43 protein-coding genes (1 of these 43 running past the window's edge) are annotated in these 57,671 nt (G+C 58.6%); 24 read left to right on the forward strand and 19 right to left on the reverse strand.

Annotated features, from left to right (window positions below; all coding sequences use genetic code 11):
• Nucleotides 1-19 precede the first annotated feature (19 nt).
• Entirely contained in the window at nt 20-1,048 is a 1,029-nt protein-coding gene (locus tag ABIQ96_RS16685; RefSeq protein WP_348215756.1) for an ABC transporter ATP-binding protein, read from the forward strand.
• A gap of 16 nt (nt 1,049-1,064) precedes the next feature.
• Complete coding sequence (locus tag ABIQ96_RS16690; RefSeq protein ID WP_348215757.1) at nt 1,065-2,078, forward strand: ABC transporter ATP-binding protein; 1,014 nt, start codon at nt 1,065-1,067, stop codon at nt 2,076-2,078.
• Nucleotides 2,079-2,080: 2 nt separating this feature from the next.
• On the opposite strand, the gene ABIQ96_RS16695 is transcribed toward ABIQ96_RS16690, so the two are convergent.
• Together ABIQ96_RS16695 and ABIQ96_RS16700 are read right to left on the reverse strand one after the other, a co-directional pair.
• Nucleotides 2,081-2,827, reverse strand: coding sequence for a hypothetical protein (locus ABIQ96_RS16695; RefSeq protein WP_348215758.1), 747 nt, complete (start codon nt 2,825-2,827; stop codon nt 2,081-2,083).
• 19 nt (nt 2,828-2,846) lie between these two features.
• Complete coding sequence (locus ABIQ96_RS16700) at nt 2,847-3,677, reverse strand: DUF1194 domain-containing protein (protein WP_348215759.1); 831 nt, start codon at nt 3,675-3,677, stop codon at nt 2,847-2,849.
• Nucleotides 3,678-3,748: 71 nt separating this feature from the next.
• Between ABIQ96_RS16700 and ABIQ96_RS16705 the strand changes: the two genes are divergently transcribed.
• From ABIQ96_RS16705 to ABIQ96_RS16725, 5 genes are all read left to right on the forward strand, one after another.
• Complete coding sequence (locus tag ABIQ96_RS16705; RefSeq protein WP_348215760.1) at nt 3,749-4,414, forward strand: hypothetical protein; 666 nt, start codon at nt 3,749-3,751, stop codon at nt 4,412-4,414.
• Between the two features lie 74 nt (nt 4,415-4,488).
• Nucleotides 4,489-5,685, forward strand: coding sequence for a signal peptidase I (gene lepB / locus ABIQ96_RS16710; RefSeq protein ID WP_348215761.1), 1,197 nt, complete (start codon nt 4,489-4,491; stop codon nt 5,683-5,685).
• A 4-nt stretch (nt 5,686-5,689) separates the two neighbouring features.
• Nucleotides 5,690-6,520 carry a phytoene/squalene synthase family protein gene (locus tag ABIQ96_RS16715; protein WP_348215762.1) on the forward strand — a complete coding sequence of 277 codons (831 nt, stop codon included), beginning with the start codon at nt 5,690-5,692 and terminating at the stop codon, nt 6,518-6,520.
• 36 nt (nt 6,521-6,556) lie between these two features.
• A complete protein-coding gene (locus ABIQ96_RS16720) occupies nt 6,557-6,913 on the forward strand; it encodes a hypothetical protein (RefSeq protein ID WP_348215763.1) in 357 nt (118 codons plus the stop codon).
• 91 nt (nt 6,914-7,004) lie between these two features.
• A complete protein-coding gene (locus ABIQ96_RS16725) occupies nt 7,005-7,448 on the forward strand; it encodes a hypothetical protein (RefSeq protein WP_348215764.1) in 444 nt (147 codons plus the stop codon).
• A 51-nt stretch (nt 7,449-7,499) separates the two neighbouring features.
• On the opposite strand, the gene ABIQ96_RS16730 is transcribed toward ABIQ96_RS16725, so the two are convergent.
• From ABIQ96_RS16730 to ABIQ96_RS16775, 10 genes are all read right to left on the reverse strand, one after another.
• Nucleotides 7,500-8,213: an SGNH/GDSL hydrolase family protein gene (locus ABIQ96_RS16730; protein WP_348215765.1), complete on the reverse strand. Its 714-nt coding sequence runs from the start codon at nt 8,211-8,213 to the stop codon at nt 7,500-7,502.
• Nucleotides 8,210-9,100 carry a tyrosine recombinase XerC gene (locus tag ABIQ96_RS16735; protein ID WP_348215766.1) on the reverse strand — a complete coding sequence of 297 codons (891 nt, stop codon included), beginning with the start codon at nt 9,098-9,100 and terminating at the stop codon, nt 8,210-8,212. The genes ABIQ96_RS16730 and ABIQ96_RS16735 overlap by 4 nt, the downstream gene beginning before the upstream one ends.
• 273 nt (nt 9,101-9,373) lie before the next feature.
• A complete protein-coding gene (locus ABIQ96_RS16740) occupies nt 9,374-10,033 on the reverse strand; it encodes a DUF3313 domain-containing protein (protein WP_348215767.1) in 660 nt (219 codons plus the stop codon).
• A gap of 221 nt (nt 10,034-10,254) precedes the next feature.
• On the reverse strand, nt 10,255-10,926 hold the full coding sequence (locus ABIQ96_RS16745; protein WP_348215768.1) for a hypothetical protein: 672 nt from the start codon (nt 10,924-10,926) through the stop codon (nt 10,255-10,257).
• Nucleotides 10,927-11,097: 171 nt separating this feature from the next.
• On the reverse strand, nt 11,098-11,469 hold the full coding sequence (locus tag ABIQ96_RS16750; RefSeq protein ID WP_348215769.1) for a hypothetical protein: 372 nt from the start codon (nt 11,467-11,469) through the stop codon (nt 11,098-11,100).
• Between the two features lie 9 nt (nt 11,470-11,478).
• On the reverse strand, nt 11,479-19,293 hold the full coding sequence (locus ABIQ96_RS16755; RefSeq protein WP_348215770.1) for an RHS repeat-associated core domain-containing protein: 7,815 nt from the start codon (nt 19,291-19,293) through the stop codon (nt 11,479-11,481).
• A complete protein-coding gene (locus ABIQ96_RS16760) occupies nt 19,290-20,165 on the reverse strand; it encodes a hypothetical protein (RefSeq protein ID WP_348215771.1) in 876 nt (291 codons plus the stop codon). Before ABIQ96_RS16760 ends, ABIQ96_RS16755 begins: the two co-directional genes overlap by 4 nt.
• Nucleotides 20,166-20,183: 18 nt before the next feature.
• A complete protein-coding gene (locus ABIQ96_RS16765; protein ID WP_348215772.1) occupies nt 20,184-21,032 on the reverse strand; it encodes a hypothetical protein in 849 nt (282 codons plus the stop codon).
• Between the two features lie 63 nt (nt 21,033-21,095).
• A complete protein-coding gene (locus tag ABIQ96_RS16770; protein ID WP_348215773.1) occupies nt 21,096-22,649 on the reverse strand; it encodes a hypothetical protein in 1,554 nt (517 codons plus the stop codon).
• Nucleotides 22,650-23,166: 517 nt separating this feature from the next.
• Nucleotides 23,167-23,802 carry a hypothetical protein gene (locus ABIQ96_RS16775; RefSeq protein WP_348215774.1) on the reverse strand — a complete coding sequence of 212 codons (636 nt, stop codon included), beginning with the start codon at nt 23,800-23,802 and terminating at the stop codon, nt 23,167-23,169.
• Between the two features lie 408 nt (nt 23,803-24,210).
• On the opposite strand from ABIQ96_RS16775, the gene ABIQ96_RS16780 reads away from it, so the two are divergent.
• The 4 genes from ABIQ96_RS16780 to ABIQ96_RS16795 all read left to right on the forward strand — a co-directional run bounded on the left by ABIQ96_RS16780 (nt 24,211) and on the right by ABIQ96_RS16795 (nt 30,330).
• On the forward strand, nt 24,211-24,570 hold the full coding sequence (locus tag ABIQ96_RS16780) for a hypothetical protein (RefSeq protein ID WP_348215775.1): 360 nt from the start codon (nt 24,211-24,213) through the stop codon (nt 24,568-24,570).
• A gap of 338 nt (nt 24,571-24,908) precedes the next feature.
• Nucleotides 24,909-26,123, forward strand: coding sequence for a proprotein convertase P-domain-containing protein (locus tag ABIQ96_RS16785; protein WP_348215776.1), 1,215 nt, complete (start codon nt 24,909-24,911; stop codon nt 26,121-26,123).
• The gene (locus ABIQ96_RS16790) at nt 26,120-27,259 is read left to right on the forward strand and encodes a hypothetical protein (RefSeq protein WP_348215777.1); all 1,140 of its coding nucleotides are present in this window, start codon (nt 26,120-26,122) and stop codon (nt 27,257-27,259) included. The genes ABIQ96_RS16785 and ABIQ96_RS16790 overlap by 4 nt, the downstream gene beginning before the upstream one ends.
• Nucleotides 27,260-27,294: 35 nt before the next feature.
• Nucleotides 27,295-30,330 (forward strand): UvrD-helicase domain-containing protein, encoded by a 3,036-nt coding sequence (locus ABIQ96_RS16795; protein ID WP_348215778.1) that lies wholly within the window; start codon nt 27,295-27,297, stop codon nt 30,328-30,330.
• Nucleotides 30,331-30,574: 244 nt separating this feature from the next.
• Here the strand turns inward: ABIQ96_RS16795 and ABIQ96_RS16800 are convergent, their stop codons facing one another.
• Together ABIQ96_RS16800 and ABIQ96_RS16805 are read right to left on the reverse strand one after the other, a co-directional pair.
• Nucleotides 30,575-31,498 (reverse strand): Calx-beta domain-containing protein, encoded by a 924-nt coding sequence (locus tag ABIQ96_RS16800; RefSeq protein WP_348215779.1) that lies wholly within the window; start codon nt 31,496-31,498, stop codon nt 30,575-30,577.
• 214 nt (nt 31,499-31,712) lie between these two features.
• Nucleotides 31,713-32,561, reverse strand: coding sequence for a sugar phosphate isomerase/epimerase (locus ABIQ96_RS16805; RefSeq protein WP_348215780.1), 849 nt, complete (start codon nt 32,559-32,561; stop codon nt 31,713-31,715).
• 133 nt (nt 32,562-32,694) lie between these two features.
• On the opposite strand from ABIQ96_RS16805, the gene ABIQ96_RS16810 reads away from it, so the two are divergent.
• Complete coding sequence (locus ABIQ96_RS16810; RefSeq protein ID WP_348215781.1) at nt 32,695-33,858, forward strand: winged helix DNA-binding domain-containing protein; 1,164 nt, start codon at nt 32,695-32,697, stop codon at nt 33,856-33,858.
• Nucleotides 33,859-33,968: 110 nt separating this feature from the next.
• Here ABIQ96_RS16810 and ABIQ96_RS16815 read toward each other — a convergent pair whose 3' ends face one another.
• Nucleotides 33,969-37,517: a PVC-type heme-binding CxxCH protein gene (locus tag ABIQ96_RS16815; RefSeq protein ID WP_348215782.1), complete on the reverse strand. Its 3,549-nt coding sequence runs from the start codon at nt 37,515-37,517 to the stop codon at nt 33,969-33,971.
• 118 nt (nt 37,518-37,635) lie between these two features.
• Here ABIQ96_RS16815 and ABIQ96_RS16820 point away from each other — a divergent pair, with 118 nt between their 5' ends.
• The 3 genes from ABIQ96_RS16820 (at nt 37,636) to ABIQ96_RS16830 (ending at nt 40,552) form a co-directional block, all read left to right on the forward strand.
• Entirely contained in the window at nt 37,636-38,406 is a 771-nt protein-coding gene (locus ABIQ96_RS16820; protein ID WP_348215783.1) for an AraC family transcriptional regulator, read from the forward strand.
• Nucleotides 38,407-38,542: 136 nt separating this feature from the next.
• Entirely contained in the window at nt 38,543-39,400 is an 858-nt protein-coding gene (locus ABIQ96_RS16825) for a sugar phosphate isomerase/epimerase family protein (RefSeq protein WP_348215784.1), read from the forward strand.
• Nucleotides 39,401-39,424: 24 nt separating this feature from the next.
• Nucleotides 39,425-40,552, forward strand: a complete 1,128-nt coding sequence (locus ABIQ96_RS16830; RefSeq protein WP_348215785.1) for a Gfo/Idh/MocA family oxidoreductase — start codon at nt 39,425-39,427, stop codon at nt 40,550-40,552.
• A 62-nt stretch (nt 40,553-40,614) separates the two neighbouring features.
• Here the strand turns inward: ABIQ96_RS16830 and ABIQ96_RS16835 are convergent, their stop codons facing one another.
• Nucleotides 40,615-41,625, reverse strand: coding sequence for an NAD(P)-dependent alcohol dehydrogenase (locus tag ABIQ96_RS16835; protein ID WP_348215786.1), 1,011 nt, complete (start codon nt 41,623-41,625; stop codon nt 40,615-40,617).
• A gap of 206 nt (nt 41,626-41,831) precedes the next feature.
• Between ABIQ96_RS16835 and ABIQ96_RS16840 the strand changes: the two genes are divergently transcribed.
• Nucleotides 41,832-45,233 (forward strand): M6 family metalloprotease domain-containing protein, encoded by a 3,402-nt coding sequence (locus tag ABIQ96_RS16840; protein WP_348215787.1) that lies wholly within the window; start codon nt 41,832-41,834, stop codon nt 45,231-45,233.
• Between the two features lie 533 nt (nt 45,234-45,766).
• The gene (locus ABIQ96_RS16845; protein ID WP_348215788.1) at nt 45,767-46,198 is read left to right on the forward strand and encodes a GNAT family acetyltransferase; all 432 of its coding nucleotides are present in this window, start codon (nt 45,767-45,769) and stop codon (nt 46,196-46,198) included.
• Nucleotides 46,199-46,568: 370 nt separating this feature from the next.
• Here ABIQ96_RS16845 and ABIQ96_RS16850 read toward each other — a convergent pair whose 3' ends face one another.
• On the reverse strand, nt 46,569-49,886 hold the full coding sequence (locus ABIQ96_RS16850; protein ID WP_348215789.1) for a choice-of-anchor D domain-containing protein: 3,318 nt from the start codon (nt 49,884-49,886) through the stop codon (nt 46,569-46,571).
• Nucleotides 49,887-50,346: 460 nt separating this feature from the next.
• Here ABIQ96_RS16850 and ABIQ96_RS16855 point away from each other — a divergent pair, with 460 nt between their 5' ends.
• The gene (locus ABIQ96_RS16855; RefSeq protein WP_348215790.1) at nt 50,347-50,922 is read left to right on the forward strand and encodes a SprT family zinc-dependent metalloprotease; all 576 of its coding nucleotides are present in this window, start codon (nt 50,347-50,349) and stop codon (nt 50,920-50,922) included.
• A gap of 4 nt (nt 50,923-50,926) precedes the next feature.
• Here the strand turns inward: ABIQ96_RS16855 and ABIQ96_RS16860 are convergent, their stop codons facing one another.
• On the reverse strand, nt 50,927-51,595 hold the full coding sequence (locus ABIQ96_RS16860; RefSeq protein ID WP_348215791.1) for a spermine synthase: 669 nt from the start codon (nt 51,593-51,595) through the stop codon (nt 50,927-50,929).
• Here ABIQ96_RS16860 and ABIQ96_RS16865 point away from each other — a divergent pair.
• The 5 genes from ABIQ96_RS16865 to rsmI all read left to right on the forward strand — a co-directional run bounded on the left by ABIQ96_RS16865 (nt 51,594) and on the right by rsmI (nt 55,560).
• The gene (locus ABIQ96_RS16865; protein WP_348215792.1) at nt 51,594-51,764 is read left to right on the forward strand and encodes a hypothetical protein; all 171 of its coding nucleotides are present in this window, start codon (nt 51,594-51,596) and stop codon (nt 51,762-51,764) included. The genes ABIQ96_RS16860 and ABIQ96_RS16865 overlap by 2 nt on opposite strands.
• Nucleotides 51,765-51,828: 64 nt before the next feature.
• The gene (fabF, locus tag ABIQ96_RS16870) at nt 51,829-53,076 is read left to right on the forward strand and encodes a beta-ketoacyl-ACP synthase II (protein WP_348215793.1); all 1,248 of its coding nucleotides are present in this window, start codon (nt 51,829-51,831) and stop codon (nt 53,074-53,076) included.
• A 10-nt stretch (nt 53,077-53,086) separates the two neighbouring features.
• Nucleotides 53,087-53,485 carry a thioesterase family protein gene (locus ABIQ96_RS16875; RefSeq protein ID WP_348215794.1) on the forward strand — a complete coding sequence of 133 codons (399 nt, stop codon included), beginning with the start codon at nt 53,087-53,089 and terminating at the stop codon, nt 53,483-53,485.
• A 158-nt stretch (nt 53,486-53,643) separates the two neighbouring features.
• Nucleotides 53,644-54,828, forward strand: a complete 1,185-nt coding sequence (locus tag ABIQ96_RS16880; RefSeq protein ID WP_348215795.1) for a hypothetical protein — start codon at nt 53,644-53,646, stop codon at nt 54,826-54,828.
• Nucleotides 54,829-54,876: 48 nt separating this feature from the next.
• The gene (rsmI, locus tag ABIQ96_RS16885) at nt 54,877-55,560 is read left to right on the forward strand and encodes a 16S rRNA (cytidine(1402)-2'-O)-methyltransferase (protein WP_348215796.1); all 684 of its coding nucleotides are present in this window, start codon (nt 54,877-54,879) and stop codon (nt 55,558-55,560) included.
• Between the two features lie 148 nt (nt 55,561-55,708).
• Here rsmI and ABIQ96_RS16890 read toward each other — a convergent pair whose 3' ends face one another.
• The gene (locus ABIQ96_RS16890) at nt 55,709-56,122 is read right to left on the reverse strand and encodes a hypothetical protein (protein ID WP_348215797.1); all 414 of its coding nucleotides are present in this window, start codon (nt 56,120-56,122) and stop codon (nt 55,709-55,711) included.
• 182 nt (nt 56,123-56,304) lie between these two features.
• Between ABIQ96_RS16890 and ABIQ96_RS16895 the strand changes: the two genes are divergently transcribed.
• On the forward strand, nt 56,305-57,671 hold the start of the coding sequence (locus ABIQ96_RS16895) for an SNF2-related protein (protein WP_348215798.1). The gene runs 1,522 nt beyond the window's last position; only the first 1,367 of its 2,889 coding nucleotides appear in the window; it begins with the start codon at nt 56,305-56,307; its stop codon lies beyond the right edge, outside the window.

Genomic DNA, 57,671 nt, shown 5'->3' on the forward strand with positions numbered 1-57,671 from the left:
CGTTCACTGAGCCGCTGACATGGAAACCACCGCAGAACCTGTCGCAGCGCCTGAGCGCGCGGCGCCCGCGCAACCCATCGCGCCGCTGCTCGAGTTGCGAGACCTCCGAACCCAGTTCCATATCGCAGGCGAGGATGCCAACGCCGTCGACGGGCTCAGCCTCGTCGTGCGGCCCGGCGAGGCGCTCGGCATCGTCGGCGAATCGGGCTCGGGCAAGAGCGTGACCGCGTTGTCGATCATGCGGCTGCTCGGCGGTGCGCACCGGCTGTCGGGCCAGGTGCTGTTCGACGGCCGCGATGTGCTCGGGATGTCGAATGCCGAGATGCGCAGCCTGCGCGGCGCCGACATCTCGATGATCTTCCAGGACCCGATGACCTCGCTGAACCCGGTGATCCGGATCGGCAAGCAACTGGTCGAAGGCATGAAGGTGCACGGTCGTTTCAGCGACGCCGAGGCGAATGCGCGCGCGCTGTCGTTGCTGGTGCGCATGGGCATCTCTTCGCCCGAGCGGGTGATCAACGGCTATCCGCACGAGCTGTCGGGCGGCATGCGGCAGCGCGTGATGCTGGCGATCGGCTTCGCGAACCAGCCGCGCCTCATCATCGCCGACGAGCCGACCACCGCGCTCGACGTGACGGTGCAGGCGCAGATCCTCGATCTGATGGGCCGCCTCCAATCCGAAATGGGTATGTCCACGATTCTCATCACCCACGATCTCGGCGTCATCGCGGAAACCTGCGACGATGTCATCGTGATGTATGCCGGACGCATCGTCGAGAGGGCGAGCGCGGAGGAACTTTTCGCCAATCCACTGCATGCCTACACCAAAGGACTGTTAGCCTCGATTCCGACGCTCGACATGCCTTCCAAATCCGTCCTCAAAACCATTCCCGGCATGGTCGCCTCGCTGGCCGACCTCTCGCACGGCTGCCGCTTCTGCCAGCGGATGGGGCGCAATGCTCCGATCTCGCGTGAACGCCCCCGAGTCATCGAAGCCTCGCCCGGCCACTGGGTGGAGAATTGTCCCGAGTGCTACAAGCCATCATAAGACTTATAGGACCCATATGACCCATCCTCTTTTATCTGTCCAGGATCTGCGCATTCACTACCCGGTGCGTGGTGGAGTCCTGCTGCGTCAGACGGGAGCCGTCCGTGCGGTGGATGGTGTTTCGCTGGACATCGCTCCGGGTGAAACGCTCGGCTTGGTCGGCGAGTCCGGCTGCGGAAAATCCACACTCGGCAAAGCGATTGTCCGGCTGATCAAGCCGACTTCTGGCAGCATCGTTTTTGACAACACGGATATCAGCCACACCAGCCAGCGCGCGCTGCGTCCGCTGCGCAAGGATTTCCAAATGATTTTCCAAGATCCGGCGGAATCGCTCGATCCGCGGATGAGTGTGCGGTCGATCATCGAGGAACCGTTCGTCATTCACGGCATGGGCCGGGCGGAGCGATTTCAGTTAGTGAACGACCTGCTGGACCGTGTCGGCCTGCCTGCCTCCGCGGCAGACCGCTATTCGTTTGAGTTTTCCGGCGGCCAGCGCCAGCGCATCGGCATCGCCCGCGCGCTTGCGCTGAAGCCGAAGCTCATCGTTTGCGACGAGCCGGTCTCTGCGCTCGACGTCTCAGTGCAGTCGCAGATTCTCAACCTGCTCGTCGAGCTGCAAAAGGAATTCGGCTTGTCCTATCTGTTCATCGCCCACGACCTCTCGGTGGTGAAACATGTGAGCGACCGGGTGGCCGTGATGTATCTCGGAAAAATCGTCGAACTCGCTTCAGCGGAGGCGATCTATCAGGATCCACGCCATGCCTACACGAAGGCACTTCTGTCGGCGATTCCCTCGCACGACCCCACGGTGAAACGGAAAAAAATCCTACTCGAAGGAGATGTCCCCTCGCCCATCGATCCGCCGCCCGGCAGCGCCTTCGGCCACCGCATGAATCATCCGCGCTACGCGGAGACCGTCGGCGCGGATCTATCGCTTCGCGAAATTTCCCCCGGTCACTGGGTTGCCGCGGATCCCTGCTGCGTTTCCGATGAGGATTGGAAAAAGCTCAAAACACCGGCAGGGAAATGATCTCAGCGGGCCGCGCGATTGAGTGCGGTCAGGTCCGGATTCTTGAGCTTCGCCTTGATGAGAACCGGCGCTGTTGGAGATGACGCTGATTTGGCGGGTTCCACCACCCGGGTTTCCAACGGAGGCGCATGGGCGATCAGTTTCACTCCGAAAAGCAGGGATGCGAAACAAGCGCACATGCAGGTGAAATGCAGTCCGGTGTTCCAGCCTAACATGATCCAGCGCTTTGGCAGAAGATAACGGAGCAAAACCGCGGCGGTCACTGCGGCGATCCCGCTGGCGAGCGCCAGCAACGGAACCATTGCCACAAGCCGTTCGGGTATCAATGCACCTAACAAGCGACCCGCCGCTCCCACGCAGCCGGCCGAGCCGATTCCCAAAGTCACCAGGGTGAAAATGGAAAGCTTGGGTTTGAGAAAGTTCAGTTGCTTGCTGGGATTCGATCGCTGGAGCAGATCCTGGACGGTTTTCACGCCGAAGCACTGGGTCACGCGGCGAAACTCAAAGGACTTCGCCTTGGAATGCCGCAGCCGGCGGCGGGTGCTGACCTGCTGGATACGGATGCGTGCGTAAGCTGCCAGAGCTTCCTGATGCTCACCGCCGCTCGCGGAAAGCGCGGTCGCCCAAGTCGCGGGATCGAGTCGTTTCTCGAGGATTTCCTGGCCGACCTGTCTAGCGACCTCCGGGTCGATGTCAGGCTCACATTCGGAAATCCGGTTGATCACAGCAGAGCGTGGGGAGGCTTTCATGGGGGATTGTCATGGAAATTCAGGATCTGCGGCGGAGAATCAGCATGAAGCCAAGTCCCGTCATCAGGGCAAGCGCCGTATGGGGCTCGGGAACCGCACTGGCCCCCATGGAAACCGAGCCGGTGATCTCGGTGGTTAGAGCCGCCGTGAGCAGCGTATTGACGGGAGACGTCGTTGAAGTCGCGGCGACACCACTGAGAGTGCTGCCGATGACATCGGTGCTGAAATAGGATGCGATGGCCGTAGCCTTGTTGCCCAACGCGATGGCGTTGATCAGATCCACTCCGGACTGCAATGCGGCATCGCGAGCCGCCTGGCCCGATCCGCCGGGAGTCGAAGCGGCGGCAACATCGATGATTTGCACGTTGCTCTCGAAGCCGTTGGACAAGCCACCGGTTTCTTTTCCAAAGGACAGGGTGGCCGCCGTTAGCGCACTCGCAATATCTGCGGATCCGTTTGAAAACGGTTTGGAAATATTGCTGGCCAAGGCTGCGAATTGCGCGGCTTCCGTCGCATTTCCAATCGACATCCATGGGATGCCAACTTCCTGAACCGAGGAATTTCCGTAAAACATCATGGAAACCGCGATCCGCCCGAAAGTTCCGGACTGGATTGATCTCAAAACCTCCGAACTCGTGAACGAGGACGCGTAACTGTCCATCAGCGAGCCGAAATCCTTTTTATTGAGGCCGGACTGCGTAACATCGACTAGCAATACTAGCTCGCTATCGACAGCGATGGCGGAGGCCTGTCCGTTCAAACCCAGCGTAGCGATGCCAAGGGACAGCATCGGGAACAGAGGGGGCAAACTGGACAGCAGGCCACGGGGTTGTGGGAGTGCTGGTTTCATGGGGTGGGGTGATTGCGGGAATATTTATATTTAAGATTGCTTAATTGTCAATTTTTTTATAATACCTTCGTATGTTCAATCCAACGCGCGACACAAAGACTCCTCTCTCGTCACGGATCGCCCTGTCCGGAGCATTGTTGCTGGCCGGAATTTTCGGGCTTGGTGCGGCGATCATACTGCCCGTGAAAAAATTTAAAAATCCGGATGTGGTGCAGGCCCATCCCATCATGGACAACGAAATCATTCCCGCCAAACAGGCCAAACCTGCGGGCCTCGCTATTCCGGAAACCTCATCGGAAAACCTGGTCCGCTTCTGTTCGGGCAACGTAACCGAATCCCGGAGTTTCGTGGTTTTCAAGATGGGAACAGCCGTGATCGTTGATGAACCTTGCGAGGATCCTTTGGCGGTGGCGCGCAAGAAACTGGCCGCTTGCTCGGAGCCGGATGTGCGCTTTGTGACGGAGCCCACCCGCGAGGGGGATTTGATCGTAAGTTTCAAGGAGCCGGTGTTTCATCGTTTCAGCGGCGACGAGCTGGCGAATTTGACCCCTTGGCTGGAAAGCACCGCCCGGGCACTGCTCACGCCGGAGGAAAGCGTGTCGGTCAGCGAGGGCTGGACACCGAACCGGAACGCACGCTTCGGCCTGCTCGCCCGACGGAAAATGCTGGAAGACGCGGCGAACCCGATTCCCGTCCGCATCATCCGCGCGAAATCCCGCGCCGTCGCGGCTAACTGAAGCAGCGGTGGCGACAGCATTTCCCGCGCCTCTCCGCGCTTGCAGTCGGGCGTTTCCCCCGTGAGACTTCGCGCATGTTTTCGCCCAAGTGGAAAAAGGACGCGCTGCACCTCGTCAAGGGCGCGAAGAAATTCGTCGATTACAAACGCGACCTGCTGAAGCCCGAACGCGTGGCGGAAATCAATTCCCGCCGCGATGATCTGTTGGCAGCGATCAAGTCCAAGGATCTCGCGAAAGTGGACGAAGCATCCAAGCAGATCCGCGCGGTCTGTGAGAATGCCCTGCCGAAAGAAGCGCCACTCGGTTGGTTTGAGGAAAACGTCGAGGTGATGTTCGTCGCCATCGTCATCGCGCTGGGACTTCGCGCTTACTATTTGCAGCCTTTCCGGATTCCGACCGGATCCATGCAGCCGACGCTCAACGGCATCATCGGCACGGCGAAACCGAAAGGAGAATGGCCGAGCTTTCCAGTACAGATGTGGGAAAAAGCCATGCGCGGCAGAACCTACGTCTATGAGGCCGTTGACCGGGACCGGTATGTCACTGACATGAAGGACACCCAGTTCCTGCACTTTTTCAGCCGTTCGGAACTCCAATTCTCCGACGGCACTTCCCTGCGACTCCCCGCACCCTCCGGTCCGCTGGACAAACTCGGGCTCAGCCAAGCCATCGGTTTCGCCCGGGCGCACGGCGGATTGATCCCCAAAGGCACGGTACTTTGCGAAGGCTACATCGATTCCGGCGATCTCGTGCTGGTGGACAAGTTTTCCTATCAGTTCCGCAAGCCGAAACGTGGCGAGGTCTTTGTTTTCGACACCATCGGCATCGAAGGAATCCAAAAGCGCAGCGGGCCCCAAGGTGCCGGCTCGCACTACATCAAGCGCCTCGTCGGCGTGCCGGGTGACAAGCTCTCCGTCCTCTCTCCCAATCTCATGGTGAACGGAAAAATCGCCCAGGAGCCCGGCATCCAGCGCGTCATCCGCGGCGAAGGCGCCTACAGCATCAACTCCGGCGGCTACGGCTACGCCCAAATGGAACGTCCGATGGCGAACGGCCGGAAGCTCCCGCAATACATTTCGAAACCGGGAGATATCCTCGAATTGAAATCCGAGGCCAAGCCCGGTCTGCGCGAGTATGCCGCCTTCGGCGACAATACCGGTAACTCGCTCGATTCCCGTTACTGGGGTTCCGTGAAAGAATACAACCTCGTTGGCCCCGCGCTCTTCTCGCTCTGGCCGATCACCACCGGCCACTGGGGATTCATTCACTGATGCCGTGTCCGCCGCCTCGCAAATCACCCGCAAGGCGAAGTCGAACCTGGCCTTCGCGCTGAATATTCTGCCGCGCGAACGGCGGCAGGACATGGTGGTTTTCTACGCGTTCTGCCGGACGATGGACGATCTGGCAGACGCTCCCGCAGTGCCTGCGGACGAGCGGATCAAATCCCTGGAGGCATGGAAAAACGGGCTCACCCACGGTTTTGAAAACCCAAACAGTTTCCAACAAGAAGTCCTTTCCCTGCGCGAGCGGCAACAAATCCCAACCGAACTCCTAGTCGCGATCATCGATGGCTGCATGATGGACTTGCAGCCCCAGCGGTTTGAAATCCAGGAACAACTTTCCGGCTACGTCTGGAAAGTCGCCTGCGCGGTGGGGCTCGTTTCCATCCGCATCTTCGGCTGCAAGGATCCCGCGTCCGAGCGCTACGCCGTGGCGTTGGGACAGGCGCTGCAATTGACCAACATCCTTCGTGACATCGCCGAGGATCTCGACAACGGACAGCGGATCTATCTGCCGTTGGAGGATCTCGCGCGCTTCGGTTATACGGAGCAGGACCTCGTCTGCCGCGTCCGGGATAGCCGCTTCCTCGCGTTGATGGACTACGAAGCGGATCGCGCCGAAGCCTTTTTCCAGAAAGCCCGCCAGCTCATCCCACCTGCGGATCGCCAGGCACTCCTTTCCGCCCAAATCATGGGGGAAATCTATCAGACCTTGTTGGGAAAAATGCGTGCCGACCGATTCCAGGTTTTCAAAAAGCGCTACCGGCTTTCGAAAGCCCGCAAGCTGCTCATTCTCTCCAAGCATCTGATTGCGCGATCCCGTTGATTCGAATAGAGTTCCAACAATAAGAGTCCCAAGCCCATGTCCAAACACGTCCTTTTCCTTCTCCTTGCCGGCTTCGTCGGATTGACCTCCTGTACCCCTCCGCCACAGGTTCCGCCGCCGAATTTCAGGCCCAATCCTCCCTATCCGCCAGTCCCCGTGAATCCCAACGGACCGGGAAATGACATCGCTCCGCCCATCGTTGAGCCACCACCCGGGCCGGAGATTCCGACGACACCGGGCACCTATCCGATGGCGAAGCGCACGGCGAATCCCAACGAGGTCATCAGTCCTTACGAGCCCTACAACGTCATCGACATCTCCGGCCCGCCGCCATTCAAGTCCGGACAACTCGCGCGCGACCCGTCGAACCAGAAAATTTTCCGAGTCCCTTGAACCCGCTGATTTTCAAAACACTCGGCATGTTTTGCCTTGTCGCTGTCGGGCGCGATTGCTAGTGAGTCGGCGAATTCAAATTCACCCTCCCATGAAAACACTAATTACCGCCATCGTCGCGTGCTGCGCCGCGCTCCTCCCCGTCACCCAAGCCCAAGCCGCCGAGCCCGCCGCCAAAAAATACGGCGACTTCAAACCCGGCGATACATTCACCATGAAAGTGGCGACCGTGGCACCGATTGGCACCCGCCCCAAAGGATTCCCGGTGTTCACCAAAGGCCAGAATGTCAAATTCACCATTGGCACGAAAGGCGAGCTGAAGGGACCGGGCTTCTCGATCAATTTTAAACCCGAAGGTTCGTCGGGAGGTGAGAATTATTACGACAATGCCCCTCCGCACCCTACCACCCTAGTCCATCAGGCGGTCGTCGAAACCAAGGGCTCCCCGCCAAAGCCCTATTACATCAATCTGGCGCTCCGCAACTCCTCAAGTGCCGGCTTCTATCAGGTGGTTTATCTTTTCGGGAAAAAATAATTCTTCCGGAAAAAATTCAAACCCCAAAGGAGAGCCTCGTGCTCTCCTTTGTCATTTCAGCCACAAGGTCTGATAGAAAACCTCCGCCGTCACATCGTTCCCGAACGCGCTCGGATGGCTGCCGTCCTCAATGAAAAGCCGCGCGCCGTTTCCTGCGGAAAACTCCTGCTCCCAGGCATCCCCCACAGGCACCACCACCAGGCCGCCGGCATTCTTGGCAGCAGCGCGATAGCCTTCTCTCAGCCGTTCGGTCATTTTGTAAAAGTCATCATGCCGCACGTTCTTCTCTCCATCGCGGCGGCCCCATGTCTGATAGAGAACGGGAACCGCCCCGGCATCGCGGGCTAAGATGACCAGCTTGCGCAGCGGTGGAAACATCAGCCCCGCCCGCTTCCGTGGCGATTGCGCCGGGATCTCGCTGTGCTCCTGAATCACCACGACGTCCCATTTCCCGTCGCGGATTTTTTGCAATGTCGGCTCGTACGCCGCATGTCGCGTCAACGTCCAGCCACCGAACGTCGAGTGCCCGACGCGGACATTCTTCCCATGTTCCGCCGCCAGTTTGGAAAATGCTTTGGGCACGCCGAAGCTATAACTGTTTCCCACGAACAACACCGCCAACCGGGGACTCGCAGCCACCCGCTCCGCCAACTCCTTTTCGGGATGATCCCCGGCAGGTCCGGGAGGAAGCGGCGGCTGCGTGGCGCACGATGCGAGCCCGAGGATGCAACTGAGTTTCACGAGGAGACGGGCAAAGGATTTCACGCTCGGGGATGGGCTGTGTCGTAGGCTTGCTTGAGACGCTCCTTGGTCACGTGGGTGTAGATCTGCGTCGTGGATAGGGAAGCGTGACCCAGCAATGCCTGCACGCTGCGGAGATCGGCACCGGCATCCAACAGATGCGTGGCGAAGCTGTGCCGCAGCTTGTGCGGACTGATGGCAAACGGGATGCTGCTGCGTTTCAAGTATTTCTTGAGCAGTTGATCCACCGCCTGCTGCGTGATCCGGCTCTTGCGGCTGCTGAGAAACAACGGCCCGGAGGTGACCGCCGCTTCCTGACGATAGCGTTGGATCGCATTGAGCGCCGGACCACCGACCGGCACAATGCGTTCCTTCGAGCCCTTGCCGGTGACCTTCACCGACTCGCCGATGAAATCGACGTGCCTCACATCCAGCGCCAGCAGTTCGGAAATCCGCAGCCCGCATGAGTAGAACAGTTCGAGAATCGCCGCATCGCGCAACGGCAGCCACAGCGGTGATTTTTTGTCCGCAGTTCCTTGCAACGGCATGCCGAGAAGTTCGTCGATCTGCGAAATCGTTAGAACAACCGGCAGACTCCGCTCCGGCTTCGGCAGCAACACCTCCGCCACCGGACTGCGGGCCAGCCCCTGCCGCAGCACGAGGTATTTGTAAAACGACCGCAGCGCCGCGAACCGCAGCCGGATCGTCGCCCGCTTGAATCCCTGCTTCATCAGCGCGAAAAGATAGTCGCGAAAATCATCCGTTTCCTCCCCACGCCATCCGGCGAATTTCCCGCCACGCCATTTCTGATAGACCGCGAGCGCGTCCCGGTAGTTCGCCAGCGTTCGCGGAGAAGCGCTTTTCTCCGTGGCTTGGAATTGAAAAAAGGCGATCTCGTCGCGGTCCGTCATCGGCACGCAGATTAACTTGGGAAAACCTGAATACCAAGCCCATAGACCGTTTGCTAAAATCGATTGCCGAAACTTGCTCCCGGTGAGGAGCTTTTTTCGCTGTCCGGAGTTCAAGCTTCAGCTTGCTTCTTCAAGAGCACGGTAAACCGTGAACTCCGGACAAGTTTCCGGCGGCACATGGCGAAGTGGGCATCGGCAATAACTTCTGGCAACCCGCAAAAAAGCCCTGCCGGAACGGATCCGGCAGGGCTTTCTGAAAAAATCAACCGTCGCTTAGCGGGCGCGGAGGGTCTTGAAACGCGTGTTGAGACGTTCCACACCCGCGTTCACCGCGCTGCGCACCGAGGCCCAGGAAGTGGTGGCGGAGGCTTCGCGCTTCGCTCCCACCCGATGGTCGATATTCGCCAGCAGGCGCTCGCCCGATACCGAATCCAGGATTTCACCTTCGAACGAAACCTTGGAAATGAACGCGGCAACTTCCGCGGATCCGACGGTGCCGGTCAGGGTGGCACGCGCACCCGGGTGAACGGTGGTGACCGCCTTGCCGCCCGTCTGCCCTTCAATCACATCGGTCAGGGCCGTGCGGATGCGGAGGGTGGTCGGTCCCGGCACGCTGACGACTTTCAGTTCGCCAACGACCTGCTTGCGCAGCGAGTCACCAAGATACGCGGCAAGCTGGTCAGTCACCTTGGAGTCAATTCCCGGACTGGAAACCACGGTCGTCACCGGATCGATGATGACGCTGTCGTATTTCTTCAGGTCCACGCCGGGTTTCACGTAGGCGGAGACCGCGTCGGCCGTGCCATAGCCGCCGTCCATCTGCTTGTAGTTGGAGAGGAAGCCCGAGGGGGATTTCCCTCCGGTGGAGCATGAGGAAAGCGCGAGGGCGGCACCCGCGGTGGCGAAAATTCCAAGTCGTGTGATGAGGTTCATGAGATCGAGGGTTGAGATTGAAAACGGCGGCCCGACGGGCAGCCCGCTTCATTCCTTTTTCTGTCACGCATTCCCGCCAAGGTCAAGTTTCCCGGAGCAGCGCGGAAGGTGGGATATTCTTCGTTTTTATCACTCAATCGGGACCTTCCGTCTTGGCAAAACAGCCAGTATCTGCTGAAAGATCTCGGCTTGACTGGGCTGACCCAGAAGCGATGAAATCTTCAACGACTTTTTCTAACCGCGCACTTCCCCTGTGAACCCGGGCGGGCCACCGGTACCGGAATCCACGATTGCAAGTTCACCCGAATAGACTTGAGCTGGCCGATGGTGGCGATGGCGTGGTTGTTGTCGTCCGCGGTAGCGAATGTCCAAGAGTAGTGATTGGCGACATCCGCGGGATCCCTAGCGCCATTCAACTGGAGCTGGCCGCGCTCCGACACAACGGCACTGGAACAGTCCACCCAGAGCGGGGCGTCGCGATAGAGACAGTCGTAAAAGGGTTGCGCAACGGCCTTGAGCTGGCCGATGAGAAGGGGCGCGTGCTGCTGCTGGCTCCAGTTGGAAGGCTTGGGATCCGGAACTTCCAAATCGAGGATGGGAGGAAGCGTTTCCGAGCGGTTCGCGGGCTTCGGCTGGGGAAGGACGAGGAGGTTCCTGATTTCCCCGGCCATCCCCGGGTCGAGCACTTTCAGTTCTTCCAAGGAGCGCTTCACCATGAATTTGGCTTGTCCGATATTGGCGGGGCCTTTGGGGTTCTTATCGGTGATGGCGGAATCGATAATGGCATGACAGTTGGTCCCTTCCACCGCCCACCAGCCGGGAGGCGCGGCGGAAAGCGTGATGCCCGTGAAGAAGATAAGCGCGACGAGGAGGCGGCAAAAACGGGATGTCATGACTAGAAAGAAGGGCGGGGAGGAATCGGAGGGACAGAAGGAATCAGAGATGAAATGCAATATGGCCCGGGGAATGTGAAATAAACACTCTCCAATTGAGAGCCCAGAAGGCATCTAATCACTAAAATCAGACCGAATCAATTTCGACAATTAGTTAGATTGTCGCATTGATCAAGACCGCAGTCGCAAAGAGTAATCCCCTTCAAAATTCGCCTCCACATTCTCATGTGAATCGAATTCAAACGCCATCCTGATCTGGTCTCGGGAACCTCTCCCAAGCCTTTCCAGCTCGGAAAACACAAAATCGACAATCTTGCCTTGCAAGCCCGTTTTCCCTGCAAGTTCCAGATCTTCGCCTCTTCCGAAGAAGATATATGCTCGAAAATCCACATCTCGCTGACTCAGAATGAAGAACTCACGAATAGGATCAGGCGAACCAAATCTCCGTTTGACTCCTTCCCGCACATCATCAAGGCACCGAGCCTTTTGTCGCATCGCTTGCGAAGCCATTTCGAATTCTTCGGGTGTTGGTATATCGCTCATTAGAACAGATTATCTTACTGCCTTCCAGACCCAGTTATCCTCAACAAACTTATAGCTCATCTGTTCGAGAAAATCCACCTCCAGTGCAAAAAATCCAGTGGCGGTCGCTGGATCATGCGAAAGAATAATTTGCTTCCCCTGCTGAATCTGTTGCCGGAGGAATGTCTCGTTAATATTCCAGATTTCATGCTGCGACAGACCTCTGGTTACTTCGCCCCAGTTTTCGACCTTAAAGTAAGTGGCTTTATAATGAGCCGCAACTTTCACATAACTTTTACCATCTTGTATATATTTCCCGAGGACGAGCTTTGAACTTTGAGGATTTCTAGTCGCCTTTTGAGCCACATTTTCGAAGAAACCAGCATCGGGCGAAGCAACTTTTGGCTTCAGCTTCACCAGCCTCCCCACCGGCCCAAGGACTCCGCCGATGACAGCACCTCCGGCGGTGGCCTTGGCAATGTCCCATGCATCATCTCCCAAGCCTTGGCCGTAGGTTTCTCCATTCCAAGCCGCCTGCCCGCGTCCGGCCCCCACGTCAATCGATGCCGACGTGAATCCTTGGGCACCTCCTACCGCGGCACTGCGCAAAGCGATGGATCCCAAGGTTTTGGCCCCCATCAGGAATTTTGTTCCAGTCACGGTCAGCAGCACATCTCTTCCGAAATAGGCGGCTCCCTTGATGTTGTTGCCATCTGCGAATTCGATCCCCGCGCCAAAGCCGGGAACAAACATGCCGACCGTCTTGAGGCTCTGCACATCCTGATCGGCGTCCACCGCCTGTAGACCCGTGTTACCCGCCTGTCTCCAAAGAGCTAAATTCTCCGCGCTCAATTCCCCTCTCAGAAACTTCCCGGCACCCACATCGCCCATCGCCCCCACCCTGAAGGGTGCACTTCTGTCCCATGCGTGATTCCCCCTCCTCTTGACCGTCGGGAGATAGATCCCCCAAGTCCCGTCCGATTCGGCAATGAGGGTGGGCAAACCATTGGGTTCGATGATAGTTTCCAAGCCCAGCACATCCACGCCATTCACGGGATCATTGTGGCAATAGGCGTAGAGGTTGAACGACTCGGTTTCGCCCAGCGGCTCGCGCGAGAGCCAGCGGCCGGTGGCGGGCGAGTAGAAGCGGTGGCCGAAGTAGACGAGGCCTGTTTCCACGTCCGTGTAATGGGTGGCGAAACCGAAGGGACAGAGGCCGGTTGCACCGGAGTCCGAGATGGGCTCACCGAAGGGGCCACGGGTCCAGGCGGCGACCTTGGCGCCGGTGGTGGAATGGACGATGGCGCTGACGTTGCCATTCGCGTCATAGACGGGGACGTAGGAGGCTCCATTGCGGTGGATGCCGAGGAGTCCTCCGACGCCACCGGTCTCACCGAGAGTTCCGGCGATGTCCTTGCCCCAGGTGTAGAAGGTGAGGACCGGCGCGGTGGTCGCGGTGTCAGTGGATTCTTCCGCGAGGAGGCGCCATTCGTCGTAGATGAACTTCGTCTCAACCTTGCGCTGGGTGGCACCGGTGGCAGTGAAGTACTGGACGGTCTTGCCGATGCGCCTGCCCTCGTCATCATAGGCGAACTTCAGCTTCAGCCTTGGCATGCCGGCGGATGCGGCGGCGACCTGTGTCGTCATGCCGATGAGGCGACCTTCCGGATCATAGCTGTAGATCCAGCGCCAGTCCGAAGCAAGGGCGCCGTGGGCCCCGTAGGTGTTGCTCCAGTTCCCGGGCGGAAGAACGACGTTGCGTTGATCCGCGGCGATGGCGTTCGCACCCGCATCACCGCCGCCGGGCAAGGTGGCCACGACTTCCACCGGCACGGAGGAAGACGAGGAGCTGGTGCTGTTGGCGGTGGTGGCGAAGGAGCCGGTGAACGTGCCATCCGCAGCGACCGGCACGGATTGCGGGGCCGCGCCATTCGCGGCAATTTTCACGGTGGCTCCCGGAACGACCTTGCCGGCGACGGTATAGGTCTGTGCCCCCGGGACTTGGAATACGGTGTATTGGTTCGCGTTGTTCGCGGTGGCTCCCGTCCTTTTTCCAGCGGCGTCATGATTGTAGGTGTAGGACATCCCCTGGTCCGAGGATGCGGTCTGCAACTGGCCGATGCCGCCGGTGCCGAGGAAGGTATAAGTCCACGTGGTGGAAGGCTGGGCCGGTGCCACAAGGGTGAGGCTGTTCCGGTTCTGGCCACCGAAACCATAGGTGGCGGACCAGGCATTCCCGCCCGCGCTGGTGCTGACCGAGGAGAGGCGGCCGCTGCCGTCCGCCAGGGAGGTCCGCGTGGCCACGGCGGCACCGGCGGTGACGGTTTCACTGTTGTCCGAAGGGTGGCTGTAGGTGGCGCTGAAGGATCCGCTGCCGGAGGCGGTGACGGTTCCTATCTGGCTATAACCGTCCGGCGTGTAATCCACGGCGTGGACAACGGCGGAATTTTTCCGCAGTTCCACGCGGGAGATCTCACCGGTGGTCGCGTTGTAATTGCGACGGACCTCGTAACCGGAGAGCGAGCCTCCGAAGGACTCCACCAGCGGCGAGTCGTCAAAGTACGAAGGATAGGAAACCGAGTAGGTCTGGCTCTGGTTGTCGATATCCTTGCTGGTAAAGACCGAGCTCGCGATGGTCCCGTCCGTATTCGGGGCCATGGCCAGGGACGAGGTCGCGGTGGCGTAACCGGAGGGGTAGCCGGTCGCCGCATCCCGAGCCATGGTAAAGGTGTTCGATCCGGCGCTGTCCGCGCGGGTGACACTGGCCAGCGAACCGTCCGCGCGCCAGGTCTGGGCGATGCTGCTGCCATCCGGCCGGGTCATGCCCAACAGGTGACCTTGCGGGCCATAGGTGTAATGCACCTCCTGGGTTCCGAAACCGGCGGCCAGCAGGGTGTTGGAACCATTGAGTGCATTCCCTTCAACCGATAGATCATTCTTGCCGGTGATGGCGAGGCGGAGTGGCTGGCCTTCCGCCCCCTCCGCGGCGATGAAGTCCTTGTGGTTGGTCGTGTCCGTTCCGGTGGCCTTCACGCCGCCGCCCGCGAAATTGTAGGCCACGCTGAGATCCTGCCCCGGGCCGTGGGCCCCTGTCACACGGCCCGTTTTCGCGAAACTATAGGTCGTGCTCCCTTTGGGCCCCGGAGGATTGGCACTCATTGTGGCCACTTGCCCGTTGGCATCCCGGCCCACGGAAGAGTCGAACGACTGCCCGCGTATGGTTCCGGCCGTGCCGGTCATGCCGTAGCGGTCGTAGTCCGCATGGTAACTGAGGTTCGGTCCGGAGATATTGACCCGGTTGCCGTTCGGTGTGGGAGTGGCAGTGGTTGAATTCCGCCCGTTGACCTTGGAGGTAACGGCACCCGTGTCGAGGGCGACCTGTTGGGAATAGACCTCGCGTCCGGCGTTTTTCACCGAAAGGGTGGTGGTGGCACCCGACGAGGTGGTTGAAACCTCCCGGGATATGCTACCCTGGGTGGTGACCGCCTTCATCCAACCGGGATCGTAAGTGGTGACGATGGGAGCGGAAGGTGAGGGCGGGGTGATGGTGACGGTGCGCGCGGCGACGTTATAAGCGTAGTCCGTGTGAACGGTGCCGGTTCCCATGGGATGTGGCTCTTCCACGCGGACGAGTCGGCCAAACCCATCGATATAACGCTTCGTCACCGAGGGGGTGGCGGATTCCTCGCTAACCAAAGTCGAGGTGATCACGATGCAGCCCTTCCCGTTGACGGTGGCGACATCATAAGAAACACTCTCCCCGGGAGCTCCCGCTCCACCGCCCGCGACGGTGGGAAATCCATCCGGTGAATAAGTCTGGGAGAAGCCGCGGTTGCCATCGTTGGTGGCCGATGTGTCATAGGTTTCCCCCGCTTCTTTCGTGACCTTGAGTCCTGATCCGGCCGTGTTGGTGAATTCCTTCAGCTTTCCATAACTGTCCACTTGTTTTGAAATCGTCTCGCCTCCGATTCCAAAGCTGTTGGTGAGCCCCGCGTAGGTCGCGGTCAAGGAATGGCCGTCGAGCGTGGTGCCGGATTTGATGCGGCCGAGGACATCCCACTGAAATTGGTCGATGGTGCCGTTCCCGTCGTTGCTCGTTTTCAGGGTGCCGTCGTTGTTATATTCGAAGGTTTGGGTTCGGGTCACCCCGCCGGAGAAAAACGCGATGCTGGTCGGCCGGCGGAAGGCGTTAGTCGAATGCCCGGTGGCGGTGGCACTGCTGACGGTGGTGGAGCCGCGTTTCGCTACCGAGGAAACAAGCACGCCGAACTTGTTCACTTTGGTGGTGGTGACGGTGTCAAGTCCGGGTGCATCCGGATTGAAGGTTTCCACAGTCGTCAGATCACCATCGCCCGATTTCGTGTAGGAGTAGCTGGTAGACCCGAGCTGCGTGGCGACCGATTTGACCTGCCACGGGAGACCGCCTCCCGCTTCGGAAACGTAGTAGTCCACGGTGTTCTGCATGCCATCCTCCGTCGTGACCACCCGGCCGAGTCCATTGGAGAGGGCGGTGTTGGTGGTTTTCAAGGTGGTGCCGGCGACAACCGTGGTGTCGGTGATGGAATTGCTGCCACGTGAGATCGTTCGGACCGCATTCAAACCACCAACCTTGAAAGCCTCATTCGTTAGATTTCCCGCGTGATCGTATTGGAAGGTCCGGCCATTCGACGTCCAGCCGGTCCCTGTCATCGTCCGCATTTTTGGATACCGGAAACGCGGGAGATACTCCGAGCCTGCTCCACCGGATGAACTCAGAAAGAGGCTATTGTAACCGTTAAGTTCCCTGGTCCCAACAAAAGCAGTGTTCCAGGAAGCCGGATAGCCGACCCTCGGTGTCGTAATGGACTCATCGGAAAACTCCTCATATGCCATCTGCCAGTCATCATGTGACGTGGAGAGAAGATTGAGCCCGAACCGCGCCGGAGGTGCCAGGACGTCATTGTAGAGACGGTCTTCGATCAGTGGCTCCGCCCCCCGCTTCGTGAGTATCGAGATGGGAACCGTCCCATTGTATAAAGGAGAGTCACCCTCATACACATAGTAGAGCGTGGACTCAGCTGAGGAAGTGCCATTGAAATATTCCACCTTGGCGAATTCGTCATGCTCGGGCGCGATGTCCGTCTGGCCGCCTGCAATGGTCACTTTTGCCCACGGACTTCCATCCTGGGTGACCGTGATCTCGCCGAAATGCTCGGGATAAGTAATGAAAGGTCCGTAATAATAATTAACGCGTCGCGTCTTCGCGATCAGTTGGCCGGTGGAAGCGCCCCCCGCCGTGACCCTGTAGGTTCGGACCAGTGAGCCATTGTAAAAATATTTGAGCGTGAAATCATAATGCCCCTCCCAAGTGATCTCCACCTTTCCATTGCTGCCGGTCAATGAGGTGATGAGCCGGTTGTCGGGATCAAAGGACCAATAATTTGAGAGGGTGCCTTCGCTGAACTCTTCTCCATCAATTTGCAGGAAGCTGGTGATATTCGGCGGGTCTTGCCGCGACCCCACCAGCAGGTCTGAACGGTCCCCCTTGAGCTGCAGATGACTCCAGAAACCATGTGTCGAGCTATACTGGTCGCTGGTATAGGCAACACCCCCGAACCAATCGCAGAGCGGCAAAACCAGAGTGGGCGCGGTTGTCTCGCCGGCGGCGACGATGGGCAAGGGAAATTCCAAGCCAAGATCGGCACCCTCCACACCCGCCCGAATGGTCGGCTGGGGAGTAGGCAAGGCAGCGAGCGCGAAGGGTTTGCTCGGTGTGTGTTGAAACGTGGGCTTGAAAAGCAAAGTCGATTCACCGGTGATGTAATCCAAACTTTTGTAGTCTGCTGGATACTGGCCGTTCGGGAGGTGGGTCTTTCTGCTGGTTCCAGGAGAAACCCCGATGTAGTACTCGAAGTCGTATTCATCAGCTTCCTCGAAATCGGCAGGTATGGGCAGGGAGGATGGCAATCCAAGATCGGCAATATTACCGACATATTGGCGTAATGCCTTGTAGTTCAAATTCGAAAGATATTCATCCGCCTCCGTTATTTTGTTATCCGACGGATGCCAGGACGGATGGTAGACGTATGCCTCACCTCCTTCGAGGACAGAGATATCAAATTTCACCCGGCTCCCGCCGAGACGAACCGGAATTTCCGAAACCTCGGCGAGGCGGTAATACTTGGTGTCCAGCGGCGGCGTGGCGGTGGGAAGCACCCATGGCCCTTGTGAATGAATTCTGGATGCCAGATAGAGCTGGCCTGTCGCTCCGGCCTTGATTGCGGAAATGTCATCGACGTACCCTTCCCCAACAGTTTGGGATTTTCCGGGTGTGTCGAAGTGGAGGACAGAGCGCCCGAGGGTTTTACCCCACCCGGCCTTATCGGAAATCTTCGCAGCCTCCAACCGGGGAGAGTACAATCCTACGTCGGGACCTCTAAGGTAGCCTACCTCGTTGGCCGAGTAGGCCTCGGTCGCACCCTCGCCGAGATCTACCGACCTGGCTCCTCCATCAATCGTATCCGCATCGACGGTGGCGGGAGTATCGTAGCGCCGCAGCAACATCGGCCAGCGCAGCGTGTCCAGCTGGCGCAGCCGTTCCTGGATGGCCGCCACCTTGGAGGCCTGATTCTCCAGCGTCACGATGCCAAGCGGCAGAAACGCCTCATCCGCCCGGTATTCGAGCGAAGCACCGTCGAACGCGACCTGTGAATCGATCTTTCCCACGTGGATATATGCCTGGCTGATCCGGTCCAGATGCCGTGAAATCTCATTGAGCGCCACCAGCTCCTGATCCGCCCCGGACGGACTTGGATAGGTCCATTTCAATACGGCCTTCTGGAACGCGGCCCCGAATGTGGAGGTGTCACCGTCACTGTTTTCCAGCGATACAAGATAAGCGAGTTTCTCCCGGGCCCGCTTGACGTCATCGCTATTGGAGGTGGACTCGAGACTTGCCTTGTAGGCCACGCAGGCCGCCTTGTAAGCAGTGGCAGCCGTCATCCTTTGTCCCTCGTACCATGCGTCGCGGGCGGTATCCCATGCTGTGGTCGAATAGCCCGATGAGGTCCCAGCCGGAACAGCCATCACAACGCCGCTGGCGGCCGCCAACCCCCGCTCCAATCTCTTGACCTCAGCGGCATGCGCCTTGTTCCAGTCCTCCTCATCCTTTACGAGGAAAGCGTCGTTGCGCGCCTCACAATCAGGATGCGCCTCCAGATCGGTTGTATAGTCTTCCCTATCGATATTAGGAATCGGTGGATCACCTATCTCGTTCGCCTCAATCCATGCTTTCCGTGCCGTCACCCAAGCTTCCCAGCGCGCCTTCTGGTATGCCGGGTAGTCGTAAGTTTCCTGGGTGTAATCCGGATCGTATGGGAGCTCGGATTCATCCGGAGCGGTGTAAGTCTTGGCCTGTTCCGTCGCCAAATTGGACACCCAAGGCGCGCGGGCATTAGTTCGGGCCAAGTTCGCCGCAGCCTGAGCCCCGGTCACGGCCGGATCATAAGTGTACGGCGCAGCGGGTCTCGGCGACACATCGTTGTAGTCGTCCTTAATCAGATCAAATTCAAACTTGGGAGGATCCAGCTCTTTCAAAAATTCGTCGCGGAAACCATACCGTGTGCCATAAAGCTCCAGATATTCATAATCCGGGTCGCTATAAACCGCGACGTCTTCGGATGACATCATCATGTCGTGGTAGTCCTTGTTGAGTTTGAAAAACGCGACATAGGCATCCTCCGCCGCATCATGTCGTTCTTTGACAGCAGCCATGAGTTCGCTGATCGCCGCAGCGCTGGTCGTCTGCGCGCGCGAAGGCAGGGCAAGGGCGCAAAGGCCCAGCAAAAGAATGGAAGTGAATTTCATCTGGTTTTTTGGAAAGTCTGGTAAGTGGTAAAAAAATTGTTAGCCTTGCGCGCGGCGGATTGGGGAAAACGGGCCTCCAGCAATTGCCGGGCTTCCATCAGCCGCCGGGTCGGTTCATCCGCCGGAGGAGCGGTCACAAGTTCGCGGGGAGAAGGCAGGAGATGCTCGATCACCGCGAGGTCCGCCTCTGTTAGCTCGGGCATCCGCCCGCCAAGCCTGGCCAGCAGATCATCTATCGTTTTCTGATCCGGCTTGGGTGGATCCTGGCTTTGAAGCAAGGCCTGTTCCTCTTGGTCCAAGCGACGCAGTTCCGGCCGGTTCCGCTCCTGCCATTGCTTCGTCCATGCGCGCTTCTCCGGGAACGGCGCATCCCGCAGCGGCAGGGCTTCCTGCGCCCCTTTCTGTAGAATTTCCTGACGGGCCGCCCGGATCCTTGCCATTGGCTCCCGCTTCCAGATGGGAAGCATGGCCAGCTCCCGGTCACGGCCATCGGAAGGGACTCCGCCGGCCTTTTCCTGGCCTTGGACAGAGGCGGCACCGGCTGCGACCTTCACGTTTGCCTTCAGCGGCTGCTGCGAATTGCGCTCGTATTTGTCATATTTCCTGCGGAAAGCGGCAGCTCTCACCGAAACCGGGGAGTTGACCAAATCCCTGCCGCTCTTGCCTGCCAGTTCACGATCTTCGACTTTTGTCACCGCCGGCGTGTCCTTTGCGCCCGGCTTCGCCGGCAAGGCATTTGCCGCCTCTGACGATTTCCCCGTTTTACTGTCACAGGCGTTTGCTAGAAAAGCAATCGCCACAACCAGCCATACACGAGACAGAACCGCCTGCCTGCCAACCGCCATTCCCCGTTGCCTTGGAGCTGCCTTCATTCGGTTCACCTTTCTGGATCAGTTAATTCCCGCACGGGTGATTTTCAGGCCCACCGCGGGATGATCCCTTTTGGTAGGATCGGTCCCCTGACGATACTCGGTGAGATTGGTGGCACCGTCCGGCTCGACATCCGAAGCACCGGAATAGGCGGTGGAGCCGCCAAAAAATGTGGATTCCCAACTATCGGCAAGCCCATCGCCATCGCCATCCGCCCCGCTATATTTCGCCAAATCCTCAAACCTCAGGGAAAATACCACCTTGAGCTGGCCAATGGTAGCGGGGGCCTTGTTAACTTCTGACGAGGTAGTGGGGTTCCAAGGAACATATCCGCCTTCCGTGTAGTGGGTATTCCCGGTTACCTGCCAATAATGAGTTCCAGCGGTTGCCAAACCATCATGGTTCAGGTGCATCTGACTCAGAACCCACTGTGCTGACAGGGTATTGAGACGAGCGTAGAACGGATGAGCGATTGACTTTAACTGGCCGAGGAGAAGGGGAGCCTTCTGCTTTTCCAGCCATTCCGGCGTTTTCGTGCCAGGAACCGTGAGATCGACGATGGGATTTGGATAGGTTACCGGAGTGGTCGCGGCTGGCGGCCCGTTGAGATCGGTGCGGATTTGTGCGGCTATCAGGGGCGCGGCGACATCGAGGACGCGCAGGGCTTCCGCTACCATGTACTTTGCCTGACCGATGTTGGCCATACCCTGATTTTTATCCAAAGCGATGATGTCTGGAACCTGGGCCGGGTGATCGCCGGCACTCCACCAGGCGGGCGGCGCGGCATTCGCAATCATGCCGTTGCAAATTATGGAAATCGGCACGACCCACAGGGACGGGCGATTGAGGAAGCAGCGGGAATCAAACATAATTCGAGTACGTTACAGGTTTTCTAACTGGCGGATCAGCGCAAAAAACGGTGGCACTCCGCTTTATTGATAGTCGCCCATCGAGATGTCCCCTTGGGGCACGGCGATGGTGACTTTTCCGTTCAGGACTGTGTGACCATCCACGACCAGGGCGTTTCCACCGCTGTCGGTTGTTGTTGCCGGAGGGTCAACCAGCGCCTGCGTTGGATTTGTCGTGACGTTGGATTTCCAAGCCTTGTTGGTGAGAGTGGTTTCACCGTTTTTGCGGATGGCGATGGCGTTGGAGGCCAGCGTGCTGCTATTGGTCCCGTTGCCCACTTGGAAGAGAGGATCCTCTTCGATCCATGAAGTGGTCCCAGTCCCCCAAACCTTGTTATAGCGTCCGAACGATGTGCTGCCATAGGTTGTTGCTTTTGTCTGATAGCCTCCGGCAATGGCAAAACTTCCGGAAGCCGTTGAGTAGCCCATCGCCGCGGACACTATACCGGAGGCCGTTGCATAGCCCATCGCCGTCGCATAAGTGCCGGAAGCTATTGAGTTGTAGCCCATCGCCGTTGCATAAGTGCCGGAAGCCGTTGCGTTGTAGCCCATCGCCGTCGCATAACTGCCGGGAGCCGTTGAGGAGCCCATCGCCGTCGCATAACTGCCGGAAGCCGTTGAGGAGCCCATCGCCGTCGCATAGTCGCTGTTAGCCGATGCGGTGCCCATCGCCGTCGAATAATAGCCGCTAGCGTAAGCTCCTCCCATCGCCGTCGAATAATAGCCGTAAGCATATGCGGAGCCCATTGCCGTCGAATAATCATAGTAAGCAGTTGAGGAGCCCATCGCCGTCGAATAGTAGCCGTTGCTAGAAGCTGCTCCCATCGCCGTCGAATAGTCACCGCTGGCATAAGATGATCCCATCGCCGCCGAATCGTAGCCGTAAGCAGAAGAACTTCCCAGCGCCGTGGCACCGGAATTATATGCGGAAGCGTAATATCCAATGGCTATAGACCCTTCCGCATAGGCACCTGCACTTGATCCCATGGCGACGGATCCAAAGCCATACGCGCTGGTACCATATCCCATGGCGATGCTTGCATCTCCATCGGCATAACTGTACATTCCCCCAGCGATAGATCCCTGCCCGTTTGCAGTCGTGTTTTGTCCAAAGGCAAACGAGGATGAGTATGAACTCTGAGTCAATACCCTTTGATTCCCGATCATGATCTCACCATTCTGAGGATCAAGAGTGATGTCGGAGCTGGATTGATTGGAATAGAGAGTGAGCTTGTTTGTTGGGTCCAAGGTCATTTGAACGGACGATCCGGGCTGTCCGTATCCGTAACCCCATGCCCAAAGTGATGGGGTAGCCGATTGAGTGAGCATGGACAGTGCCGCAACACCGGATGCTTCGCTGTATTGGAGATGTGCGCCGCCCAAAGTGCCGGACCCACTTCCGCTTCCCAAGGTGAGGAGATAACCCTTGATCGCCAGATTGCCAGCCTCGGCAGGGCTTGCCACCGGATTGATTGTGGTATTACCCGCAAGGGTGGTCGCAGCGTTCAGGGATACAGCCCCGGGCAGGGCAACCAGCGCGACAGCGATATTAGCGAGATAAAATGAGGGTATTTTCATATGAGCATTCCTGTTTGGGCTTGGGGATTAGATTCGATCTTAGAATGAGAGGAACAGTATCAGCGCGTGGACGGAACGGACGCTTCGGCTTCATTGTGGGTTGTAGATTTTGGGTCGGAAAATCTGAAAGATTCCGGCCAACCGGCCACAAGCTAACAATTCCATGATGCCTAGCAGCCCGTTATTTCGAAGGCAACCTTTTTTTTGAGTGCCGATTTGGCACCAACATCCGTTTGAGCTGTTGGGCCAGGACAGAACCACCCGCGGCAATCCTTGCTGCTGCTGGATTCCGATTCCGCTATGTCCGATTTTGGGACTTCGCACGAATTGCGATTTTTGGAAATCCGGGAAGCAATTGAGTCAAAAAAATCACCGATCCCGTCATCTGCCGGATGTTTTCTGATGGAAAACGTGGATCGGATAGGACCGATTCTCATCAAATCTTCCGGGCGAAGTGCAGCTCCACCTATAAAAACGCGCGGCAAGGCCCGGAGCCTTGCCGCGCGCTGATTTCCGCTCAAGCGGCGCGGTGGGTGACGACGTCACTCCAGTCCGAGTAACCGGTGAGGCCACCGACGGCACGGGCCTGGAAGGCGACCAGCACGCCGGGCGTGAGATCGTCCACCGGTATATTGCGCGAGCTGGTGGAGAGCGGCCGGGTGAGCCACTCGCCGCGCACGCCATTCGCATCGACGATGGCATACTGGAGCTCGAAGCAACGCGCGTTCGGCACCGCCTGCACGGTGACGAGGGATTGGCCGGTGAGGCCGTTGTCGATGCGGATCACATTCGGCTTCGGCAACTGGCTCTGCGCGCGGTTGGTGCTGACGTTCTGGAAGCCGCTGGAAAGCAGCAGCGCCAGATCATTGCCACACGCGCCGAGCACGAAGTAAGCCAGCCGGTCGAGCATGGTCACCAGTTCCGCACGGCGGTTGTTTTTCTCCGCAGTGGTGGCGGGACCGCCGTCGGCACAGGCCGTGATGGAGGAGTTGAACGCGACGGTTCCCGCTTCCAAAACCACGGCCGGCACGGGCGGATTGGCCAAGGCGGGAATGGAATATAGGCTTGCAAGGATGACGCCTGCGAACGCCGCCAGGGATGGATCGGTTCCCCGCCCGTAGGCGATGGAGATTCTTAATTTTTCCAGTTTCATAGGTTGTGTATTGTCTTTTTCATGTGTTGGACCGGACTCCCCGCCACTCCACCTGGAGTGCATGTCCGATGCCAAACCAATCACTCTAATTTCTAATTGCTATTAATCATTAATTTCACACGATCCCGAATCATCCCTCCCCCTCAAAAAATTTATTTACATAACTAATCGTTAGTGAAACTGGCGTGGTTGGTGGATTTCGGAAGCATGATGATGGTTCGGATGCAATGCGTGAGATCATGAAAAGCCCCGGAATCCAGCCACCCTACGTCTTCGCGTGAATGGCCGGTTTTGGGAGTTCTTGTCCGCTTCTGTTACCTGTTATCCGAAAACCCGACTTCATCTTCAAAGGCGTCGCGACATGATTCCGGCCCACCCAAAGCGCATCTCCCCTTCGTTTTTCCAACCTTGTCGCGCGTCTTCCTAACTTTGAACGACGTTTTTACTCCTTTGTCAGGGACGTTCATGATTAAGACGGATTCCCACCTTCCTTTGGCAGAGGAGATTCTAATTGAGAGATCGGATTCCCTTCCTTTAGCAGGGGAATTTTTTGTTATGGCGGAGTCTTCCCTTCCTTTGGCAAGGGCTTTCCTGGTTAAGACAAGGTTTTTCCTTCCTTTGATAGACGTTGCCCTTGTTAAGGAAGAGCCTTCCCTTGCTTTGGCCGTGGTTTTCCTTATTCAAAAAGGGGCCGCCCTCCCTTTGACAGAGGCTTGCCGGGTTGAGACAGAGGCTTCCGTTCTTTTGGCGGTGGATTTCCTTGTTTGAGCAAGGCTGTCCCTTCCTTTATCAGCGGCTTTCTTTTCCCATTCTGCCCGAATGAAATGAAGAGCCCCCTCAGGGGATCCGCGACCGGGTGGTGAAAGGATGACTGCGGAAAAAATCGTGGCGCTGGGTTTCAGCCCTCCAGCCTGCCGGGAATCCGCGGATTCAACGCTGATTGAGCCGGCCTCGCGGACCGGGGGCGAGGTGCTCCCAGCAGTGCCCGCGCCTCGATCACCGTTAAAAATCAACGCCCCGCAGCCAGCCATTTCTGCCTGTTTTTGGTTACTTGACACCTAAACTGTAAAGTTTTATTAAAATTTCAGCACTCACCTTTTAAATTGATGAAAAATTCCACCTTGCCCGTGATCGGGATGTTGTTGATTACGGCCAACTTGGGAGAAGCGGGCGACTCCAAGACCAAGACTCCGGTAAAAATCAACCCGCGGCTGGTGAACGAGGAGCCGTATCGATTCAACGGCGTCGTCCTCACCGATGAGTTTCGCGGCAGTGGTTTCTGCGCGTGGAGCGACCGGACGTTTTTCTCGGCGGCGCACGTTGTCTATCATGAGGGATCTTGGGATGCGCCTCCGGTATGGTATTCCCAGGCGAACGCCGCCTCTCTGGACCAGGTGCCGTCGATTCCGAGCCGCGGTTACTACCGCTGGAGCAACTACGCCGAACTGGCGGATGACGAGACAACCGGCCAGACCGAATTCGGCCGCGATGTGATCCTGGCCTACGCGTTTGAAAAAGTCATCACCGGCAAGCCAGCGACGATCAATTTCGCAGGCACCAAGGATCTCCGCGGAGAGGTCAAGACGCTCATCACCGGCTACCCCGCGGACAATCTGTACATCGATGAAAGCATCGACGGCTATTTCATGCACAAGACCGGCCCAGTGGTGAGTCCTTATAAAACCTTCGCCGGCAATGCCCTGACCACGACTCTCGTCAGCACCGGTCATGGCAACAGCGGGGGACCGATTTGGACCAAGGACAAAAATCTCGGCTGGACGGCCGCAGGAGTGCTGGTCGGAGGACTGCCCTCCGAATCCATCGTTTACGCTTTCTCGAAGGACACGAACTCCCTGTTACGGGCCGTGACTCCCGTGATCCAACCGGAGCTGGAATCTCCGGTGGCGATCAAAGGCGTGGAATCCAGCTCCACCTTTTTCCCTTACGAAAGAACCGTGAAAATCCCCGACGGGCGGCAGTCATGGACGAGCTTCCGCATCCCGGTGAACACCTTTCCTAACAAGGCTGCGGTGAAATCCGTGGCGCTTTCGCTGACGATTCTCACCAAACACCGGGGCGATCTCCAGATCGTCCTCGAAGGCCCCGGCGGCTATCAGGCACTCGTCCAAAACGAGCAGGGTGCCGACAAGAACAACTTCATCCTCAAAAGCGCGGACTTCAGCGAAAGCTTCGTAGGCATCGAAGCAAACGGTGCCTGGTTTCTCCGGGTGCAGGACCGCCTGGTGGGTGACATCGCCACCTTCAAATCAGCCTTGTTGGAGATCTCCACCGCAGACGTCGTGGTGCCGCCCACCCCATGACCCTCGCCCGGAAAGGCGTGTTCAGCATGGCGGTGCTGTCGCTCGCCATCATTGCCGCCGTATTCCTAACAAACCGGGGAGAGAAACCGTCCTCCGGTCGAGATCCACATCCTGAAGCGGGCCGGATCCGCCCGCGGTCCGAGAGGCCGAGCCCCGAGCAGGAGCGTTCCGTTAGCCGGGAAGCGGCCCGTCTCCAGGTCCGGAAAGACTGGGACGCCCTTTTGAAATGGATCGGTTCCGTCCCCGCTCCCGGAGCCGAGGAAATCCGGGCGCGCCTAACGGAGATCCGCATTGCTTGGACGGAGTTGGATCCCCAGGACCTCGCCGGGGCGATTCGGGATCTGTTGGAAACCCGGGATGATGCCGCGACCGGGATCGATTTCCAGGTCGGCATCCACGGACTGCTCGCAGGCTGGCCGACCTTGCGCGTTTTCCTGCTGGATGTTCTCGCCACTTCCGATCCGGAAATGGCCATGGCGACCGCCAAAAAACTGCTGGACACGACGGCCTCACCCGACGAGTTCGCCACCGGGCTGCGTTCCCTGACCCGCCAGGGCCCGGGCCGTGCGGATGATGGCGAGCTGCTTGCCAGGTTCGACCAAATGTTAGAGCATGATGGCTGGAGCACGTCGCGTGGATTTGCGGAAGCATTCGACCTCGCGCGTTTGATCGGCACACCGGATGCCGCCCGCCGGCTGGCCGCTTGGCGCGGGAATTCCGCTTTGAGATCCATGGCCATGGATGAGTTCGCCGCCGAACATCCGGAGGCGATGATGGAAGTCATCGACTCGGATCCCACCGTCACCGGCATTTCCCGGGCCAGCCTGATGGCGCGCGCCAATCCCGCGGAACCGGATCAACTCGTATCGGTAGATGCCTACCTCCGGCGCCAGGACCTTTCTAACGAAGAAGCGGAAGCATTCTTGAAATCCTTTCCGCTCCGCAGCGCCACCACCGGCTACCGGCTTTATGGGGCGACACCTTCTCCCTATACTTACGAAGAAATCAAAGCCGGCGACCTCGCAGCCAGCGAACTGGTGGGGAATTGGTCAGCCGATCCAGAGCTGGAAAAATACCGTCCGCAAATCCTTTCGCTGCGGCAACGCCTCTCGAAATGGATTGAACAGGCAAAGTGATAAAATCGAGGTTTCAGAAATCTGAAAATCCGGCCATGCTCGGGCCGACGATGAACATCCTCGCGAAGAACCTGCTGATCCTCGCCTCCGCCGGCTCGGGGAAGACCTTCCAGTTGGGAAACCGTGTCATCGGGCTGGTGGTGAAAGGGGTGGCTCCGGAAAAAATCGTGGCGCTGACTTTCACCCGCAAGGCCGCGGGGGAATTCGCGGACAAGGTGCTGATGACGCTGGCATCGTTGATCCGGGACGAAGCCGCCGCCGCCAAGCTGCGGGAGGAATTCAAGCAGCCGGACGCGGATTTCTCCGAGGCATTGGAAAAGGTGGTGCGCGCCCTACCGCGATTCACGCTCGGGACGATGGACAGCTTTTTCTCGAAAGTGGTCCGGGGATTCCAATACGAGCTCGGCCTAACTGGCGGGAAGTTCGATCTGTTGGAGGGAACCCGCGCCGCTGCCGCGGCCGATGAAATTCTGGGAGGCATCCTCGGCGAGACGCTGGAGGACGGAGGCGGCGACGAGTTCCTGCACGCATTCCGCCGCGCGAGTCTCGGCAAGGAGGAGCAGGGAGTCATCGAGGGCCTGCGGGGTTTCGTGAAAAGCTGGCAAAGCCGCTACCGCTCCGCCGGTGCGGTGGAATGGGGCCCGGATTCGCTCGCCGGGGTCCGTTGGGAGGATTGGGAAAAGCACAAACACGGGCTGATCGCCACCGTGCTGCGCGGACTCGACGGCATCGAATACACGCGGAAGGGCCAGCGGGAGTCGTTGGAAAAAGTGATCGAGTCCTTCGCCAGCCACACCATCGGCAGCGGAAGTCTGGGCAGCCCGACCAGTTTGTTAGCCAGCGTGATGGAGGCGGCGGCCGGCGGCAACGGTCCTCTAACTGTCAAATCCCACAAGGAATTCCTCATCGGCGGACCGGCGGGAGACGCGCTGCGCGATCTGGCCATTCTCGCCGCCCGCTGCGAGCTGGCGGCGGCCCTGCTCAGGACCCGCGCCGTCCGCGAGGTGATTTCCGTCCACGACGCGCGCTGCGAGAAACAACTGCGGCGGCGTGGCTTGTTAGGATTCGACGACGTGAAGATCCTGATGGGCGAGTGGGTGAAAAACGAGGACGCGAGACTGCGGCGCGAGGCGGTGGATTTCCGGCTCGACGCCCGTTACGAGCACTGGCTGCTGGACGAATTCCAGGACACCAGCCGCGCGGACTGGATGGGACTGCGACCGCTGATCGACGAGGCCGCGGGCGATGGAGACGGCTCGATGTTCATCGTCGGCGACGACAAGCAGGCGATCTACGCCTGGCGCGGCGGCGAGGTGGGATTGTTTGACGAGGTGAGGGAACGTTATCGCGGCGGCCTGGAAATCGAAGAGATGGCGGAGTCCTGGCGCTCCTGCCCGGAAGTGTTGTCACTGGTAAACCGTGTCTGCCGCGACACCGCGACGATGCGCGAATTGTTCGGTACCTCCGCGGAACGATGGGACTGCCCGGAACATTTTTCCGCCGCGAAGCTGCTAATACCCGCCAATCGCGGAGAAGCGCGGGTGGAGGTGGTGGACGGAAAATGGGAGGAGCGGCTCGAACGGCTCGGCAGTTTGTTAGGAGAGCTCGGGGTCGGCGAACGGCCGGTGACCTGTGGCGTCCTGGTGCGGAGCAATGCCAAGGTCCGCGAAGTGGCGGACGAGCTGCGGGCGAAGGGATTCGACGTGATCGAGGAAGGACGGCGCGAACCGGCGAAGGACAATCCGGTGGGTATCGCTCTGGGGTATTTATTGAAATGGCTGGCGAATCCGGCGGATGCGTTCGCCCGTGAAGTGGTGGAAATGTCGCCACTGGCTGAAGCGCTTCGGACGAAGTTCGGAGACCATTGGCAGACGGCGTGGGAAGGATTGTTAGGCATGGCTTCGAAATCCGGATTCGCCGCGATGGTGGAAGAAGTGGTCGAACCGCTGTGGGCCGGATGGTCGGACTTCGGCCGCCGTCGCGCGGGCGACGTCATTTCCGCACTCGCCGGGCTGGATGCCGGGGGAGGAGGAACCGCGCAGGAAGCTGCGGACTGGATCGAGCGGTTGGAAGTTTCGCAGAGCCCCGGTGTGGCGGCGGTGCAGGTGATGACGATTCACAAGTCGAAGGGGCTTGGATTCGACATCGTGGTTTTGCCGGATGTTCCTAACGACAGCATTCCCTCGACACAGTTTTTCGATGTGGCGGAAGGCGACGGCTGGATCACCGAAACGCCGCCGAAATGGGCCCGCGATCTGATTCCCGAAATGCGCGAGGCGGAGGACCGGTGGGCCGCCACGCAGCGCTATGAATCGTTCTGCATGCTTTACGTGGCGCTCACGCGCTCGAAGCGCGGGCTGTATGTTCTGTTGGAACCACCGGCCGCCTCGCAGGAAGCGGACAAGCCGTCGCTGGCAAACTGGCTGGCAAGATCCGTCGAGGCGGAAGGCCGGACGGGCGTCGTCTATCAATCGGGCGCGCCCGATTGGATCGAGGACATTGCGCGCGCGCCGCGGGTGAAAACGGATTCCCCGCTACCGGAACTCGCGGCGGGCATTCCACGACGCGGGCGCTCGACACCGAGCGGTGCCAAGAAGAATCGGGCTGTAGCGATCCCCCACTCCGCAGCGGGAATGAAATTCGGGAGCGAGGTGCATGCGGCATTCGAGAACGTCCGCTGGATCGACGAGGAACCCCCGGATCTGCCTGTTAGCGACGCGGGCGGGCTGGTGGCGGAAATCCTGAAAATGCCGGAACTGCGCAAGCATTTCGAGCGGAACGCGAGGCCGGTCGAGTGCTTCCGGGAGCAGGCAATCGACGCGGTGGTCGATGGCTCGTGGCTCAGCGGCGTGATGGATCGGTTGCATCTTCACCGCAACGCGTCGGGAATCGTGGAGCTCGTGGAGGTGATCGATTTCAAAACCGACGGCGTGGTGGATCCCGAAGAGCTCATCGAAAAATACTCCGGCCAGATGAACGCCTACCGCGAGGTGATGCGGCGGGCCTATCCCGATGCGCGGATCGAATGCATCCTGCTTTCGACCGCCTGCCGCCGGGCGCTGGCCGTTTGACGGGTTGCCATAAGTCATTGCCGAAATCCACTTCGGTATGTGCTGCCGGAAAATTGTCCGGAGTTCACGGTTTACCGTGCTCTTCGTGAAGACAAGCTGAAGCTTGAACTCCGTACAGCGAAACGAAGCTCCGCACCGGAAACAAGTTTCGGCAATCGATTTTGGAAATTGGTCCGCTCCACGAAAAAGGCCGGCACCCTTAATGGATGCCGGCCGAGATTTTTCGTTAGACTGAAGTCGAAAATCAGTCGTCGTCAACGATGGTCACCGTGGCGACGCTCTTGGGTCCGAGAACCGCTCCATTGATCGCAAGCGGGGTCAGGGTGATTGTGAACTTGCGATTCTTGTCGTGGATCGCGTTATTCGTGATGGGGATGGAGATGGTTTCCTCCGTGTCTTTGGAATTAAAGGTCACGTTGCCGTTTTGGGCGGTGAAGTCCTTATTGAGGACACTGCTGGCGGTGCCATCGGACGTTTCATAGTGGACTTTGGCCACGCCCTTGAGGTTGCCGTATCTCGTCACCACCACGTCGATCGTGCCAGAGGGGCTGTTTTCGTTGCCGAAAGGAACCTTGGTGAAGAACTGGACCTGGGGAGCGGTGTTGATGATGAACTTGGCACCTTTGTCAAACTTGATGGTTCCGAGCGGAGTCGGATTCGTCGATGTGAAATCGACATCCGTGACGTCCAAATAGACTTCGCCAGATAACTTGGTTCCAGCGATGATCGTCGCCGACAAGGTAACCGCGCCGAGACCGGGGAGTGTCTTATTTCCGGTGTAGGTCTTGTGGAGAACCTCGAAGTCCAACTGGCCGCTCGGGTTGCTATAACTACCGGAAAGCGTGGATCCGCTGCCGGGCTTGAGGTAATTCAAGAAGGTGCTGATCGGAGTTCCTGCGGGGAAAGCCGTGGCAAGCGCACCGGTGCCGGTGCAGGTGCCCACGAGTTTGTAGCTGTAGCCCTTGGATTTCGACAGCACCCAAGTGCCGCTGCTGGCATGGAGTTCGATGCCTTTTCCGAACTCATAGTCATCGCCGTTCTTATCTTTTCCGCCGACGTTCAGTTGGACAGTGGGAGTGGCGAAAGCGCCGACAACGGCGAGACCAAGGGTCGCGACGACGGCTCCGATGCGGGCAAGGCCCGATGTGCGAGGTTCTAGTGTTTTCATAAAGATGACGGATTGGAGGTTGATGATCTGTTTTTACCAAAGCGTGATCCACGAGCTGAAACGCTGCGGAAACACGATGACGGGGGAGTTTTTTTTCAGGAGAACTCGTCATTTCCGAAAAATGAATCCATCCCTGATTCAATGGTCTATTTGCATACCTAAGAACCATATGTCCAACCGCGCCGTCAATCAATTTCAAGGTTCCGGAACGGTCTCACTTCGCCCACTCGCCTTTGGTGAAGACAATGCTTTCCTTGATTTTCGGCACGCTGTCTTTCCAATCGTTCTCATGCTCGATGGAGAAGTGGCCGTTGAATTTCTGCCGCTTCAACTCGGCGATGCACGCCGCCACATCGACGACGCCCTGGCCGGCGGGGACCACCACACCTTTTTCGCCGAACTCGGACTTGTCCTTGAGATGCACGCTGATGATGTGGCCGTCCAGAATGCGCAGGCATTCGATGGGTTTGAGGCCCGACGTGCACCAGTGGCCGAGGTCGGCGCAGGCGCCGATGCGTGGATCGCGGCTTTCGACGACGCCACGGATGTAGAGCGGGTTCCAGACCTTGTATTTGGGATTGGACATCGATCCGCCGTGCTCGTGAAAGGCGACCTTGATGTCGAATTCCTTCACGGCCTTTTCCCACTCGGCGACAAGTTCGGTGGACTCGGTGCAAACGCTGTAGAGGCCCATGGTTTTCGCGAACTCCATGATCTTGTGGATTTCAGCGGCATTTCCGGCAGCCACCACGCCGTAGTTCACCGGGAAAATGCCCTGGCGCTTGCACTCATCGAGCAGCTTCTGAGTGACGGCGTCGCTGGAATTGTGCGAGACCACTTCGCCCGCCGGTGAATCCGGAGTCAGCTTCTGGCCGGGATAGAATTCGATGGTGGTGCCGCCGGCTTCCTTGGTTTTCGAGATCGCCTCGAAAACGCTGAATTCCTTGAAGGAGTAGGCCTGGCATCCAATCGCGAGGCCGTTTACGTAGGCGTCTTTCGGGATGGGAGCGGCAGTGAGATTCGCGACGAAGGCGAGACTGAGCAGAATAGGTAGGCGGATCATGGGGTGGGTTTTACGCGAGCTTCCGCAACGGTATTTCCAAAACAAGGAAAAGATCCCGCGACAGCCATCCACTCGCGGTTTGACGTGCTGTTGGATTTCCCGACATTCGTCTCACCGATACCCACCCCGCCGCGTGTCAGCGAAATCAGTTTCCATCAATCCCGCCCTCGCTCGCCGCATTTGGCTGAGGGCGCAGCGGCTTGACGAGCCCACGCCGTTTGGCTCCGGCCCGGAGGCAACGCGGCGGGCGGTCGAGCATCTGGGCTACGTGCAAATCGACACCATCCACGTCATCGAACGCTGCCATCACCACATCCTGCATTCGCGGATTCCGGACTATCACCGCGAGCATCTGGCGAGCGCTCAGACGGTGGACAAATCGGTGTTCGAATACTGGACGCACGCTCTCAGCTACGTGCCGACGCGTGACCTAACTTATTTCCTCGGCGCGATGAAACGCTACCGCAGCAAAGCGGACACGTGGTTCGATTCCGTAAAACCCGCGGATCTGAAAAAAGTCATTAGCCGGATCAAGGAGCACGGAGCGCTGAGCATCCGGGATTTCGACGATGACGAGCGGGTGGAAAAGGATCACGCGTGGGCCAGTAGCAAGCCGTCCAAGCGGGCGCTGCAACTGGCGTTCTATCGAGGCGAGCTCGCCGTCTCCGCGCGCGCCGGCATGCTCAAGACCTACGATCTGATGGAGCGGCATTTCGATTGGGCGGAAAAACCGAAGCCCGCCACCGCCCGGCAGGTGACGGCCTATCTGTTGGATCGGGCGCTGCGATCGCAGGGCATCGTGAGCATCGACTCGATCTGTCATTTGGATCCGGCTAACAAAAAAGCGGTCTCCGAGCTGATCGACAGCCGGGTGAAACGCAAACAGCTCATCCCCGTCCATCTCGAAGGCATTCCAACCGCACCGCATTGGGCCGAACCAGAAATACTCGATGCCCCACCCGGCGAACCGCCATCGTTCGTCCACATCCTCTCGCCGTTCGACCCGCTCATTATTCAGCGCAAGCGGCTCAGCGCGTTTTTCGGTTACGACCATTTGTTCGAGGCCTACGTCCCCGCCGCCAAGCGCAAGTTCGGCTACTTTGCCCTGCCGGTGCTCGTCGGCGAGCGGATCGTCGCCGCCATCGACCTCAAGGCGGACCGCACCAACCGCAAGCTGCTGGTTCAGAAATGGACGTGGTTGGAGAAAATAACAACGGAGGAACGCACGGCCGTCGACGAAGCACTGCACCGGTTCGAAAGGTTCCAGTTCGCGTCATCCGCAGCATTGGAAAAATGAACCGCGGATGCGCGGTCCCGGGAATCACTCGTCATAAAAACGGCCCGCAGGTGAATCCTGCGGGCCGTTTGTTTGCTGTTAAATTCGAGACAGGGCTGATGGAACCGCGATTACTTCAGCTCAGCAGCGGTCCAGGGCTTGCCGCGGCTCATGAACTTGGCGCGGGTTTGTTTGACGAGATCCTCGCTAACAGATGGAGCATCGTTGGACCAGCTCTGGCGGACGTAGGTGAGGACATCGGCGATTTCCGCGTCCTTGAGATCGGTGTGCGGTGGCATGATGTTTTCGAACTTGAGTCCGGCAACCTCGATGGGGCCTTGTAGACCCAACAAAAGGATGCGGGCCGGGACGGTCGGATCGCCGACGGGCCAACTGGAACCATCAAGCGGAGGGAACGCGCCGGGAACACCTTTGCCATCGGGACCGTGACAGGCGATGCAGGTGCGGCTGTAAACGGCGAGGCCGCGCTCGTGGACGGCGGGGTCGGGCTTGTTCTTCCTGATGATTTCCTTCACGGCGACCGGTGCGGCTCCAAGGGAGGCGACGAGGTTTTTCGAGAAGGAATCGGTGCGGGAAGACAGCGCGGTGGCAACGGCCTGACGGGCGGCGGGATCGGCCTTGGCGGCGAAGTATTTGACCACGGCATCGACGGAACCGCTGACGTCGCCGGAACCCAGCTCGTTCAGATAGAGATCGTCGAACCAAGCGGTGCCGGTGCCGCCGCCATAGCCGCCGAAGAGGCAGTGGACGAGGATTTCGGATTGGTTTCCGCTGTTGAATTCCATACTGAGTTCGGTCCAGTCCTGGGTGCCGCTGATGCCTTTGGTAGCGCTGCCGCCGTGGACGTTGAGCATGGCTCCCTGGCCACCTTTGTTTTCGAGGTTTTCGGTGCGGACCCAGCCACCGAGGCGGTAGCGGGTGTTCGGCTTGACGGGAATCGTCGCACCGGCTCCGGCGTCGGCACGGAACGGCGAGGTGATTTTCAAAGCGGTGCCGCCATTGCGACCACCGGGGGCGATGCTGAGTTCGACGGTGCCGGGCCGATCAACGGCATAAGGACGGAGGCTCCACGGGCCGAGGCCGGTGCCGGTGAATCCGGGGTCGGGCAGGAGGTTGACCGGCACGCTGGAGGTGGCGGAGGCGGTATCCGCAACGGCGGAGAGGATGACTCCTGCGGCATGCTTGCGGGCGGCGATCTGCCAGGCATCGCTGAGCGTCGCATCGGCGAGGATGCTGTCCTTGTTAGCAACCAGGGTGGCGTGGAGTGCCTTGCCGATCGCGTCGGACGGAGCAACGCCGGCGAGGGCTACAAAGGTTTCCGCTAGAAGCCGGGCATCGGGTGCCTTGATGACGCCGCCTTGGATGACGGAATCGGCAAGCGTGTTGTCGGACGGAGCGTTGAGGAGACCGGCGCGGAAGAGACCGCGGTCGCTTGAGGCCAGCGCGGCTTTCACGGTTTCCGCATCGAGCGCGCCGAGGGCCTTGAGGATATACATGGCGTGGACGGCGGCGGTTTTCGAGCTGCTGACCTTGAGGAGTTCCTTCAATTTCGCGGCAGCGGTGGTGGAGCGGGATTCGACAATCAGGCTCTGTGCCTGTATTCTCCAGAACAGGTTGGGATGGCTGAGCCCGGCCAGCAGCGAGTCGAGGTTGGCGGGATCAAGCTTGGGATTAACGTCGTCCTTGGAGCCCTTCGGATAGACACGGTACATGCGGCCCATGGTCTTGTCACGGATCGGGGTTTCGTAGGCGTTGCCCTTGCCGGTCTGGGCGTCGTAACCGGCCGAGTTTTTGTTAGGTGTCGGGTTGTGCTGGATGATGAGGTTGTACCAGTCGCAAATCCAAACGGCTCCGTCGGGACCGGTTTCCGCGTGAACGGGGCCGGACCAGCCGTCGGCGCTGTTATAAAGATTGTTCGGAAGCTGGCGGGAAACGTAGCCCGCGCCTTTCGGCGTGATTTCGAACTGGCCGACGAGTTTTCCGGTGGCTTCGGTGACGAAGGCGATCTTGTCGCGGTAGTTCTCCGGGAAACGGGTGGAGGTGTAAAAGGCATGGCCGGCACCGGCGGTGTAACGGTCAAACTGGTCGACCTGACGGATGTCCATGGAGGACGGGAAATACATCGGGTTGTTGTCGCCGGGCGGGGTCTTCGGCTGTGGCAGGCCGGCACCCTGATAAATTTCCTTGGCGAAGGTGAAATACCATGAGGGGTTGCCGTTGGCGGTGGATCCGAGGATGTCGAAGGCGGAAGTGAAACCGAGGCCCCAAGTGTTGTTGGTGGTATTCTGGAGGAACTCAAGCTTGCTGCCGTCCGGCTTGAAGCGGAAGAAGCCGGAAGAAAACTGGAGTTGCTCGCCGCCGACGGTGCCCTTGAAACCGGAGTAGCCGATGGTCGCATAGATCCAGTTGTCCAAGCCGATGCGGAGGTTGGAAACGCCGGCATGGGTGTCGCCGTTGTTGAAGCCGGTGAAAAGGACCTGGCGGACGTCGGCCACGTTGTCGCCGTTCGTGTCCTTGAGGAACATCATGTCGGGGCCGTTGGTGCAGATCAGGCCGCCATTGACGAAAATCGCCGAGGTCGGAATCGAAAGCTTGTCGGCGAAGAGCGTGAATTTGTCCGCTTTTCCATCGCCATTGGTGTCCTCGCAAAGGTGGATGCGGTCATGGCCGAGATCACCCTTCTGGAGATTGTTAGGATAATCGACGGTCTCGATGACGTAGGCGCGGCCCTTGTAATCCCAAGTGACGTAGATCGGATTAACGATGTCGGGATCGCTGGCAAAGAGAGACAGCTCATAGCCCACGGGGACTTGGGCCAGCTTCATCGACTCGGTGGGTGTGAGTGGCTTCTGACCGCTGGTGATCGTCTTGTGATCGCGGTAGCCAGGGAGAATCATCTCCTCCTGCTCCAGCTTGGGAAGCTTCATGGCGGCGACCTTGGCACGCACTTCGGAGCCAACGCTCCAGAGGATCGCGCGGCGCAGCAAATCATGGAAAGCAGGTTGTTGCCAGCAGCGCATGTCGTGACCGTAAGCCGTGTAGAAAACCTTGCCTTTTCCCTGATCACGAACCCAGGTCCAAGGCTCGTTGTCGCGCAGTTGGAGAACGGTGCGGTCGTCGGTCAGGCGATCATGGACGTAGGTTTCATCCCACGTTTCGAAGCCTTCGTAATCGCGCATGATCGGGTGGTCCTTGGCGGCGATGGTGGTCTTGAAAACGCCGGTGGAGTGGGATTTGAAATGGCCGCCGACCAGTTTCGAAAACGCATCCGTGCCCCCAAAGCACGCGGAGGCGCAGTGGATGGGCAGGAACGCGTGCCCTGCATTGACATAGTCGGTGAGCGCCTTGAACTGGCCGCCATCCATGGCTTCGTTGTCCTTCCAGTTTCCGTAAAACATGACGCCGTCATACTCGTTGAGCACGTCGCTGCGGAGATCCGCGAGGTCTTCGGTGTAGGTGAGATCGATGCCATCCACGCCGAGGGCCTTTTTCAAAACGCGGTAGCGCTCGACCGGGTCATGGCCCGGATGATTGGCCGTGGGTGCGCCGAGAAAGAGGATTTCCACGTGCCGGGCTTCCGCCGTCGGCTGCTTGGTGGTCTGTGCGAGGCCGATGGCCGCTGCCAGGATCCCTAACGGGAGGATTAGAATTTTTTTCATGCGTTGCGACTGCGTGGGTTTGGGAATCAAGTTGCCTGAGGAACGTGGAATCAATCTGCGTTATTTCAAGAACCGACTGCTTGTAAGATTGCGGGTTCTTTGTGTATGATCCCGCCAGATGACTAAAGATGAACATCGCAAGTTCTGGACGGAACACCTTTCTCCCGGGCAATTCCGCCACTTGTTCGACCATCTTCCGGGCACGCTCTTTTTCGCCAAGGATCTCGAAGGACGGCTGATGGCGGGCAACCCGGCGTTCATCGAGCGCTGCGGATTCCACACCGAGGACGAGATCATCGGGATCGAAGACATTTCGATTTTCTCGCCGCGGCTTGCCGAGAAATACCACAAGGACGACGAGCAGGTGATCTCGACCGGCAAACCGCTGTTAGGGATCATCGAGCTCTTTCCCAACGGCGAGGGCAAGCCGGAGTGGTTTGTCACCGACAAGCTGCCGCTCTTCAATTCCGATGGAAAAATTTGCGGGCTGTGCGGAACGGTCCGCAGTTATGAAGCCCAGCGAGCGGCGATGCAGCCCTACCTCGAACTGGCGACGGTGGCGGATCATTTGAAACTCCATTTCCGCGAAAAACTCGACGTCCCGCAGTTGGCGAAAATGGCGCACATGTCCGTGCGGCAGTTCGAGCGGAAATTCCGCGCGACCTTCCAGATGACGCCGCAAGAATACATGATCCGGATGCGGGTCATCGAGGCGTGCGACATGCTGGTCCGCACGAACCAACCGGTGACCACAGTGGCGCTGGATGCGGGATTTTACGACCACAGTGATTTCGCCCGCCAGTTCCGCCGCCACATGGGACAAACGGCGAGCCAATACCGGGTCGAACGGCGTCAGGAAATCCCTGTCCAGCCGCTGAAAATCCATTGATCCCCCGCAAGGGGTCGGCGGAATCTTACACAAGCTCGCCGCGAATCTACAAGCAACGGGAAGGAATTCCGCTACCGTCCTGCAAGTTGCGTGACGAAACCCTCCGTGACGTGAACCCAAAACCCACCTTGATTTCATGACTCCGATTTTTGGCGCCAGCACCTGGCTTTGGACTTCTCCGTTCCGCTCGTCGGATGTGGAATTGTTGAAAACGATCGCCGCGCTTGGGTTCAAGGCGGTGGAGTTGCCAATCGAGGATCCGGCGCTCGTTGATGCGAAAACGCTGCGTCCCATTTTGGAAGATCTCGGCCTAACGGTCCACGTCTGCGGTGCTTTCGGCCCGGGGCGCGATCTCACGAATGCGGATGCCGCGGTTAGAGCTTCGGGACGGGCTTACATCTCCCAGTGCCTCGACATCGCCGCCGACCTTGGTGCGGGATTTCTCGCAGGCCCGATGTATTCGGAAGTCGGAAAAGCCCGCCAGCTTCCCGAGGACGAACGGAAGCGCGAGTGGGATCTCGCGGTTTCCGAGCTGAGGAAAGTTTCCGCCGACGCGGCCGAGCGCGGATTGGCCATCGCACTGGAGCCGATCAACCGCTTTGAAACCGACCTCGTCAACACCACCGCCGACTCGCTGCGGATGATCCGCGACATCGACCACCCGGCGGCGAAGGTGATGATCGACACCTTCCACATGACCATCGAGGAGTCCGACATCGGCGCGGCGATCCGCGCGGCGGGCAAGGATTTGATCCATGTGCAGGTCAGCGAAAATCATCGCGGCGTCACCGGCACGGGGCTCACGCCGTGGACTTCGTTCCGCGACGCGCTGCTCGAAATCGACTATCACGGTTCGATTGTCATCGAATCGTTCACTCCGGACAACCGCGACCTTGCAGGAGCGGTTTGTATCTGGAAACGTTTCACTCCGACGCAGGATGAGTTCGCCTCGCGCGGACTGAAGTTTCTCCAACAGCTTTTCTCCCAGCCCTAATCAAAACCCCAACCAGCAAGAATCATGTCTGATATCAATGTCGCCATCGTCGGTCTCGGCTTCGGAGCCGAGTTCATCCCCATCTATCAGCGCCTTAAGGGCGTGAACCTCTACGCCATCTGCCAGCGGACGCAATCCAAGCTGGACGAAGTCGGCAACAAGTTCGGCATCGAAAAACGCTACACCTCCTACGACGATCTGCTGGCCGATCCGGACGTCCACGCCGTTCACATCAACTCGCCGATTCCCGATCACGGCCAGCAGTCGATCAAGGCACTCAAGGCCGGCAAACATGTCGCCTGCACCGTGCCGATGGCGACCAGTCTTGAGGAGTGCAAGGAGATCATCGACCTCTGCAAGTCCACCGGATTGAAATACATGATGATGGAAACCGTGGTCTACGCCCGCGAATTCCTTTTCATGAAGGAGCTCTATGAAAAGGGCGAACTCGGCAAGGTCCAGTTCCTGCGCGCCACCCACCAGCAGGACATGGAAGGGTGGCCGGGCTACTGGCCGGGCCTGCCGCCGATGTATTACGCGACCCACTGCGTCGGCCCGATCCTCGGCCTGATGGGCAGCCAGGCGGAATACGTTTCCTGCTTCGGCTCCGGCACCATCGCCGAGGAAATGCATGCCTGCTATGGTTCGCCCTTCGCCATCGAAACCTGCCACATCAAGATGAAGGACAGCGACGTCGCCGCCCAGGTCGTGCGCTCGCTGTTCGATGTCGCGCGCCAATACCGCGAGTCCATCGAAGTTTACGGCACGAAGAAATCGGTCGAATGGCCGCTCATCGAGCACGATCCGTTAGTCATTCACACCGCCAAGAAGCCTGAGCCGGAAATCCCGGAGAAAGTGAAATGCCCGGACTTCGCCCACTATCTGCCAGAGGAAATCCAAGCCTTCACGATGGGCGGCGTTTACGGTGGAGACACCGGTGAAGAACACCTTTCGTTTGCTCAAGGCTCCGGCCACGGCGGCAGCCATCCTCACCTAGTCCATCAGTTCGTGAAAATGCTGCAGACCGGCAAGGATTCCTATCCGAACGCCGTCCAGAGCGCGAACATCACCTGCACCGGCATCCTCGCCCACGAGTCCGCGCTCAAGGGCGGTGAAATCGTCCGCCTGCCGGAATGGACGCTCACCGCGTGATCCGCTAACCGACTCAAAATGACAAAGCCGCATCCTTCACGGGATGCGGCTTTTTTAGTCCGTTAGTTTTTCAGAATGATCCGATGCCGCGCCTTTCCGGCCCGCAGATGGTCGAGCGCGGCATTCACGTCATTCATCGCGAAGGTTTCCGTGACTGGGGCGATTTGGTGGCGAGCGCAGAAATCCAACATTTTTGCCACCGTCGCAGGTGAGCCGAGCGGCGAGCCGGAAATGGATTTGCGCGCGCCGATCAGTGAAAACGCCGAGACCGGCACCGGTTCCAACACCGCGCCGACAAAGTGCAACCGTCCGTCCGGAGCGAGTGCGGCGATGAACAAATCCCAGTCGAGCGTCACATTCGCGGTGACGAGGATGAAATCGAACGAGCCGGCCAATTTCGCGAGCGCCGCCTTGTCGCGGGTGGCAACTACGTGGTGCGCTCCCAATTTCCGCGCCTCGTCCGCCTTCGATTCGCTGGACGTGAACGCTGTCACCTCGCAGCCCCATTTGTTTAAAAACTGAAGCGCCATGTGACCCAGCCCGCCGATGCCGATCACGCCCACGCGGTGGGTCGGCTTCACTCCGAAATCGGTGATGGGCGCGAACACCGTGATCCCACCGCAGAACAGCGGCCCGGCGCTGGCGGGATCGAGAGTTTCCGGCAGCTTGATCGCCCATTCCCAATCCGCCCGCACGCGGTCGGCGAAGCCTCCGTGGCGGCCGACGATGGTTTGCTCCGCGCTGGCACAGAGGTTGTGATTTCCTGATAGACACGGCTGACAGGAAAGACAGCTTCCCGCGAACCACCCCAGCCCAACGCGATCTCCTACGGCCAGGCCTTTCACTTGGTCGCCCGCTTTTTCAATCGTGCCGATCACCTCGTGGCCGGGCACCAGCGGGTAGCCCGCATTTCCCCAGTCATTGTCGATCATCGAGAGGTCCGAGTGGCAAATCCCGCAGGACTCGACCTTGATTTGCACTTGCTCCGGATGGAGCTCGCCCGGGTGGAATTCGAACTCCGTAAGTGCCTGCTTCGCCTTCGTCGCCGCCCATCCGTGAAATTTTTCAGCCATTCAAGCAAGCTGTAGGCAAAAAACTGACAGGCAAATGACGATTGCGACAAAATGACGGTTGCCAAAGGCTCTGAAATTCACGATTGGATCGTTAGCAAAGATGCCGAAATGCCCGACGTGTCGTTTCAGCATCTTTGATACCGCAGTTGATACGATCCGAAAATCCTCTCAGTCCGCTCTCAAAGCCCTCCTCTCTTGCTTACTCTATGAAAAAATCCAAGACCTTCAGGCCTCTTCATCTCCTTGTTTTGCTCGCTGGTTGCATCAGCTACGCCACCGCCGCTCCTTTCGGTCCGGATGGACGTGAAACCAGTTGGACCCAACCGAACGGCCAAGTCGTCCAACTCCGGGTCTTCGGGGATGAACATTACGCCCGCACCGAAACTCCTGCCGGTTTCACCTTGGTTTTCAACGACGCGGACAGCACCTACTACTACGCGAATCTCTCCGCGGACGGCAATTCTCTCGTTCCCACTCAAATCCGCGCCGAAGATGCGGCACCTGCAGGCCTTGAGAAGCACATCGACCTTTCAAAAGCGAAGATCCAGGAGATCTCCGACGCGAGTTACACCAAATTCGACGCCGAGCGCGACCAAAAGTGGAGCAAGCGCGTTCAGGCGGTGAAGAAAATCCGGAATGCAGCCAAAGGAGCCGAACTTCGCGGCGCGGAAGCCGCCGAAGCCAAGATCAATGCGGCCCCCGTCATCGGCGACATCCGCGGATTGACGATTCTCATTCAATTCCCCAACGATCCTGCGACCGGCGGATCGGACCCCATCGATTTCCCCACGGACCGCAGCAAGATTGTCCGCTTCTGCAATGCCGAAGGCTACAACGAAAACGGCAATACCGGATCGGTTCGTGATTTCTACTCGGACCAGTCCTTGGGGCAACTGACCTACACCCAGACGGTTACCCAGATTGTCACGGTTCCCCACCCCCGGAACTACTACAATTATTCAAACTACCCGACCAACACGGCTCTGGAGGACAGCACCGTCGGCGCGAGGAAGATGATCTCGGATGCCGTGAATATGCTCCAAGCCGATAACTTTGATTTCTCCAGCCTCACGACTGATGCCGGCGGCCGGGTTCTTGCCACCAACATCTTCTTTGCAGGACCGGATTCCGGAGTCTACGCGAGAGGATTGTGGCCCCACCAATACCGGCTGATCCCGAACATCAACGTCGGAACCGGTACTCCGATCATCCTTTCCAATTACCAGATCACCAACATCCCCAATGCGGCCCCCGTCATCGGCACTTTCTGCCATGAGAACGGGCACCTCATCTGCGGCTATCCCGACATCTATTCCTCCTTCAATGGGGAAGGCGTCGGCGAGCACTGCCTCATGGGATCCGGAAACTACCTCAACGGCGGCAAAACCCCCTCGCCCATCAACGCCTACTTCAAGGATATCGTAGGCTGGGGCAATGTCACCGACATCGCTGCCGACGAATTCCTGACCGCGAGCCTTCCGACTACGGGGAATATCGCCTACCGGATCTTCAACAACAACATCTCCACGGAATTCTTCATGGTGGAAAACCGCGGAAACGGCGACAAATGGGCGCAATACTCCGACGACAAGGGCATCGCCATCTGGCACATCGACGAAACCATCAATGGCAACAACGGCAATGCAAAGCACTACGAGGTGGCCTTGGAACAAGCCGATGGCAAGGGAGACCTCGAAGCTGGCCGGAATCGCGGTGACGACGGCGACCTCTTCGATCTGGGCAAGCCCAAATTCACCGACTCCACCAAACCCGATGCCCACTGGTGGGACGGCAAAAAATCCTTCATCGATGTCGAGGTGGTGTCACCACTCGGCGCGAACACCTTGGTGGCGTTCGGTGGCGTCCCTCCGGATACGATCATCGTCAGTTCTCCGAACGGCGGTGAAGTGATCTTCAAGGACTCCACCTATCCGATCAGCTGGAAATCGAACATCATCGGCAACGTCAAAATCGACCTCTACAAAGCCGGGCAATACCTCTTGAACATTGCGCCCGACGAACCGGACGACGGCAGTTTCGAATGGATCGTTCCCGCCGACCTTGCGGCCACCAGCGATTACCGGATTCAGATCAGCAGCGTCAGCACTCCTTCCATCATCGATTCCAGCGACGCTCCCTTCTCGGTGACCGACGCGACCTTCCCTCCCGGCAAGGACCTGCCTTACGGCTGGTTCAAGCCGAGCTTCGCGCAAACGCGCTGGGAAGTTACCAAACAATATCGTTTCGAAGGCAAGCGCTCTTTGGTGTCCGGCAAAACGGGTGACGGGCAAATCTGCGGCATCGGCTACCGCTCGAACTTCCTTGCAGGCAACATCAGCTTCTACGTTAAGGTTTCCTCCGAAGAAGGATTCGACTTCACCAGATTCTATATCGACGGAGTTGCCCAACCGTTTACCTCCGGCGGCTCCAGCAAAGGCCTTTCCGGAAATCAGGATTGGAGATTCATTCAATTCCCGGTGACCCAAGGCAGCCACGTCTTTGTGTGGTCCTATGAAAAGGACGACAGCTTCGCCGGATTGAAAGACTCCGCTTGGATTGACGGTGTGACACTTCCTCCCGGCACTCAGGAGATCGTCATCCAACAGCCCGTGGGCGAGCCTTTGGTTGATGGAAAATCCACCACGACGTTCCCGGATGTTCCCGCGGGAGATAAATCCAAACCGGTGACTTACACCATTAAGAACACCGGCAAAGCGGATCTCATCGATTTGCAAATCAACAAGGTTGGCCCAAACTCGACCGAATTCATCGTTCAGGGTCTGAAGAAGACCGTTCTGAAGCCGGGAACCAGCACCACATTCGAGGTGATCTTCTCGCCCAAGGACTACGGCTCGAGAACCGCCGGCCTCCGCGTCCTCAGCAATGACGGAGACGAAGGAACCTTCGCGATCGGTCTCGAAGGCACCGGAATCGGACTCCCGCTAATCGGAGTCAACCAGCCGGCCAACAGCCCGATGGAGGACGAGGATTCCCGGAACTTCGGGATCGCCAACGTCGGATCCACCGGTAACAGCAAGACCTTTACCATCATCAACAAAGGAGCTGCTGTTCTGAAAGATTTGATCATCAGCAAGGATGGAGCGAACAAGAAAGATTTCCTCGTCGGCCCCCTGGGTGTGATTTCGCTCGATCCAGGTGATTCGACCACCTTCACCGTGACCTTCAGCCCTACCGGCGCCAATGTCAGAAGCGCGGGCATCCACGTTGCCAGCAACGATGCGAAATCCGGTCCCTTCGATATCTCGGTCTCGGGCAAGGGATCGCCAGTGGCCGTCGCTAAAAGCGCTGGCTCTGCGGCGGCAGGAAACATCGTTGAAGCGGTTCTGGGTGCCGGAGCCTCCGGCCTATCCACCGCCTCGGCACCTACCACGGGCGTTGAGGTCATCGGCGGCCGCAAGTATCTGTCGCTGACGGTTGCCAAGCTCCCCGGCGAAGCTGCCGGTGTCGTAGAAGTTTCTCCCAACCTCCTCGATTGGTACAGTGGCAACAAGCACACCACTGTCCTCATCGACAACGCGGCGACCCTCAAGGTGCGTGATAACACGCCCGTCAGCCCGGATGCGAAACGCTACATCCGTCTGAAATGATCCAACCCTGAGCCGATCCTCAAAAATCAAAGTCGCCGGGTCACCAGCCCGGCGACTTTTTTATTGGCCAGCCCTCCAGCCACGATCGAGTTCGGCAAAATGGAACTTCGACCAATCCTGCCACAAATGGGTGAAATTTTAGACCGATCGGCAGCAGTTGAGTGCCAAGTGATCTTCACCCTCTATCGAAGTTTCCAAGAAATGAGCCGGCACCCTTTCCATCAATCCGGAACTTGGTTCGTGGAAGTTCCTAAACCTGATACTTATGTGGGTCCGCCTTTTGTAACGAGAGCGAACACATGACCGAATTCTACCGGGAGAGGCTCGGCGGTTCTCCCCATGCGATTGTTTCCCCCGCTGACTTCAACGCTCCCATGCCTCTTCATGTTCGCCGACGCGTCTCGGATAATTTCCGAACCAAGGTCCTCACTTCCGATTCACGGGCGGAATTCCCCGCCGCCGAACCGAACGCGGTTCATAATTATCGCACCACACCACAAGCAAGTCGGGATCGTCCAAATTCCTCCCACCCCATGAAAATCGAAGCCTACAAGCCCACTGACGAGAACGCTGTCCTTGAACTTTGGAAACGCTGCGGACTCGTCGCACTACAGAATAACCCGCGGGCGGACATCGAGCGGAAGCTGGCAGTCGCCCCGGAGTTGTTTCTCATCGGCACCGTGGACTCCGAAATTGTCGCTACCGCCATGGCAGGCTATGAAGGGCATCGCGGCTGGATCAACTATCTTGCCGTCTCACCGGACCTGCAAAGGTCCGGCTACGGACGCCAGATCATGGAGCACGCCGAAAGTCTTCTCCGCGAACGTGGCTGTCCGAAAATCAACCTCCAAGTCCGCTCAACCAACAGGCAGGTCATCGAATTTTACCAACGTCTCGGCTTCTCCTTCGACGACGTCCTGAGCATGGGGAAGCGCCTTGTGATCGACGAAACTTTCGACCCGTGAACCGATAGACGGGTCCTATTTTTTTGCACCTCAAGCGATGACGAATTGATCGACGGAGAAGACGAACCTGCGCTTTGCAAGGTGGAGTCCGAGCGAGCCGCAGTCTTGATGGCCCCCTCCACTCATCTCCCCTTCGGCCACGAAGGAATTTCCCACGACAATTCCAAGCACATACACACATGGCAGGACCAAGTGTGATGCTAAGGAAGCTCTGATCCAAGAGAGGTCTCTACTCGCCGATGAGGATGGTAGTTCCTGCGCTGGGAACCATTGTGCGATCCCCAAAATAGGGCCCGACAAAATCCTCCCGCTTAAACGAAAACGGGTGGCTGCGTGGAAAACGCAGCCACCCGTAGAGATTTCGATGAACTTACTTTAGGCGGATGTAACGCTTTTCACCAGCGTTAACCGGAGTGTTGTCACGAACTTCAAGGACATTTGCATTGTCCGACAACGTCGTGGTGTGATTCGAGCCGCTGAACCAGTCGACCAGATTGGAGGAAACCTCCACACGGTGCTTCTCCAATGCCCAAGTGGAGGATTTTTCCACAGTCAGGACGAGGTATTTCAATCCGTCGGAATCCTTGGCTACCGTAGTGACTGCGGTCGATGAGGTATCAGCGACCGAAGATGCCCCGGAGAGCGACGCGGAGGCCAGAAGGCCTGATGCGGAAGCGGGAGCCGAACTGGTGATTCCCACGCCGACCAGTGAGAGTGTGATCGTGGGCTCGGTGGCATCGTTGCTGGCGATTTCGAGGGTCGCACTCTTCTTGCCGGTGGAGCCGGGTTTAAAGGTCACGGAGAATGACGTTTTCTCACCTGGATTGAGCTTCGTCACCGTCAGATCCGTCTTGCTGTAGGTGGCTGACCCCGAGAGGGACACCGCCAGATTCTTCAGGACGTCGGTGCCGGTGTTCTTGATCACGAACGTCTTGCTGTAGCGCGAACCGATTTTAACGGAGCCGAAATCGTTGGTCGTGCCGGTTACCAACTCCGAAGAGAAGGGTTGGCTCACAAAGATTTCCGGAGCGCCCAATCCAGTTCCTTTGACATTGAACAGGAAGGAGGACTCAGCATCGGGATCATTGCTCGCGATGACAATCGCACCGACCCGATTGCCCACACCGGCAGGGCTGAAGGTGACATCGAACGTCGTCGTTCCACCAGGCGGCACCGTGCTCAGAACGGGCGCTCCAACGATGAAGCTTGCGGCGTTCGTACCAGTCGAGGAAATCCCTTGGATCACCAAGGAGCCAATACCGCTGTTGCTGATGGTGAAGGTTTTGGTCAGTGTGTCTGACTCGTCGATGGTGCCAAAGCCCACGGTGGAAGAACCGTCGATCAGATCAGTGCCGCCAGGATTCTTGACAGCAATCTCAGGCAGGAGGGCATCTCCCGAGAGATTGATATCGAACGGGCTCTCGTCGGGATCGTTACTGACAATATGGAGCACCGCAACCTTCGGCCCGCTGACTTTCGGCAGGAAATTCACGGTGAACGTGGTCGTGGCACCTTCGACAAGAAGCTTTGAGGGAGGCTGGGTGAATTTGAAGCTACTGGCATCCGCACCGTCAATGGCGACCGTCAGATTTCTCAGATCCGCCGCACCCGTGTTCCTGATCAAGAAGCTGGTAGGGACTCCCTGAGTTGCACTGAAGTCCACTGAAGCCGTGCCGTCCACCAGAGGGGTGCCCGCAGGTTGCTCCACGGCGATGTCGGGGGTGTAAAGGTTGTCGCCGAGTTCGTAGGCACCCAAGTCCAGAGTGCTGTCCTGAATCCGGGCGAAGCCGGCGGCATCCGTCGGGATGGCTTCCGCGTAATTGGAATCACCGTCGAGGTCGGCCGTATCTTTCGGAAGGAACAGGGTCTTGCCTTTGGCAGTGGCAGGGCTTCCCACGGTCAAGCGCAAGCCATCGTCCGCAGTCCTCCATTTGCCATCAGGTCCCACCGCGTCCGTTTCATCGACGAACATCGGATCCAAATTCAGCAAGGTCCTCTCCGGCGGCTCACCGAAGTCGACGTTCGCTCCGAGGCCCTTGGTAATGGCAGTCGTCCTGATACCTTTGAGCAGGTTGATCGTCTCGGTGGAAGGAGTCGGGTAAAGGCGATTCGAAATCCGGGCCTTTCCTGCAATATGAATCAAACCGGTCTTTTTGAAGCCAACAACCGTGTCGTCGCTGAACCAGATGATGTTGCTGAGGGTGTTCACACTTCCGTCACAGGAAATCGCGGCACCAAAACCCGTCGTCATGTTGTTGTAGAACGTCGAATCCGAGACTGGAAGAAATGCCCCGTCGGCCACATGGACGGCTCCCCGGGTAATGACGTAGCCTCCTCTGCTCAACGTAGTATTCACACTCCCGCAGGAATTCTCCGTAAAGGTGGAGTTGACGATGGAAGAAGTCCCTTCCACATAAAGCGAGGAGCCGGAACATACCGTTCTTGTTTCATCACCATCAGGGACCGGTGGGATCACCGGCGGGTAGCCGGCCAAGGTGCTGGTGATGTTCTTGTCGAACGAGCAATTTACCACCGTGACTTGACCGGCAATCGCTCCACCGATGGAGGTTGGATTGGCAGAGTAGTGTCCGATCGCTTTCGGGTCCGGACTTGTGTAGGAAGTGGCGGAAGAATTCGCCTCGTTGCTGGTAAACGTACAGTCCGTGGCAGTGACGGAAGCACCCGAGATCGCACCGCCGCGCGAAGTAGCATCCGATCCGGTTTGAGCAAAATTAAACGATGCGGAGGTCACGCTGTTTCCGTCGAAACGGCAGCCGGTCACATTGATGGTGTCGCCGGCAATCGCACCGCCCGTTGCGGAGGAGTGGGTTCCCAAGTCGAGACAGACGATCTCCAGGCTGTTGTTCAGGAACTGGCAGTTTGTTGCGGTGACGTCCCCTTTGATCGCGCCCCCGGAGCCGTCCGGGTTGAACAACCAGCTCGGAAGTCTGTCCGGACCCGAGCTCAGGAGCTGGTCGTTGTTGACGATATTGTTGGAGAAAACACACTTCGTTGCGACTACTTTACCCCAAACGGCCCCGCCGGACTCGTTCGCAAGGTTTGTATCGAAAATGCAGTTTTTCGCGGTCAGAGCCGTGCCTGACGGAGCATAAACGCCACCGCCTTGGCTGTAAGGGGCGTCGTCGCCATTGGCGCGTCCTTTTGCGATGGTCAAGCCGTCAAGCGTGGAACTCGCTTTGAGGACCACGACATGGAGCGACCAATACCGCTCGTATCCTTGGGTTTCAGGGGTTACCGGCCAGATCTCGCCGGAAAGAATGGTAGGATTGGCCTCCGGATCGCGCTCACTCAGGCTGGATTCACCTCCCGCAAAGCCGCCATAGAGTTTCAGTCCATTGAGCACGAAGGAAATCTCACGGTCACCGAACCCGTCCACCACGCCGTCGTCCGGATAGTAGGTGCCCTTCGCCAGATAGATCGAGTCTCCGGATTTTGCGACCTCCAGAGCATCCTGCAGAAAGGCAAACGCCCTGCTCCAAGCGGTTCCGTTGCCGGGAGTGGCTACATCGGCGTTGACGTAAATGACTTTGGCGTCCGCAGCGGCCGAGCAGAAAATTGCCGCCGTCAAAAGGGTCACATTGCGAATCTGCTGGGTGGTCGGAAGGAGGCTCTTCCAACGATTCAAAAATCGCGATTCTCCCGACGGGTTAGGGTTAAATTCCATCATGAGGTCTGATTACCAGATTGGTCGAAGCCCGCAATCAGAATCATCAAAAAGGACGAAATTCACTGGGAGTGCGTAGGAGAAATTCCCGACACCCTAAACTTCACAAATCCAAGACATTGGCGCGATGTCAGGGCCCCATGCATTTTCCCCGAAATAAAAATCGCCGCGCAAAATCAGCCGCTGACACTCATCAGGTTGAGATCAAGGATGAATTGCTAGATCCAGCGTTCCGCCCAGCCTCACCACGCTTCATGAAAAATACCCGAGATGTGGAAGCCGTTTCACGAGTCGGATTCATAGAGGACAATGACTTTCCAATCGGTGGATTGCCAAACGTATGAACCGCCCCGTGGATACCACTGGTCAATCGCGGAAGAAGATGAAAAAACCGCGTTTCTACAGAAGCGCCTGTTGCCATTTTCAGGTAAAGCTGATACCCGTTTTTTCAATGGGAGGAAGCATGCCGCAACTTGAATTCCGCTGGACCTCGTGGTTCCGCGTTTTAAAGACCCCGGATGCCCCACAGACGAAGCCAGCGCGCGAGGACAGCGGCCTAACAGCATGGTGCTCGGAGTCGTCGAAATCGCTCGGCCTCAACGAACTCGCCCGCAAGGTCCGGGTCTCTTGGAACTCGCGGATGCAGACCACCGCAGGCCGCGCGTGGTGGCCGGACCGCGCGATTGAACTCAATCCCAAGCTCAAGGACTGCGAACCCGAGGAACTCTGGCGCACCCTGAAACACGAACTTGCCCACCTCGTCGCCTACGAACGTTGCGGCCGCCGGCGCATTGATCCGCATGGCCCGGAGTGGCAGGCGGCTTGCGCGGAACTCGGCATCGCCGGCGAGCAGCCATTTCACACGCTGCCCTTCAAACGCCGCAAGATGAAGCGCAACCACGCTTACATCTGCTCGAATTGTTTCGCAGTCATCCACCGCGTGAAACCGATCACGAAATCAGTCGCGTGCTACGACTGCTGCCGCAAGTTCAACAACGGCGCGTATCACGACCGTTTCCGTCTGATCAAAAACAAGTGATTGCTCAGTCGCGATCCGCCACGAACAACGTGTGCGTGAACCGCTTCGCCTTCGGATACGCCTTCGCGCCGATGCACTCGACATTTTTGAAAAGGCCTTCCAGCGATTTCGCAAACGACTTGTCCGGATGCGCCGACCAGAAAATGACGCGTCCGCCAGGCTGCAACGCGTTCTTGATCCGGACAATTCCGGGTTTCGCATAAAGCCGCTCGTTCACATTTTGGACAAATGGATCCGGCCCGTTGTCCACGTCTAGCAGAATCGCGTGATAGCGGTCGTTTCCGCAGCGGTCGATCACATTGTAAACATCGTCCACATGGATTTTCACCCTCGGATCGTCCAAGAGCTTGCCGTTCACCTCATGCATGAACTCGCGGTTCCAGCCGACGATTTCAGGCAGCAGCTCCGCGACATCCACCACGGCATCGGCTCCGGTCAAAGCGAGCACCCGCTTCAACGTGAATCCAAAGCCAAGCCCGCCAATGAGAACACGCGGTTTGGGTGGGAGATTGACGCAGGAAAGCTCCGCCATCTTCTCCTCGGACGACGAGGCGGTGGTGCTCATCAACTGCAGCCCCGCGACCTTGAGGAAATAATGCCCGTCGTGTTCGTGAAGGGTGATCCGTTCTCCATCGGGCGAGGTGCTGGTGGCAAGGGTGCGGGTGATTTTCATGAAACGGTCCGCGGAGTCTGATCGGCAATTCCGGCTGGAGCAAATCATTCACGCAGCCGTGAAGAAGCAACCGAATCCAAAAATCGACAGCCCGATGAATGGCGACGATTCGGCGCTGTCACCCGCCGACAGTTCTTCGCAATGGCCTCAAGTCCTTTATTTCAAATGATATCTGTTAAATGATCATGAGACTTGCGCGGGTGGCCGGGAGACTCCAAACTTCGTGACTAATTATGAGCGAACGACGCGTCGTCATCACAGGCATCGGCTGTATCACCCCACTTGGCAACGATTTGAACACCACTTGGGCCGGGCTCAAGGAAGGTCGCAGTGGCATCAGCACCATCTCCCAAATCGATGTCGCACCCTTTGATTGCAAGATCGCGGGGGAGGTGAAAAATTTCGAGGCGGACGGCTATTTCGGCGTTCCCAAGGATGCGCGCCGCTCCGACCGCTACGTGCAGTTCGCGGTGGCGGCCTCGAAAATGGCGATGGAGGATTCCGGCGTCGATGTTTCCAAGATCGATCCGCGCCGCTTCGGCGTGATGGTCGGCAGCGGCATCGGCGGCTTGTCCACGCTGGAACGCGAGCACACCACCTACATGACCAAGGGGCCTAAACGGGTTTCACCGTTCACGATCCCGATGATGATTTCCAACATCGCCAGCGGCATCATTTCCATGGAGTTCGGCCTGCTCGGGCCTAACATGGTGATCGTCACCGCCTGCGCCACCTCGAATCACAACATCGGCGAGGCTTGGCGCATCATCAAATTCGGCGACGCCGATGCCTTCCTCTGCGGCGGTGCCGAAGCGGCCGTCCTGCCGATGGGCCTTTCCGGTTTCGCCAACATGAAGGCGCTCAGCACCCGCAACGACGAACCGGAGCGCGCCTCCCGCCCGTTCGACAAGGACCGTGACGGATTCGTCATGGGCGAAGGTGCCGGAGTCGTCGTCATCGAGGAACTCGAACACGCCCTCAAGCGGGGAGCGAAAATTTACGCGGAGCTGATCGGCTACGGCGTCAGCGCGGATGCCTATCACCTCAGCGCTCCTTCACCCGATGGAAGCGGTCCTGCCTACGCCATTCAAATGGCACTCAAGCACGGCAAGAAAAATCCCGAGGACGTTGGCTACCTCAACGCCCACGCCACCTCGACCGGACTCGGCGACGTCGCGGAAACCAAGGCCATCAAACTCGCTTTCGGCGACTACGCGAAAAACGGCCTGATGGTCAGCTCCACCAAGTCGATGACCGGCCACATGTTAGGTGCGGCTGGCGGCGTGGAACTCATCGCCAGCATCATGGCGATCAAGGATGGCGTCATCCCGCCGACGATCAACGTGGACAACCAGGACCCCGAGTGCGACTTGGACGTCGTCCCGAACGTTGCCCGCGAGGTGCCGGTCAAGGTCGCTCTCAGTAACAGCTTCGGCTTCGGCGGTCACAACGCGTCCGTCCTGGTCAGCAAGTTCGAGTGAGTTTTCCCCCATGGAAAATCCCCTGCACTGCTACGCCTGCGAGGTCGCTTTCGCTGACACGGATGCCAGTGGGTGGATGCATTTTCCGAATGTCTTCCGCTACGTCGAGTCGGCGGAGCATCAGTTCCTGCGTTCGCGGGATGTTCTCGTGTTCGACCGAGCCCAGGGCGGCTGGCCGCGGGTGAAAGTAACCTGCGACTACAAGCTCCCGCTGCTCACCGGCGACCGCATCGGGGTCCATCTATCCATTTCACGGATCGGGGCGTCATCGGTGACGTGGGATTTTGAAATCCTCAACGCCGCTGGAGAAACCGCCGCCGCCGGCAGCATGACGACCGTCCGCGTGGACCATCTCGGAAAACCACAGCTCATCTCCGCTGCGGAGCGGCAGGCTTTCGAAGGCAACTGATCGCGGCGCTACTTCAGCCCCCGGCTTAGGTGCCCCGCCGTCGCCCCAATGACGCGCCATTATCCAAACGGCAATGGCCGTTCATTCGAGTGACGTGCCACCGCCGGGATGGAGTTTGATCTTCCAACAGCATGCTGGGTGCGATTGGATGCGAGGAAATGAAATCCTCCCTGCTGGCCGCCTGCGGATTGTTCCTCCTCGGGGCCGGCATCGGGATCGGCTGGCTGGCCGCCTCCTCAAGGAATGGAAACCCGCCATCCGCCGCCACCGGGCAGGCGAATCCATCACGCACCTCATCCCGCCCGCGTCCGGCTGCCGCTGATGAAGCCCCGCTCACCCACCTGCGCGCCTTGGCGGATGATCCCCATCGCCTCGAAGCGGAAATGAAAGACCTGCCCGCGAAAGATCTCGCGGCCCTCATCGACATGCTTGCCGCGAGCGCCGGCATCGGAGGGCTCGAGGGGAAAGAACGTGAGAGAATCAAAAACTTGGTGATCCACAATTATGAGGAATTTCCCGAAGACTCCCTTGCGTGGATCATGGCCACCCCGAACGCGGGCAATCGAAGGTTTTACTTCCAGTGTGTTTTCGAATCCGCCGTGAAAAAGGACCCGATGCAGGCCTTGGAACTGGGCGAAAAATACCGAGGCAACACTGGCGATTATGTCTCGCTGCCAGTCGAGATTTTCAGCGCCGTGACCCAACGTGGTGCCGATACTCTGGTGCGCGCCCTGGCACTGACGGCCGGCAAGAGGGACAACTCGTCTGGATATGACCTTGATTACCCGAAGGATTTCAATTTCAAGGCGGCAGCGGCTGGGATCTCCGACTTGTCCTCCCGGATGAAAGAAGGCGAGCAATTCAGTACCTATCCCGCCAATTTCGTCTTAGCCTGGGTGAAACAGGATGCTCAGGCGGCTTACGAATGGGCAACCGCTATGGAGGCCTCTGAGGACAACCGGAAAGCCCTTGTCGGCGGACTCTCGGATTTCTTCGAAGGCTATGTTAAAGTGACCGAGCCCCTCGAATACGGACGCTTTGCCGCCGAAGCCACCCTCTCGGGCGAACCGACCGAGAAATCATGGTACGATGCCACGAGCGCGCTGGCACGAAATCCGGATCCCGCCACAATCGATGCGTTTCTCGCGGAAGCGTCCACCCACCGGGACAGTGGGGAGATTCTCCCGAAGCTGCTAGACGCTTCCAAGAGTTTCTATGGCAACCAAATCGACATCCTTCGCAACGGCTTGTTTGATCGCCTGCCGGAGGAACAACGTGCGCAGTATCTGCTCACCGCGCCGGAGGCAGTCCGCCGCCAGCTTGGCGCGGAACCGGCGAAGTGAGCACGGGTTTTCGCTTTCCCAGCCCAAGCCGGGGCGCGAGACTCGGCCATGGAATCCACCGGCCGCATCATCCTCGTCCCAACGCCCATCGGAAATCTATCCGACATCACGCTCCGCGCCCTGGAGATCCTGAAAAGCGCCGACCGCATCGCCTGCGAGGACACCCGCCACTCCGGCCAGTTGTTAGCCCATCACGGCATTTCTGGAAAACCACTCGTCTCGCTCCACGAACACAACGAAGCCCGCCGCGCCCCCGAACTCATCGCCGCCGCGAGAGCTGGCGAAACCATCGCCGTCATCAGCGACGCGGGCATGCCCGGCATTTCGGATCCCGGCTACCGGCTCGTCCAGGCCTGCATCGAGTCCGGCACGCCGCTCGAAGTCCTACCCGGCCCCTCCGCCGTCATCACCGCGCTCATCGGCTCCGGCTTCCCCTGCCACGCCTTCCGCTTCGGCGGATTTCTATCAGTAAAATCCGGCAAACGCCGCAGCGCCCTAACCGCCGCCCTCGATTCCGGCGAAACCGGCATCTTCTTCGAATCCCCGCATCGGATCCTCTCGACCCTCGAAATCCTAACGGAAATCAATCCCGCCGCCCGCGCCTGCGTCGCCCGCGAGCTGACGAAAAAGTTCGAGACCTACCATCGAGGAACCGCCGCCGAAGTCCTAGCCCATTTCCAAGCCCACCCGCCGAAGGGCGAGATCGTCCTCCTCGTCCACGCCCCGGAGTGATTGAAAACATAAGGAGCCGCGACACTCCTGTCGCGGATGCCAATGCAAGGCGAAAGGAAAAAAGCGAACGCACCCTTCTTTCGCACCTCATTGTCCTGGCGGACAAAAGTGTCCGCCCACCTTACAGCTCACGCCACCCACTCCGAGGCTATTCCTTCGGATCTTCCGCCACTTTCGCGGAGGGCAGTTCGTGGAGATTCCTGTAAGACGAGCGTGACTTTTTCGCGAGCAGTTCGTCCGCCTTTGCCAGAATCGCGTTGCGGCAGAAATCCGTCAGACTCTCCGCTTTGATCACCCGGCTTGCCCGGTCCGCACGGTCGAATTCCTCAGCGGTTCGGAAAATCTGGTTCCACGGCGGCGCATCCGGCTGGCTTTCCCGCTGACGCGCAGTCTCCAGTGTGACTGTCCGATCGATCTCCTCCATAAACTCTTTCGTCCGCTTACCCTTGGGTTGGAGGTATTGGCGGATCGTGTGCTCGCTCATATTGAGCTGCTTCGCCAGCCACTTCCGGTCCTTTCCGATCGCGGCAAGGCGCCGCCGAATCTCCTGATGTTCGGTCACCTGTGAAGCATATCCAAACAGCCGTGATCCGGGAGCTTCGAGGTGAATTACGACAATACGAAGCGTTTTTCAGATTACATTAAAGTCATATTTTCATTGGATTTGAATGCTCGTAATCGAACAAATGACTTACTAGAAATAGCTAGTTTTTGTCTAATAACGCTATTTAGAATCAGGACCGGATGACCCCCTACCACGCGAAATACTACGCCCACGAACTCAGCCGCTCGGGTGGCGAAGGGGTGGATCGCTTGGGACGCGCACTTTTCGACGCTACCGTCACTCTCAATCCCCATCAGATCGAGGCCGCGCTTTTCGCACTTCGCTCCCCGCTCTCCAACGGTGCCCTTCTTGCGGACGAAGTCGGACTCGGCAAAACCATCGAGGCCGGACTGGTCCTTTGCCAGTATTGGGCGGAAAGCCGTCGCAGGTTGCTGATCATCACTCCAGCCTCCTTGCGCAAGCAGTGGGCTTTAGAGCTTGAGGAGAAATTCAACCTGCCGTCCGTCATCCTCGACGCCCACTCCTACCGGGAGTTTCAGAAAAGCGGCCACGCCTCACCGCTGGAGCAGAACCGGATCATCATCTGCTCCTATCACTACGCCGCTCGTTTGGCAGAAGATATCAAGCCCATCCCGTGGGATCTCGTCGTCATGGACGAGGCCCACAAGCTTCGGAACTGCTACCGCGAGAGCAATCGTCTGGGCCAGGCCATCCGCCACGCCACCGAGGGCAGGAAAAAAATCCTCCTCACCGCCACCCCGCTTCAGAACTCGCTCGTCGAGCTCTACGGCCTCGCCTCGCTGATCGACGAACGGCTCTTCGGCGATCTCCCATCCTTCCGCACCCAGTTCGCGAATGCCGGCGGCGACCTTGCATCACTCCGCGAGCGCCTCGCCACCTTCTGCCACCGGACTCTCCGCAGCCAGGTCCTTGAATATGTGAAATACACGCGGCGGCGCTTGCTCACCCGGCCTTTCACCCCGAGCGAGCAGGAACACAAACTCTACGAAACCGTCTCCAGCTATCTGCAGCGCGACGACTGCTACGCCCTGCCTCACGGCCAGCGCCACCTCATCGTCCTTCTGGTTAGAAAGGTTCTTTCCTCCTCTCCCCGCGCGCTCGCGGGGACCTTGGAAATGATGCGCGACCGCCTTCTCCGCATCCAAGAGGATGTGAAAAACAGCGCCAGCCTTTTCGATCAGCTCATCGCCGGTGACGACCTCGATGGCGATCTGCTCGATGAATTGCTAGAGGATGCCGAGGATGCGGAAATCACCGCCGACGAACCCATTCCCACAGAGGAGGGAACCGCCGAGACCATCGATCCCGCCAAGCTCAAAAGGGAAATCGCCGAGCTGGAGGACTACATTCGCTGGGCGCGCAGCATCGGTGTGGACACCAAGAGCCTCGCCTTGTTGAAAGCCCTCGAAATCGGCTTCGAGCAGATGACCGGGATGAATCCTCCGGCCCCGCGGAAAGCCGTCATCTTCACCGAGTCCCGCCGCACCCAGACCTTTCTCAAAGAGTTCCTCGAAGCCAACGGCCA

Origin of the sequence: Luteolibacter sp., from assembly GCF_039920825.1 — a bacterium.
Lineage (GTDB): Bacteria > Verrucomicrobiota > Verrucomicrobiia > Verrucomicrobiales > Akkermansiaceae > Luteolibacter.

Coding starts and splice junctions, on each gene's coding strand:
- ABIQ96_RS16685 (WP_348215756.1), top strand. CDS start 20: ATGGAAACCACCGCAGAACCTGTCGCAGCGCCTGAGCGCGCGGCGCCC.
- ABIQ96_RS16690 (WP_348215757.1), top strand. CDS start 1,065: ATGACCCATCCTCTTTTATCTGTCCAGGATCTGCGCATTCACTACCCG.
- ABIQ96_RS16695 (WP_348215758.1), bottom strand. CDS start 2,827: ATGAAAGCCTCCCCACGCTCTGCTGTGATCAACCGGATTTCCGAATGT.
- ABIQ96_RS16700 (WP_348215759.1), bottom strand. CDS start 3,677: ATGAAACCAGCACTCCCACAACCCCGTGGCCTGCTGTCCAGTTTGCCC.
- ABIQ96_RS16705 (WP_348215760.1), top strand. CDS start 3,749: ATGTTCAATCCAACGCGCGACACAAAGACTCCTCTCTCGTCACGGATC.
- lepB (WP_348215761.1), top strand. CDS start 4,489: ATGTTTTCGCCCAAGTGGAAAAAGGACGCGCTGCACCTCGTCAAGGGC.
- ABIQ96_RS16720 (WP_348215763.1), top strand. CDS start 6,557: ATGTCCAAACACGTCCTTTTCCTTCTCCTTGCCGGCTTCGTCGGATTG.
- ABIQ96_RS16725 (WP_348215764.1), top strand. CDS start 7,005: ATGAAAACACTAATTACCGCCATCGTCGCGTGCTGCGCCGCGCTCCTC.
- ABIQ96_RS16735 (WP_348215766.1), bottom strand. CDS start 9,100: ATGACGGACCGCGACGAGATCGCCTTTTTTCAATTCCAAGCCACGGAG.
- ABIQ96_RS16740 (WP_348215767.1), bottom strand. CDS start 10,033: ATGAACCTCATCACACGACTTGGAATTTTCGCCACCGCGGGTGCCGCC.
- ABIQ96_RS16745 (WP_348215768.1), bottom strand. CDS start 10,926: ATGACATCCCGTTTTTGCCGCCTCCTCGTCGCGCTTATCTTCTTCACG.
- ABIQ96_RS16750 (WP_348215769.1), bottom strand. CDS start 11,469: ATGAGCGATATACCAACACCCGAAGAATTCGAAATGGCTTCGCAAGCG.
- ABIQ96_RS16755 (WP_348215770.1), bottom strand. CDS start 19,293: ATGAAATTCACTTCCATTCTTTTGCTGGGCCTTTGCGCCCTTGCCCTG.
- ABIQ96_RS16760 (WP_348215771.1), bottom strand. CDS start 20,165: ATGAAGGCAGCTCCAAGGCAACGGGGAATGGCGGTTGGCAGGCAGGCG.
- ABIQ96_RS16765 (WP_348215772.1), bottom strand. CDS start 21,032: ATGTTTGATTCCCGCTGCTTCCTCAATCGCCCGTCCCTGTGGGTCGTG.
- ABIQ96_RS16770 (WP_348215773.1), bottom strand. CDS start 22,649: ATGAAAATACCCTCATTTTATCTCGCTAATATCGCTGTCGCGCTGGTT.
- ABIQ96_RS16775 (WP_348215774.1), bottom strand. CDS start 23,802: ATGAAACTGGAAAAATTAAGAATCTCCATCGCCTACGGGCGGGGAACC.
- ABIQ96_RS16785 (WP_348215776.1), top strand. CDS start 24,909: ATGAAAAATTCCACCTTGCCCGTGATCGGGATGTTGTTGATTACGGCC.
- ABIQ96_RS16790 (WP_348215777.1), top strand. CDS start 26,120: ATGACCCTCGCCCGGAAAGGCGTGTTCAGCATGGCGGTGCTGTCGCTC.
- ABIQ96_RS16795 (WP_348215778.1), top strand. CDS start 27,295: ATGCTCGGGCCGACGATGAACATCCTCGCGAAGAACCTGCTGATCCTC.
- ABIQ96_RS16800 (WP_348215779.1), bottom strand. CDS start 31,498: ATGAAAACACTAGAACCTCGCACATCGGGCCTTGCCCGCATCGGAGCC.
- ABIQ96_RS16805 (WP_348215780.1), bottom strand. CDS start 32,561: ATGATCCGCCTACCTATTCTGCTCAGTCTCGCCTTCGTCGCGAATCTC.
- ABIQ96_RS16815 (WP_348215782.1), bottom strand. CDS start 37,517: ATGAAAAAAATTCTAATCCTCCCGTTAGGGATCCTGGCAGCGGCCATC.
- ABIQ96_RS16820 (WP_348215783.1), top strand. CDS start 37,636: ATGACTAAAGATGAACATCGCAAGTTCTGGACGGAACACCTTTCTCCC.
- ABIQ96_RS16825 (WP_348215784.1), top strand. CDS start 38,543: ATGACTCCGATTTTTGGCGCCAGCACCTGGCTTTGGACTTCTCCGTTC.
- ABIQ96_RS16830 (WP_348215785.1), top strand. CDS start 39,425: ATGTCTGATATCAATGTCGCCATCGTCGGTCTCGGCTTCGGAGCCGAG.
- ABIQ96_RS16835 (WP_348215786.1), bottom strand. CDS start 41,625: ATGGCTGAAAAATTTCACGGATGGGCGGCGACGAAGGCGAAGCAGGCA.
- ABIQ96_RS16840 (WP_348215787.1), top strand. CDS start 41,832: ATGAAAAAATCCAAGACCTTCAGGCCTCTTCATCTCCTTGTTTTGCTC.
- ABIQ96_RS16845 (WP_348215788.1), top strand. CDS start 45,767: ATGAAAATCGAAGCCTACAAGCCCACTGACGAGAACGCTGTCCTTGAA.
- ABIQ96_RS16850 (WP_348215789.1), bottom strand. CDS start 49,886: ATGATGGAATTTAACCCTAACCCGTCGGGAGAATCGCGATTTTTGAAT.
- ABIQ96_RS16855 (WP_348215790.1), top strand. CDS start 50,347: ATGCCGCAACTTGAATTCCGCTGGACCTCGTGGTTCCGCGTTTTAAAG.
- ABIQ96_RS16865 (WP_348215792.1), top strand. CDS start 51,594: ATGAAACGGTCCGCGGAGTCTGATCGGCAATTCCGGCTGGAGCAAATC.
- ABIQ96_RS16860 (WP_348215791.1), bottom strand. CDS start 51,595: ATGAAAATCACCCGCACCCTTGCCACCAGCACCTCGCCCGATGGAGAA.
- fabF (WP_348215793.1), top strand. CDS start 51,829: ATGAGCGAACGACGCGTCGTCATCACAGGCATCGGCTGTATCACCCCA.
- ABIQ96_RS16875 (WP_348215794.1), top strand. CDS start 53,087: ATGGAAAATCCCCTGCACTGCTACGCCTGCGAGGTCGCTTTCGCTGAC.
- ABIQ96_RS16880 (WP_348215795.1), top strand. CDS start 53,644: ATGAAATCCTCCCTGCTGGCCGCCTGCGGATTGTTCCTCCTCGGGGCC.
- rsmI (WP_348215796.1), top strand. CDS start 54,877: ATGGAATCCACCGGCCGCATCATCCTCGTCCCAACGCCCATCGGAAAT.